The organism is Spiroplasma endosymbiont of Glossina fuscipes fuscipes (genome assembly GCF_049669535.1).
GTDB lineage: Bacteria > Bacillota_I > Bacilli_A > Mycoplasmatales > Mycoplasmataceae > Spiroplasma.
The window spans coordinates 1,326,443-1,384,113 of the sequence record NZ_CP187162.1 but is presented as its reverse complement, the minus strand read 5'-3'; the positions used below and the strand labels follow the sequence as shown (position 1 = coordinate 1,384,113).

The window sequence follows — 57,671 nt, the reverse complement described above, 5'->3', positions numbered from 1 at the left end:
ATGTTTTTGATAATGTTAATCGTGAGATTGCTGATCAATATTCAAATTATTATATTAATGCAATGCCGTTAAGTGTTGATACAAAAGGGTATCAATTTATGTTGAACTATATTGATATTGCGCAATTAAAATCATTAGTAAATATTGATGTTAATGATTTAAAGGGTGTTCGCTTGGATTTTAAATTAGAAGTTAAAGTTCAATTTAAAACATTAGAAACACGGATTCCTTTTTTAGTTCAATATACCATTACAAATGATAAAGCAAAAATGGAAGAAATTTTAACAGCTGTAACAGGAGCTGTTTCAAAAGCAATTGTCAAGTTTTTTAATTCAATGGAAGAAAATATTATTGTTGATCAAAATCCCGCTTTTCGGAGCATTTATGAAAATTTTGATTTAAATTATGCTTTTGACCATACTATGTTAGATGCAATTGTTCAAAAGGAATTAAATGCCGTATTACAAGCAGACAATGAACTTGGTGAGATTCGAAATAGTATTACCTATGCTAAAGATGAACAAATTTTGGTTTTATTAAATTCAATTATTAATCCAGATACAAACGGTGTTACACCAGTTATTCCTGATGATGAAACATATACGTGGGTTAATACTGGTTATGTTCCTGAAAAGTTAACACCAGAAAACTTTTTAGAATATTATGGAGAAAAACTAAATATTTTAACAAACACATCTGGTCAAAAATTACAATTGGGTCAGTTTCGAATTAATTTAGCAAAAATTTTAGTAGCGGGAATACCTTTATCTGGTGTTATTTTAAATGAGGGTCGACCATTTTATTTAAGTGTTGGGATTACTCGTGATGGAATGATTGAAAAAATTAAGAATTTTGGACGCATTATTAGTACTTTTTATCAATATTATAAAATCACTTGGGATATTAAAGTTTGAAAAGAAGGAGCTTTGTTTTTAGATGTTGATTTTTGAAATGGTTTAGAAAAACAAGTTAAAGATGAAGGATTATCGCATCGTAAAATTTGACGAATTCTATTAAATAAGTTTAAAAATGATCCACAAAATAAAGGTCTACCTGATATTGACAAGTTTTGAATAACAACCGAAATTGTTGATTTGGTTCCTGTAATTGGGAGTGATAGGTCATTGAGCATTTATGCAAATAGAAACTATAGTTTGCGGTTTAATTTTGGGGTTAATGCAACAACTAACAACATCTAATATACACCATGACCAGTAAATATATATGGAATTGCTTTTAAACCATCAGATTATGTTTATCCGAAAGCAGTTTAAAATTATATTTTGAACAATTTCATTCATTATGGCAAATACATGAGATAGTAGCAAACAAGATATATCATTTTGCTCAAGGATGCTAAATTGATAGTTATATATGCTTATTTAGACATTGGATATTTTAAAATCAAATTTTATTTTTATTTTATTCTAATTTTGGGGTATATGCCCGAGGGCCAAACCCAAGTGTTACTTTTGGCAACACTTGCTTTTTTTTTTTTTTTTTATTATAATTATTACAAATATTTAACACAAAATATTTTAAAAGGAGAAAACATTATGAAAAAATTATTAGTGATGCTCGGAATTTTTAATTTTAGTGTTATTAGCCCAAGCATAATTATTAGTTGTGTTGTAAAACCAAAAACTAAGGAATATGAAAATAGCGGTATTGACTATCAAGGAGATTTAAAAATCTTAAATGAAATTAGTAAAAAAGTTAGTAGTGTTTTTCAAACATATGCAATGGAAAAAACACTAGTTGATGTTCATGACTATTCAACTGAGGAGTTTGAAAAGTTATTTACAATGGTTACTAGTAATGACCCACAGCAGGAATTAAAATTAAATGATACCAATATTGGGAAAGCATTGCAAGCATTAGTAAATGGTTTTAGCGCTGTATTTGACAATGTTAATCGTGAGATTGCTGATCAATATTCAAATTATTATATTGATACATTGCCTTTAAGCACTGATGCAAAAGATTATAAATTTATGTTAAATTATATTGATATTGGTAAATTGGACTCTTTAGTAAATATTGATGTTAACAATTTAAAAGGAGTTCGGTTAGATTTTAGGTTAGAAGTTAAAATACAGTTTAAAACATTAGAAACACGAGTTCCTTTCTTAATTCAGTATACTATTACAAATGACAAAGTAAAAATGCAAAAAATTTTAGCAGCTGTAACGGGAGCTGTTTCAAAAGCAATTGTTAAATTTTTTAATTCAATGGCTAAGGACATTATTGTTGATCAAAATCCCGCTTTTCGAAGCATTTATGATAATTTTGATTTAAATTATGCTTTTGACCATACTATGTTAGATGCAATTGTTCAAAAGGAATTAAATGCCGCATTACAAGCAGACAATGAGTTTGGTGAGATTCGAAATAGTATTACTTATGCCAAGGATGAACAAATTTTGGTTTTATTAAATTCAATTATTAATCCAGATACAAATGGTGTTACACCAGTTATTCCTGATGATGAAAAATATACGTGGGTTAATACTGGTTATGCTCCTGAAAAATTAACACCAGAAAACTTTTTGGAATATTATGGGGAAAAATTAAATATTTTAACAAGTACATCTGGTTCAAAATTACAGTTAGGACAATTTAAAATTAACTTAGCAAAAATTTTAGTAGCAGGAGTGCCATTATCTGGTGTTGTATTAAATAATGGTAAACCATTTTATTTAAGTGTTGGAATTACTCGTGATGGAATGATTGAAAAGATTAAGAATTTTGGGCGCATTATTAGTACCTTTTATAAATATTATAAAATTACTTGGGATATTAAAGTTTGAAAAGAAGGAGCTTTGTTTTTAGATGTTGATTTTTGAAATGGTTTAGAAAAACAAGTTAAAGATGAAGGATTATCGCATCGTAAAATTTGACGAATTCTATTAAATAAGTTTAAAAATGATCCACAAAATAAAGGTCTACCTGATATTGACAAGTTCTGAGTAATAACTGAAATTGTTGATTTGGTTCCTGTAATTGGGAGTGATAGATCATTGAGCATTTATGCAAGGAGAAACTATAGTTTGCGGTTTAATTTTGGGGTTAATGCAACAACTAATAATATCTACTATACGCCATGACCAGTGAACATATATGGAATTGCTTTTAAGCCATCAGATTATGTTTATCCAAAAACAAGATAACATTATATTAAAACAAAAGAGCCGTTGAGATTCTTTTGTTTTTTAATTAATGATAGAGAATACTTAAATAAAAAGGCGGAATAAAATAAGTTTTTGCTGGAAAAATCCAGTAAATTAGACATAAATTTAATAAAGTTAACAAGACTAAATTTATTCCGTCTTTTTTATTGCAAAAGTACATATACATAAATTTTGGGTTTAGTTGAGTTAGGCCTCTTTCTAAAATAAGTTTACTTAATACAACTTAAATTAATAATTTCTGACTTTGATTAAATTCAAAATTTATGTATATGTGTAAACTTTAAGAAAGAGGTTAATTTAATATGGAAAAGAAAGTAATATCTTGTGAATTGATATGTGATAAATTAATAAGAAAAAAATATTAAAATGTAGAATAAAGGATGAAGTAGGAAAAATCAACTCTTATTAAAGAGTTGATTTTTTTATTTGAAAATTAACTCTAAAAATTAAATATATTGGCTCTACAAGTGTTTAATTTTACAATTACATATTTTTTAAGGGAAGATTCCCCAGCAAGGCATTTTGCCGGTATGAAATCATTAGAGCTGTTAACTTGTTTTTTTGCGATTTTGTAAATTATTAATAACTTTGATTAATGTATAATGTACGATGAAGCTCCAAAAAAACAACTCTTGTTAGGGTTGTTTTTTTATTTGAAATAAAACAACTCCTAAAAGGAGGTAATGATAATTAAACAACAAAAAATATGTGATGTTAATGATTGCTATAAAGTAATATCATTCATTACCGAAGAATTTTTATCAAATAAAGTTTTATGAACTTGTGAAAAACATAAAGATTTATTGAATAAAGTAAAAGATAAAACACAAAAACAATTTTATCAAAAATTAGAAAATTCAAAAATTATCTTTGATTGAGAAACTGGGTTTTTAAAACTTAAATTTTATAAAACAACTTAATGCAGTGTGGGACGGTTATTTTTAATAACTAAGTGTTTTTATTCCACAGCCTGCCGAGGCAAGTACTGAAATAGTGTATGAGGAAAAATGTAAATCGGCGCTGGTTTTTATAACTAAGCGATAGTCGTGATAAGTCCAAGGCTAATATCAAACGACAATAAAAAAAGAGATAGTGACTTAAACAATTAAATTTGCGTTTAGCATTCGGTCCTTCATATGGGTGCAAGTAAATTTAATTTCAAAAACTGAGCGTCAAATCCCAGAGCGAAAGCACAAATGGGCACGGAAGAAGGAAGACATATATGTCTGGCGTACCAACTATACAAACAACTACAAATTGTAGAACATTGTAGTTGATTTACCAACATTTACCAAGATTATAGGAGGTTTATATGAAAAAGTTAAATAAAATTTGTCTTAAACAAAGATATTGAGGTTATTGCTCAAAATGTAATCAAGAAAATAAATTAAATCAATTAATGCTTAAAAGTTATCCAGTTTCATTTGAAGAAATGACTGATGAACATTGAGCATTAGGCAGAAAGAATTAAGAGGAAAAATATATGAATTGAGAAATTAATTATAAAAACGCTTGATTAACTTTTATTAGTGTTAATTGAAATAAATGTAAAGATAAAAAATATAAGTGTTATTGAAAAGATAATTCTATTGACATATTAACATTATCAGAATTATATTTTAATTTTAAAAATACAAGCGAGTTAAATAATTTATTAAGATTGAAAATTGTTAGGAGGAATAAATTATGAATAAAAGATATTTATTAGTAATGAAAAGTAAATATGGTGATTTAATAACAAACTGCTTTTATACATTAGAAGAAGCGAAAATTACTGCTAATGTTGAAAATAAACAAGAATGATTAACAACAATTATTGATTTAGAAAGCATTCAATGAGAAGGAGTTGAATAATATGAAAGAAAAAATTAAAATTAGAGATTATGAAATGACATTAGAAGAATATCAAGTAGATACTTTATTAGATATATTAAGAGAATTTATAAAAGCAAATATTCTTAAAAATAGTGAAGAATTGATTAAAAAATTAGAACTTATAGTAAAGGAAAATACTTCAGAATTATATTCTAATATAGAAAAATTAAAAATTATGGACCCTAAAAAATACAATGAATTATTTGGTAAAGGAGATGAATAATATGGAAAAAAATAATATTAGTATTAATGAATTTTTAAATAAATATAAAGCTAACGAAGATGAAGATGATTTTAAATATGATGTTAAAGTTGGTCATTATTTTGTTGAAGGAGATTGGTCATTAAATTTTAAAGAATTACATCTTGATAAATATAATATTGATGAATTTAAACAGTTAATTAAAGATTATGATAATAATCGTAAATATTGAGAAGAAAATGAAATTTGTAAAGATTGTGAAAGAAGAAAAAGACTAAGTGAAATTTGTAAAGGAGATAAATAATTATGAATTTAAAAGATTTATTAAATGAAATGTTTGATAATTATCCAGATTGTTATAAAGATTATGGTTTAGCAATTATGGATCGTTATGAAATTGAAGTTGAAAAGAAAAAATTAACACCTGAAGAAATTGATAATCTTACTCATTTATATTTTGATAAACCCAAAAATAATTATATTGTAAATGAAGATTAATACTTATTTTAGAAAGGATGATTAAAAAATGAGTAAATATGCTAGTAAAGATTGAATTAAGAAACATTCAAAAGATGGATTATATCTAAGTTATAATGAAAATTATATTTTTTGTCCAACTCATCGAAAAATGTTAAAAGTTGTAATTAATGATTTAAAAAAATTGATTGGAGATGATAAATAATGAGTGATGTAGTTAAAAATATAGTAAATAATATTACATTTCAATTTCCTTTAAAAGGAGATGATTTTAAAAATGCAAGTCTTTTAGCGTATAATATTCAAAAAATTAAAGAAGAAAATAAACAAGAATTAACTGAGTATATTTTTAGACATATTAATCATTATGCATTAAATGGTTATCAAGATGTTCATTTAAAAGATATTCCAAGTGCTATTACTAAAAATAATTTTGTTTTTAAAGAATGATTAGAACCTATTCAAAAATTATTAGATGAACATAATAGAATTGGCAAAATAATTACTAATTATAGAAATTATATTGAAAGATACAGAGTTGAAATTAATAATAATTTGACACAAGCTCGCAAACAAAAACAACAAGAGTTTTTAAAAGAACAAGAATTAAAAAAGCAAGAATTAATTGAAAAAGCAAATAATTTAACTGTTGATATGGGTGTAGACATAGACCAAATTCAAGATGAACAAGTTCGTGTAATGGAAAAAATTGAAGAAATTGATAAATCACTTGATCCAAAACAATTAAAAAAAGTTGGTATTAATATAATTAAAGAAAAATTATTAGTAAAAGATATTGAATTAATTGGTATTAATGATGATTTTTTACAAAATGCAGATAAATTAGAACTTATTAATTTAATTAAAAATTATTTAATTATTGATGAAAAAATTGTTAAAAATGAAATTAAAGACCAATGAGATAGTAATGCCGATGTAAATACTATTGGAGTTAAAGGTATTAATTTTAAAATAAATAAAGGAGAAAAATAAATATGTTAGAAGATACTAAAAGAGAAATAAAAAATATTATTGATGATATAGATACTTTAAAAAATGAGATTGATTATTACGAAGATGCAGAAACAACAAAAGATATGGATTTTGGTGGTTGATATAAAAGTTTTATAAATATTATTACCCAATTAAAAGAAATAATTAAGGAGGATTAAAATATGGCAAATATGATTGATTTTTTAAAAGAAGAAAAAACAACTCAATGAATTAAAAGTAAATTTTCTAATGAAAGTGAAATTGCTAGATTTAAAAGTAATTTAGTAGCTATTTCTAACAGCAATGATTTATTACAAAAAGCAAGTCCTGCAACAATTATGACTGCTTGTTATCAAGGTGTTTTATTAAATTTACCTATGGAAAAGCAATTTGGTTATGCTTATGTCGTTCCATATAATACTAAAATAACAAGAATTATTAATGGTCGTGAAATCCAAGAATGAGTTAATCAAGCACAATTTCAAATGGGTTATAAAGGTTATATTCAATTAGCACAAAGAAGTGGTCAATATTTAGATATGTCAGTATCTGATGTCAGAAATGGTGAATTAGTAAATTATGATCGTTTAAAAGGTACTACTTTTAATTGAATACAAGATGAAGATGAAAGAGAAAAATTATCAATTATAGGTTATGTAGCATATTTTAAAATGGTTAATGGTTTTGAAAAAACTTTATATATGACAAAAGAACAAATGGAAAATCATTTTATGAAATACTCTAAAACTTATGCTAAAAATAAATCATTTTATATTGCTAGTTTTGATGAAATGGCATTAAAAACAGTATTAACTAGTTTATTAAGAAAATGAGGTATTATGTCTGTTGAATTACAACAAGCATATAAATCAGATCAAGCCGTTATTACGACTAATGATGAAAAGATTTATATTGATAATGATATTACTGTCGCCAAAAATCAGGGGCAGATGAGCGTTGAACCTGTATCAAATAATATAAATACCACATCTTATACAGAAATAGCGGACACAAACGATAATGTAGTTAAAGAAGAAGATATATCAAATGTAGTACCAGCAGTTAATAACAATGATGAAGAATGAGCAACTTGATAAAAATTGGTATTGACCCATCAGGAACTGGTACTACCGCTATTGCTATTTTTGAAGATAATAAACTTATTAGAAAAGAATTGTTTGATAATAAAGATTGAAAATGTCATGCTATTTATATTATTGAAATTATTTGAGAATATCTATATCAAAATGAAATTATAAATATTGAAAATTGCTTATATACAAATGCTAATGGTTCAAAAGACCGCGATGATTTATTAAGATTATTAGGTGTTGTTGAAAAACAATTTTGAAATAGTATTAATTGAGTATCACCAAAACATACTAAATCAGTTGTTAAAAATATGGAAAATTTAAGTAAATATAATGATAATTGTTTATGAGAATTTGAAAAAGATGTTAATTTAACTTATGAATATGGTAAAGGTTGATTCTATAATAATGAAAAAATAAGTAATCATCTCCGCGATGCAATTATTATTGCTAATTATGAGGGTTAATTATGAAACAATCATATAATCAAAAAACAGGAAAATATTATTCTAAATTAATTCGTAATGTTAATGTTTACTTAAATGAAAACCAAGAAAAAGTATGAAATGAATTACCTGAATTATATACTAATAATCAAAAAATACAGCATTTTATTAATTATTATATTATAAATAATAAAGGAGGAAATGATAATGAATAAAGTAAAATATAAAATTAACAACGATATTATTTTTTCTATCACAAAGTATTTAGTTGAAAAATATAATATTAAAGAACCTGTTAAATTACAAAAAATTTTATATTTTTTATATTTAGATTATTTAAAACAATATGATGAAAAATTATTTGATGATGAATTTGAAGCATGGATTTATGGTCCAGTTATAAGAAAAATTTTTAACCATATAAGATATAATGGATATAATTTTATTGAAATAGAAAGTTATACTGATAAATATTTAGAAATAGAAAAAATACAATACTTAACAGATGAAAAAGTGAAAAATTTTATTAATGAAAATATAAAAAAATACATAAATATGTCATCAATAGAATTAGTAGAAAAAACTCGTTATTCATTACCATGAATAAAAGCAAGAAAAAATTTAGGGCCACACGATATATCAAAAAATAAATTATTATTTAAAGATATTCAAGAATTTACAAAAGGCAACAATGATAATGAATAACTATATATTATGTTATAAAACCTTACAAGGTAATAGGCCTTGTAAAACACCATTAGGTAATTATATTACTGGATCAGATATTGAAGATATAAATATTAATTCAACTGAATACTGAGAATATTATAAAAAAACATATGGGGAAAAGAATTTAGTTATATTAGAAAATAAAAAAGGAGGTTAAATAAATGTGTGGAAATTGTAAGTGTCAAAATTGTAAAGATGAAAACAGAAGAATTAGAAAGAAAAATTATGCTTTTGAATTTTGTAAAGAACAAATAAAGAGAAATCCAAATCAATTTGGAATCAGAATAATAATGCGTATGATAGAAGATAACTTTTAGAAAACAAATAAAAAATAACCTTAATTGGTTATTTTTTTAAATACTATTTGTTAGTTGTCTAATAGCATCTTTTTGTGCTTGTTTTTTGTCGTTTACTTTAACTTGTTTTTTAACATTTTTAATTTGACCTGTTTTTAATGCTAATTCTGTTGCATATTCAGGTCCTCGTAAATGTTTTTCGTGTGCAATAACAGCAGTTCTTAATTCTCTAATTTCTGCTTTATATTTTTTAATTTTTTTAGCAGATAATCCAAGAATACCAAGACTACCCATTCCACCAGCACCTGCTAACACAAGTAAAGTAATCATTAATGTTTCATTCATTTTTTTAATTCCTTTCTTATCCTTACTCAAACAGTGGCCATCCATCCTTTCAGAACAAAATAATTTATAAATTAAACTATATAACCACCCAAAATATCAACCGCCCCTATATAGTTTATCTTAATTTATATTTAATTCTTGTTTTTGTTTTTTAATGTTTTCATTCTGTATATTTTTAAATATATCTTCTGTTATACCATCTAATTTATTTCATGCTTTTGCTATTCGTGGTTGAATAACACGCGGATTAATTCGACAATCTAAACAATGTCTTAAATGGTCTTTTTTTCATTTTGATTTATCAATTCAAATAATAATTAAAGAAATTATTAAAGTAATTAAAGGTAATATTGTAAATACTAATCCCATTTTGGATATTTTTAATCGTGGTATATCAATTTTCATATCTACTTTGGGTTTACTACTAGCAACAAATATACCCTGAATTCCGTGTGTAAATAAAGGTGTTAATAAAATAGCAATGCCATTACCTCAATATTGACCATAATTATACCAATTAATATTATCTTTAATTGCATTAATCATTCCATATTCTAATCAACAATTTAATACTAAAAATATTAATGTATAAAAACTAACTACTCAACTACGAATTTTATATTTTCTTTCTCATTCTCTAATATCTTTATGAGTTCAATTATAAGTCGGAATAGGGTCTTTTTTAAATCAATTTCACGGTAATGCACCCTTTAATCAAGTTGTTTTATCTTGTTTCATTAATTAAACTCCTTTCTAACTTATTTTTTTCTTACGCATAATTACAATATTTTTTATTTTTTCATATATTATATTTTTTTTATAAACTCTTATTTTTTTATCAGATACTTTAAATGAAATAGTATATAAATTATCTTGATTTCAAATAGCAATACAATTATTATAATAATTAATATTATCATTAATTGGATAAAAACTTAACATTCCTGATATGTTATCGTTTCCTAATCCATATACTGATATTTTATATTCATAATTGCTATCATATTTATTAAAAATATAACTTGTGCTTTCTGATATAAAATCACTAGTATCTACAACTTCTCAATAATGATGTTGCGTTGGAGTATAATCTTTTACTTCAATTGTATTATTTTCTCCCATTGTTAAAGTACGACCTAAATTAAAATTAATATGATTATCATTACTAATACTAATACCAACGCCATTTTGGATTTTATCTTGTTTAGTATTAATATCTTGTGATGTTTTTACAATATATTTACCATTTTGCTTATCAATATAATTTTTATCTAAATCACTATTTTTAATAACATCTGATGGAACATCGCCACCTTTTTTTGCTTTTCAAACTCCATTTTCATTATAAATTGTATCATTATCAAATGGAACTATTAATTTAATATATTCGTTATAATCAATCTTACTAAAATCATTAATAGTTGGATAAGTTATATTAATTGAATTATTAGTTTGTAATCGTTCTTTTAATCAAAATAATAATGTTGGATAAAAAGTTTTTTTACTAATATGTTTATATTCTTCTTCTCATGGATGAGCATAATTATCTAAACTATAATTATAAGGTCTAGATACTGTTTTACTAGATATAATATCAATTATTTCACCTGCTAATTTTAAAGCATTTTTAACATCACGAGTAATATTTTCATTTGCTTCTGGGTCATTAGTTTGTGAATATGCGACACCACCTTGTGAAAAAGATGCACTACCAGTTAAATCATTGACTCCTTTTGGTAAATATCAATTCATAACTGCTAATAAACAAGCAGATTGAATATAACTTAATCATTTATCATATTCAATTAAACCAGTATTATCTTTTTTTACTCAGGGAAATAAATCTTTTTTATTTATTTTATCGGAAATTGTTCCACCTGATAATCTATCCATTCATAAACTAGTTTTTAAAATAGCATTATAAATTAAATTATCATTATAAGCAGATTGTTTTCTATCATTAATAGGTTGTCAAAGTTTACTTTCTTTCACATCTTCAACTGTTATAAATAACAAATTACTTAAATTATTTTCCATATAAAACACCCCTTAATTGATTACGATATTTATTTTTTAAATTACTTGGCTTATAACTATTAACTCTTGTTCTTGTTTTCTTAATTGTTTTAATAGATTTATTAACCTGATAAAATTTATTATTAACTGGTGTTTTATATAAATTCTTAATGTTTTTAACATCACTTCGGCGTTCACGATACCATTTTTTATTATTAATTTCACCAGCAAAATTAAAATTAAAATGTCCAATTTTTAAATTATTAATAAAGTTTTTAATTTGTTGTAATTTTTGAACTGTTGGTAATGTTAATTTAGTAGTTCCTTTGGGGTATTTTTCTTTTAATGCTTGTGGTAATCGTTTTTTAATATAATCTCTTAAATGACTAGGTAATCATTTTCTTAATCAATATCTTCAAAATAATGTTCCAGCGTTAGATACAGCATTACTTAATAATTTTCAAATTTCAACTGGAACACTAGGATAAACATATGGACCATAAAATTTCGGATTTTTTGCTGTTTTTGTATATATTAAAATAGTTAAATTACCTGTTAAAGTTAACTTATTTGTAATATTAAACATACCGCTATCAAGTCAACTACTATTTAAAGGTTGTCAATTAGTATTTAGATAATTTTCATTTTTAAATTGTTCTCTATTTTGAATATTATTATCTTTTTCTAATTGACTTAATATTTGTTGTATTTCTTTTTTATGACCTTTTTTAATTAAATCTAAATAAGTAAATGGATTTAATCACTGATAAATATCTTCAATTTTATTTGTAATTTTATTATATTTATCAGTAATATAATTAATTGGCTTTAATACTTTATTTTTAACTTGATTAACTCTATTAATTAAATTTACAAATTTACTTATTAAAGGTTTATTTTCTAAATTAGATACTAATAAAGTTAAAACGCGTAATATTAGTAAATTCATTGTTTATTAAGAATTTTTAATTACAACATCAATAGGGTTTGTTTGACCAGTGGCGTTATTTTTACCTTCAATTTGAACGGCAACAGTTTTATCATTTGTAATATTAATTGGTCAATCTTCACCTTTACTTTCAATAAAGTAATCAAAATCACTTTCAGTTAAAGAAATATCTACGGTTTTAACTGCTTTTAAAACAACATCTTTAAATTGTGGTGTTAATTCTTGTTGCGTAACACTGTTCGGATTTTTTACTTTTATATTTGGTTCATCAATTTTATTAATTTTACTAATATCTATTTTACTTGCTGCTGGAATTACATAATCAATTGGAACTCTAAATGTTTTATTTAGATTACTTTTAGCAGTATTAATTTCATCTTGTGTTGGTTGTTTTTCTAAAATAATTTTACATGTTTTTGGATATAAAATTGTTGGTGTTGCATATTGAACTTTACCAATTCATTTAGGGTTAGCAGTATCATTATCTAAAACTTGTTGAATAGTATCCATATTAATTGGATATGCTCATACTTGTTTATTAATAATTAAACCATTTACATTATTAAAATTATAACCTTTATCTCGGTTAACTTGTCCTTTTGTATATGTTTTTTCTAAATGAAAACTTTTAGATACAGGAATTCCCATTGCTGTATTTTCATATAATTCACCATTTACCATTGCTTTTAATTGAGCTTGTGAACCAATTACTTTTAAATAAGCAGGTGTTAATCCTAAATATGCTCTTCGCCCTAAAACCATAAACATTTTATCTGTTGGCAAACCAAAATATAAATTACTAATTTGGTTTGTTAATTCAATCAAAGTTTCATTTAATGTAAAGAATGCTTTATTTGCATCATCAGCATTTTCAGCTGTATAACTACGAAATGGAATTACCTCATATTGACCATCTGCTAAACAATAATCATAAATAGCCTGAATTAATTCACATTCTAAATTAACAAATTTATTCTGTACAACACTAGAAATAGCATCAGCAATAACACCATTTTTAATATTTTGTTCTATTAATGCTAAATCAAAAGCCTCATTCATTAATTTTAAATTAAATCTTTTATCAATAGGAACTGGAATTCTTGTTAATCCCATTGTTTGAGTTGTTCCACCATTTGGTAATGAATAATCATCTTGTCATACTACACGATGAGTTAAATTATATAATGCTTGACCAGCATTAGGTAATCAAGCAACTTGTTCAGCTGTTGCAGTAGCATACTGCATAATACTTGCATATTCATTATATAAAGGTCCACGCAATAAAGCATTAACCATATCAACATATGCTTTTTGATCTGTTGTATTACCTTCTAATGTAAAAGGTACTTGTGGCAAATTAATTGTTGCCATAATATTTCACTCCCTTATTATCTAAGGTTTTTAAGTGTATAATCAGTTATTTTTTTAATTTCATCAGGAGTATATGCTCCTTTTTCTTTAATAGTTTCAATTTCATCATTTTTATTTTCAGTTGATTTTTCAATCATATCTTTAATAAAATTAGTTGGTGAAATTGATTGTTGTTCTTCAACAAACAAATCAGGTTTTAATTCTTTTAAAGTTTGCATTTTTTCAGTTAAAGAATTACCACTAACTTTATCTAAATTAGTTTTAATATCTTCAATTTTAGTAGATGGAACACCTTTAAATGCTTTTAACTCATCTAATTCATTAGCAACTTTTAAATACTCTTCTTTTGAAATAGTATCTTTTCGTTTTTGTATTCCCTCAATAATTTGTTTTGTTTCATTATGAAATTCATTTAAAATATTATCTGCTATTTCTTCACTTAAACCTTGTTCTATTAATTGTTCTTTTGTAAGTGCCATTTTATAAACCTCTCTTTTTTTATTCTTGTCCGAATAACAAGTCAGCATAAGTCTTTTTAAGGCGGAAAGCATAAACCGTAAATTACTTTTTTGTTAAAAGGATAAACCGTTAACTTTATTTTACACTATTATTTTAGTAATACAACTATTAATATAAATATTATAACTTAATATATTTCATTGCTAATATAGCTCTTAAAACAATTAATAAAGGTATTTACATTTATTTATATTTTTATATAATTTAACTAATAGAAAAGAGGGTTAATTGGAATGAAAAGATTATTAAGTATTATTGGTGCAATTTCATTACTAGGAACAAGTACAACAAGTTTAGTTGCTTGTAATAAAACACAAGAATATACAAAAGAAGAATTAGAACATTTAAAAAAAGAAAACCAAATAAATACAGCAGATGAAACTATTAAAAACAACCTAGAATGAATAGCACCACAAGAAAAACCATTTAATAATGTTGATAATAAATATTATTATGTAGTATGAAAAGGTAAATCAAAATGATATATAACAAAATTATTAAATAATGAAAAATTATTAAATCGAGATAGTAGAAAAGTCTTGAAAGAAGAAGAAGGATATGAATTTGGTTTATATAGGTATAGTTTAAATTATGAAGTTGATTTGTTTAATTACGAACCATCTAAAACAACAAACTGACCTTGAAGAACAGACAAAGGAACTCATTTTAAAGCAGTTTATCGTTGAAATTTAGATACACAAGAACCTGATTTAATTATTGATGAAAATGGTAATATAAAAGTTAATGGTGAATAAAAAAGAGTCTAGCAAAAATGCTAGATTTTTTTATACTAATGTAATTTTTAAATTGTCATTGTATTTTTTGGTTAGAAATTCAATATTAACAATTTTACATTTATCTAAATTAGGTATATTTACTAAATAATTAAGCTTATTAAATTTATCTCTTTTAAGATATTTTTTTTATTAAATTTATATTGCTTATTATTAAAAATAATAACTAAATTACTTTTATTTTTAAGTTCTTTTAAATAATCTAAAAATGTCATTTTATTACCTCATTTTATTTTTATTATAACATTTTACCTTGGTTTTATTGTAATTTTAATAGGATTATCGCTCGTATTTACCATATTTAATACACCTAAGGCATTTAAGTCTATTGTTATATTTTTGTCATTACCTCATGAAGTATTATTTGTTAAACAATATCCTAATAATTGAGGAAATAATACTTTTGAAAATCTAATTTTTAATTTTACATCATTAGTATAATATGCTTGTAAATATGTTTCTTTAATTTTATTATTATCATTATTAGATAATTTTGTTATTTGTAATAAAAAATTAATGTCTCAGTTTCTTCATGAAATAGTGTATTCACTTTGATAATTTCCACTTGGTAAACCATTAGTATATGCAATAGGTTCAAATGTTTGAATATCATTAGTTATTTTTTTCGTATCTATTGTAAAAGTATTTGGAAAATTAACATTATCCTTTTGTTGCAATCCCTTTTTGTGTAAAGTTGCATCAGATAGTGACCCAAAATTATATTCACAAGTAGAATAACCTCCTAGAATATTAACATTTCTATCACGAATAAAATGTTTTATATCAGGTTCAATACAACTAACTTTTAAATTGTCAAGATTACTTATTTCTATTGTTTTATAAGAACTAATAAATTTATCGATACTTTGAATTGTTGGATCAATTTGTCTTAAATCAAGTTCAGTTTCATAATAAGCATCCTTAAATTCATCAGAAAATAAATTAATATAACTATTAGGAGTATTTGAGCGGTTACATTGTGCTGGTGCTGTAATTTTAGTTATTAATGCTTGTCCTGTTTTACCATTTCAAATATCTTGTGTATAAGGTTGATAGTTATAAGGTACTGGTGGGAGAACATATTGTGGGTAATTAAAGGTTGGTATTTCATAGTCGTGTGGGAGTAAGAAACTAGTTTTATAATTAGTTGTCATATCTCGTAAATAATTATTTAATACACTTTTTGTTTTTCCACGAAAACTCCATACTGATAAGCGTAAATAATCTTCTTCATTATTAGTATATGGATTATCAGCATAAAAGATAATTTCAAAATTACCTTTATATAATGCTTGAATTGAAAACATATCAATTATATAACTACAATTTGTACCATCAGGTGTTTGTAAGAATTCACAATCATCATCTTGTTCACTAAGAGTAACTGGTGTTTGAGCATCAACTGCTTTAGTTTGTTCATTAATTAAATAAACTCGGTTAGTTTTAGGATTTAATTGTTTTAAATTATATGTTGAATAAACTAACTCACTTGTTTTTGAACCATCGTTAGTTAAAACAGTACCTTTACATTTATCAGTTAATAAAGTTGTAAAACCTAAACTAGTGGCATTTGCACCAAAAATAGCACCAACTTTATCATTACCTTGTTCTCTAAATATTTCAAATGGTAAATAACCTTTACCTTTGGAATCATCACCTCAAAATGCATCATTATAAAAACTATAAATATTTGCACTCATAAAACCATTTAATCATTGAAAATTAGGTCAAGTTTTTTCATCTTGATTAATAACTCAACCTCAAGGAATACCAAATGAAATAAAGTTTAAGAATTTACCAACTCCACCTGGTATTGTAAAAGGATTAAATACTAATTTTTGCGTATAGTTTAAGGGTAATACTGTAATTTGGCGATTAATAAAATTATTCATATTTAAAATATCTCAAACATTACATTTGCCCATTTTATTATATTCAATTTGAACTTGACCAACAGTATTACCAAATTCATCTTTTCTTCTAAAATAAGATGAAGCTTGCGTACTAATAATATTATCAACATTACCACTATTTACTTTTACTTTATTTGGTGGTGTTATTTTTCAGTTTTTAGACCAATAAAACTTAGAACTATCATCTTCTGTATGAATATTTCTACCAACACTAGAATTAGTTGCTGATGTAGTAGTTGGGTCAGTTATAACAATACCCTCACTATTTTTTTGATTTCAAAAATCATATCTTGCTTCCATACTATCTTTTCAATCTTTAAATCCTGTTATCATAGTTGGCTGAATAGCTTGAATATTATATCAACTTACATCAGGTGAAGCATAAGTATTAATTTTATCTGGAGGAGCAGGAAACATGTTATACATTAATAAATCACGAGAATTCATTACTTTTTTATTAAATTGACCTTTAATAATTGGTCGGCCAATAACTGGCATATCAAAAAAGATTGGATTACCATAAAATTTAACTGACATTGCTCTAACACCAGGGTCTTTTAATAAGATATCATCTAGTTCAACAATACCTTTATTTAATTTTTCATCATAAGTTATTTTAGGAAAACAATAACCTTCACCAGGGGCACTTGTTTGAATAAATTGTCTTACTGATAAACCACTATTACTAATTTTGTCATTAATACTTGAAAATGTAATTTCTTGTCATAAGAAACTTCCATCATAAGGGGAATAATAATTAATAACATTTGAAGGATATAATCATTGTCTATCTTGTGGAGCAGAATTAATATCACCACCACCAATATTTAAGCCACGATCATTAAATACAGTATAAAAATTATAATAATCATTAATATTTAATTTCTCAGCATTTTCATCTAAAATTAATAAAGTATATTGTCTTTCTGTTGATTGTTGAGTAAATACTTGCTCAAATTTAGCATCACCAAATTGAATTGAGCTTCTATCATCAATCATATATGCATCTCAATATTTACCAACTTTAACCTCTTTTGTATAAAAGTTATCGGCTTTATTATCATTATTAATAAAATAACTTAATTTATATTGATTTAAGTATTCTAACATTCTATTAATATCATAAATATTTTCACCATCAATTAATTTTCAATAAACATTATTATTTTCATCTTTTAATTTTATCGCAAAAGGTGTTTCATTATTGGCTCATATAGTTGAGTTAATAGGTTGATTTTTAAAATCATCAATAGTTAAGATATTAATTTCTTCACCTTTATATTTTTGGATTATTTTTAAACTACCTTGTCATTGAGCAATAGTACTTTCCATATTATCAAATATTCGTGTATAACTACCATAATCACTTGGTTTAGCGTTATTAGGTTTTCATCCTGTTTCTGTATCAGGTATATATGAACTATAAACATTAAAAGGAAATACCATTCAATGTCTATTATCTCGTATGTTTTCTCTAATATCTATTAAAGTATCGTGGGCTTGTCTTCTTAATTCTTCCATAACCCCTGGGTTAATTCTACTCATTTGTTAATTCTCCTTAATTTCTGTTCTACCTTGTACAGCATTTTGATTATTACCAGTTTCATCATATTCCATTAATTTATTATTATGTTCTATTTCTTTTGCTTGCATTTTATCTTGTCATGCTTCTACTTTTTCAAAATATTTTGTTGCTTCTAATTCATCAATATTATCATATTCAGTTATGGCTCTTATTGGTTCCATTGTGCCATTTTCTAATCTAGCAGTAATTAATTCATTTTGTCGCATTTGGTCTACTAAACTAGCACTAACAAAATCAAATCCATAAGGTCGTTCACCATTTCCATCTCATAAACCATAATATTTTAAAACAGTATCAAACATTTTAGTATAATATTGTTTACGATATGCTTGTAAATATGCTTGTTTTTCTAAATCTTTTGTTTTAGTTAATAATGATTGTGTTTTATTTTGGTCATTATCTGATTTATCACCAAATGGACTAGAATAATGACATGCTAAATATACTTGCTCAATAATAGATTTTTGGTCTTCTGTATATGTTTCTAAGGTTGGTGTACCTTGTACTACTTGTAAAGATTGAGATAATTGGCCATCTACGGCTGATTGACCTGATTGAATAAAAATATCATCAAAAGCATTTTGTAATACTTTTTTATTACCTTTATTGTAAGCAGTCATTAAATCATCATCTAATATTCCATATCAATGAGTACGGTTTGCTCATCGTTCTTTTGATTTAATATCAAAACTATCTTCTAAATCAAATTGTAATTTATAACAATTTGCCATTGTAGGTCATGGATTTAATGTAGTTGAAGTAGATAAAAATAAAGGATTAGGTTCATTTATCATTTCTCAAAAAGGTACTATACCTAATTTATTTTTAAATTCTTGTACTAAAACAGGTTTAACATTATCTTTAATTTGTGTTTTACTTTGTCCAACAACTACTTCATTATTTTTTGGTCAACCTTTAATAATTATTTTATCTTTTGTACAAATTAAATTTAAAATAAAACCACTATCTGATTGATGATAATTTAATCAAATATCAGCACCTTGTTCAATTTCGTTTATTTTACTTACACGTGATGTAAAGTTAAAAGGATTAATTCATAAATCAATATTACCATCTGATGTTTCTAATAAACCAAAAATAGTTTTACCCATTAAACTTGCTGTTAATTCATTTTTATCTAATTTTTCTTTTATTTTATAAGTTTCATATCATCAATTTAATTTTTCTAAAATATCTTTACGATGAGACTTAAATAAAATATCTTTACCATTTACTAATCGCATTTGATGGCGAGCAATAATATTGGCTAAATTAATAGTTCAATCATAATTATAAAATTTTAAAACACTATTAATATCATTTAAGTTTGGTAAACTAGGGAAAGTATTATTCATTGTTATTTTGCTCCTTTAATTTTAAAATAAGTGCATAATTAATAATATTTACTGTTAATAAACTAGGTTCATTTGCTAACACTTGCACACATACTTTAACTTTTTGGTATCTTTTAATATATTCGTTATATAAATTTAATTTACATATTGCGATATTATCTTTTTTTAATTCTTGACAAAGTCTTTTTTTAACTTGTCCACAAACAGACATATATGGTCTTTTTGCATTTATTACACGCTCATCATGTATTACATAAATATCTTTTTTCATTAAGTTATTCACTCCCTTTGTTGTCATAATTTATAATCTGCTGAATTATTATGTTTAACCATTGGAATTAATTCAAAGTGTAAGGCATAAAAATCACTATCAAAGGTATCATCATATAAGTCTAACGGTCGTTCTTCTCGGGCATCTGGTTTATCTTCTCATTGAATTAATTCATACTGCTTTTTACTTATAGGACATTTTTCTCATAATCATTTTAATTGATTAGTATTTATTAGCATTGTGAATGCTTCAACACGATGTCTTACTTTAAACTTCTGCTTTTGTGCTGGTTTAAAATGCATATATTGACCAAAAGAATAATTATATTTTTCTCGGTTTAAACTTTGCAATGTTGAATAAGCACTATCATCAACATTAATTGATATACCTTGTTGTATTAAATTAAAATATTGATTTAATTGATTGTTATAAAACTCTAAAATATCTTTAACTTGTTCTAATTCAGTTTTAAATTGTTGTGTAGCATTTGAGTGTGTATATTCTGCTACTTTATATGCTTTTTTATCAAATGAATTATATATTCAAAAACTCGCTGCTGTTGTATGTCCTTTGGGACTAGTAGCATTCGCAATATCAACGCCACCTAATAATTTCGTTGGTTGAATAATATCTGTTGCTTGCATTATATCAATATATCTAGCAAAGATTGACCCACTAGTATTACCTGGTAAACCTCAACTCCATACTCTTGCTCTTTCAATATCTAATTGTTCTAATCTTAATTGTTCATTAACTTTATCTTGTGGTAATTCATAATTAAGTCTTCAACTAGAATAATGAATAATAATCTTCATATTTCATTTTTTAATATATTTAATTTGTTCATATTTACTACGCATTATTTCTTCATTAAAAGGTAATAATTGATTACAATAACCAACAATATATCTTTTTAAACTTTCAGGATTACATGTATTAATTGTTATTTTATTTTTATAACCACGAATAGCAAATTCTAAATCACTTAAATCTTTTTGTTGAAATTGATCACATTCTTCTCTTCAATCAATAACTAATTTATATTTATTCAAATCAGCAAAGGCTTTTAATTTTTCTTTCCGACTTGGTGAATGTAACCCTTTACAATATATTTTGCTACCATTTGATAAAGTAAAAGTAAAATTTGATAAATTAATAGTATAAGGAATATGATTTTCATCTAACATATTTCATATGTTTTGAAATACACTATCTTTTAAATCTTTACTTCAATACATACTAGCAATAATACAAATTGGCTCTTGAATTAATAAACTAATTTTTAATAATTCACCAAACATTTTAATATTTGAAATAGTCTTACCACTATATCGTGTTCCAATTTGATTAATTTCATTAACTAACTCATATTTCTTAGCAAAGGGATATTTATTACCAATACTACTATTTTGTAATAACCAATAAGGTGTTTCTAACAAATAAGTAAAATGATTAAGCATTATTATCACTTTCTTTTTTAATATCTCTAATATCAGTTTGTAAATTAACAATTATTGGCTGTTGATTATTTAAGTTTAATTCTTTTTCAAGTTCTTTTTCTTGTAGTGAATATTTATAATTAAATGCTCGTTGTCAATATAATTTAGCACCATCAGGTGATTTCATCATAAAATTAATTATTTCACTTTCAATTCTATCAACTTGTTTTTCAAGTAAAGGAACTATCTTTTCGCTCCGATAAATTTCTTGCCTTCAATGACGAGAAAGGTTGAATTCATTGGTTAAATCATTCAAAGTATATGGTTTATTAGGTGATTTATTTTGCCAAAATTCATCTATTTTACGATAGAATGTTCGTAAACTTGCTTTATTTGGATTAAATTCTTTCATTTTTACTCCTTTTTGCATATTAAAATTGCTATTATTTAACGAATATGATTAAATAAAAGAGTAATAAAACCTATAAAACTGTATCAATATATAAAAGAACTTAATATAATATTTTGTTCTTTTTTATTATCTATATTTTACATCAAAATTAAAAAAAAGTAAATTACTTTACTTTTTATTTTAGTATACAAGCATATAGAGATAAATTGGAGCTTGTTACAATATAATTATATAATTAATAATATATTTGTCAATAATTTTAATTTAAAAAAATGTGAAAATTTATCTTTTTTATAAATTTAATGTATAACTATTTTTATAAAAGAATTGGAGGAAATATAGAGTAATGAAAGATTATACACATGTAAAATATGATGAACGAAAATTTTTTAAGGATTTATTTTTATCTGATAGTTGCAAAAAGAAAAATGGCACACTTAATTTATCTGAAATATCAAGACAAATAGGAAGAGATATTAATACTGTTAAAAGAGAAATTAATAGATTTACAAATATAGAAGATTATAATGCCCGTGAGGCACATGATGATTACTATAAAAAACGAAAAAAATCTATTAAAAAACTACCTACATTTACAGAAGAACAACAAGAATTTTTAAATTTAAGATTTAATATTTTGGGTGATTCACCAGCAGAAATTATTCAGCGATTTTTAATAAAATTTGGTATCAAATTTCCCGCTTGCCTTAAAACATTTTATAAATGAATTTTTTTAGGTCTTTTGGGTTTGTTAAAGAAAAATTTATTAAATGGTGGTAGAAGAAATAGAACAAAGAAAAGACCTGATAATCGTGGAAAATTAGATGAAAGATTTAAATCAATATGAGATATTGAAAATAAAAAAACTAATACTGGTTGATTTGAAATGGATACAGTAGTTGGTAAAGACCATCAATCTAGTTGTTTAGTATTAGTTGAACAAAATAGTAAAAATTATTTTGCTATGAAATTAGAAGAACATACTGCTAATGAAGTTTTAAAAAAACTTGAAGAATTAGTTAGAATTAATGGTTTAGTTGGAAAAATTAAAGGAATAATAACAGATAGAGGAAGAGAATTTAGTAAGTTTGAAGAAATGGAAAAGATTACTAGTTCTAATATTTATTATTGTGACCCAGGTTCACCTAAACAAAAACCCTTAATTGAAAGAATGAACCGTGAATTTAGAAAACGATATGGTAAAGGAACAGATTTTAATCTTGTTACGCAACAAGAAATAAATTTAGTAGTTGATATTATAAATGAAAAATTAAGGCCTGTTTTAAATTGAAGAACGGCAAAAGAGGTATTTTCAGAGAATTTTAAATAAGTTTATTTGAATAATTTAATAAACTATTTTTCAGTGTGTTAAAATTAAGATAAATTTACAAATAATTTAACAAATAATTTATTTTTTTTAAAAAATAGTTGCATTTCTTTAAAAGAGTGTTATTATCAAAATAACAAGAGATAAATTTGGAGCTTAGATTTACATAATACATAAGATAAACAGATAGTGCTGTATTCATAACTTTTAATTAACAAGAAAAAAATAAAATCGTGTGCGTAGAGGTTGAAGAACTTTTAAGAACTGGGCAAGGATTTCTTAATTAATCTACTAGTGGGGACTTGATGAGGAGGTACTTACAACTACAAACAACTACAAATTGTAGAACATTGTAGTTAATTTAAAAAGTCGGAGGTATATATGAAAAAGTTAAATAAAAAAACTATTAATAAATTAAATGAATTAATGCTTAAAAGTTATTCAGTATCATTTGAAGATATGACTGATGAACATTGAGCATTAGGTAAACAGAATTAGGAGAATTAAATTATGAATAAAAGATATTTATTAGTAATTAAACAAGCATATAGCATTGATACTTTATCATTTTATACAAAAAAAGAAGCTGAAATTAATAGCAAAAATTATAACCTTTATGGAAATAAGGTTGTGATTTTAGATTTAGAAGATAAAAATATTGAATGATTATGTGAAAAAGGATGTGAATAATATGAACTTAAAAGATTTATTAAATGAAATGTTTGATAATTACCCAGATTGTTATAGAGATTATGGTTTAGCAATTATGGATTGTTATGAAATTGAAGTTGAAAAGAAAAAATTAACACCTGAAGAAATTGATAATCTTACTCATTTATATTTTGATAAACCAAAAAATAATTATATTGGAAATGATGAAAATAATGGAACAACTTAAATTTGATTTTGATAGTCCAAAAAATAATTTAACATATATTTTTGAAAATGAAATGCAAGAAAAATTATTTTATAAAATACAAGAAAATCATAGTTGAAAAAATAAATATATGTATGGTCAAGAATATTGAAAAGAAGAATTATATACTGATATTTTAAAAATTGATAATAATTTATTAAAAGATATATATGATTTAATATTTCAAATATTGGAATGGCAACACTTTTTAGGACACTTTTTATGTAGACTTCTGATTTCTAAATTCAACTGGAGTTAAGTAATTCAAACTACCATGAATTCGAATATTGTTGTATCAATTAATGAAATTAAATAGTTCCAACTTTAATTGTTCTAAATTTTTAAATTTTCGACCATTAATAAATTCAGTTTTAAAAGCTTTATAGGTTGTTTCAGCTACTGCGTTATCGTAAGGGCAACCTTTTGCACTTAATGATCTTTTAATATTAAATGTTAATAAAATTTCTTCAATAATTTTATTTTTAAATTTATTACCACGATCTGTATGAAACAACCTAATTTAATTTAGTGGTCGTGTTATTTTATAAAATGCCTGCTGAACTAGTTCAGCAGTTTTATTTGTTCCAGCGCTATAGCCAATTACTTCACGGTTAAATAAATCAATTAGTAAGCAAATATAATGTCATTTTGAACCAACTTGAACATAGGTTAAATCGCTCACAATAACTTCATTTTGTCTTTTATTACTAAACTCACGATTTAGAATATTACTAATTTGATCATTATTTACAGGAGATTTATGATTGCGATATTTTAATTTAGTATATTTTGATACTAAATTATTTATTGCCATAATTCTTCTAATTTTTTGTCGAGATAAAATAATGTTCTTTCTTGCTAAAATAATTTTAATTTTTCTAGCACCATAAACTTTATAGCTTTCTTTAAATGCACTGATAACTTCATTTTCATAAATATTAATTTCAGTTTTAGTGATCTTATTAATTTGATAATAATACTTTGATTTTGTTATCTTTAATATTTGACACATTTTCCTCACTGAATATTTGTCTTTATTGTTAGTAATTAATATTACTTTTTGCCGATTATCAGTGCTGCTTGCTTTAAAATATCATTTTCCATTCGTAATTGTTTGTTTTCTTTTCGCAACTGAATAAGTTCATTTTCTTCAACAGAGCGATTGTCTTTTGCTTTAAAAGAACCAGAATTCTCAATTTTTTTACTCATTGATAAAGAACTGCCTTTGAAATTTTATATTCGTTAACAATTTCAATATTACTTTTACCATTTTTATATAACATTACGATTTGTTTCTTGAATTCATCGGTGTACTGGTTTTTTGCCATTTTTATATTCCTGCTTTCCTAATAATTTTAGCTTATTTTTTTACAGTCTACATAAATATGGTCCAAATTATTGTAACCTATCCAATTTGAAAATGAAGTTATCAGTGCATTTAAAGAAAGCTATAAAGTTTATGGTGCTAGAAAAATTAAAATTATTTTAGCAAGAAAGAACATTATTTTATCTCGACAAAAAATTAGAAGAATTATGGCAATAAATAATTTAGTATCAAAATATACTAAATTAAAATATCGCAATCATAAATCTCCTGTAAATAATGATCAAATTAGTAATATTCTAAATCGTGAGTTTAGTAATAAAAGACAAAATGAAGTTATTGTGAGCGATTTAACCTATGTTCAAGTTGGTTCAAAATGACATTATATTTGCTTACTAATTGATTTATTTAACCGTGAAGTAATTGGCTATAGCGCTGGAACAAATAAAACTGCTGAACTAGTTCAGCAGGCATTTTATAAAATAACACGACCACTAAATTAAATTAGGTTGTTTCATACAGATCGTGGTAATGAATTTAAAAATAAAATTATTGAAGAAATTTTATTAACATTTAATATTTAAAGATCATTAAGTGCAAAAGGTTGCCCTTACGATAACGCAGTAACTGAAACAACCTATAAAGCTTTTAAAACTGAATTTATTAATGGTCGAAAATTTAAAAATTTAGAACAATTAAAGTTGGAACTATTTAATTTCATTAATTGATACAACAATATTCGAATTCATGGTAGTTTGAATTACTTAACTCCAGTTGAATTTAGAAATCAGAAGTCTACATAAAAAGTGTCCTAAAAAGTGTTGTCATTCCAATTTATAAATTTGATTATTTAAATCATCAATTTTTTGTTTTAACAATTTTATTAAGTAAACTTATTTTAAAAAGAGGTCTAACTCAACTAAACCCAAAATTTATGTATATGTATTTTTGCAATAAAAAAGACGGAATAAATTTAGTCTTGTTAACTTTATTAAATTTATGTCTAATTTACTGGATTTTTCCCGCAAACACTTACTTTATTTCAACAAATAAAAATGTAAGTTAAAATAAAGTTGCTTTTTGTTAACTTATTGTTATAATTAATTAGGCATTTGTTCTACTTGGTAGAACATGCTTAAATGTGGTAGTAATGTTAACATTACGTTTGGACCACAGCGAGAATTCAAAAGGAGGAAATTGCTCGTGGCAAAGATTACTAGAATTGCAAAATTAGAATTTCAAGCTGGGCAAGCAAAACCAGGACCAGAGTTAGCTTCATTAGGAATTAACATGCCGCAGTTTTGTACCCAGTTTAACGATGTAACAAAAGACCGTATGGATGATGTTGTCCCAGTTGTGATTACAGCATTTGATGATAAATCATTTAAATTTGAATTAAAAACTACTCCCGCAGCAATCTTATTAAAGAAAGCTGCTAAAGTTCAAAAAGGATCAGTAAAAGCAAAGGATGAAAAAGTTGCAACTATTTCAGCGGATGAAGTCCGTAAAATTGCAGAATATAAGTTGGTTGACTTAAACGCAAATGATGTTGAAGCAGCAATGCATATTATTGAGGGAACTGCTCGGAATATGGGAATTGTTGTTGAAGGTATGCCAAGTAAGAAGGAGAAAAACTAACGATGGCAAAATTTGGGAAAAAATACAATAAAGCTGTTGAATTAGTTGAAAAAAACAAGGTTTATCCAATTACTGAAGCGATTGAATTGGCAAAGAAAACGGCTACAGCAAAATTTGATTCAACAGTAGAAGTTGCGTTTAATTTAAATGTTGATCCTCGTCATGCTGACCAACAAATTAGGGGAGCGGTTGTTTTACCAAAAGGAACTGGAAAATCACAACGAATTTTAGTCTTAACAAATAGCAAGGAAGCTGATGCAAAAGCAGCTGGAGCAGATTTTGTTGGGGGGAAAGATTTAATTGATAAAATTCAAAAAGAAAGTTGATTTGATTATGATGTAATTATTGCAACACCAGATATCATGGCTGAATTAGGAAAAATTGGGAAATTATTAGGACCAAAAGGTCTAATGCCAAACCCCAAAACAGGAACTGTTACACCAGATGTTACAAAAGCGATTGATGATGTTAAAAAAGGAAAAGTTGAATATCGTGTTGATAAAAATGGAAATATTCATTCAATAATTGGAAAAGCATCGTTCAAAGCAGAAGCTTTAAAAGTTAATTATGATGTAATTTATGAGACAATTCGTAAGGCAAAACCAGCTGCTGTTAAAGGAGCATATATTAAAAATATTGCTGTTACAACAACAATGGGGCCAGGAATTAAAGTTTTAATTGAATTATAGGATTTTAAAAAACTAACAATAGTTAGTTTTTTAAATTTGTCAAAATTTTCCACTATTATTGTATGATATTGTAATTGGGGATATAATATTAGTAGTACAAAAGTACATTATTTAGAAAAAATGAGAGGAGACGCAAATTAATGCATTTATATTTACAAGCGGATGTTGGAAAAGCAGTTGTTGATACTTTAAAAGCATGGGGATTTTGAAGCGCAATTATTGCAACAATGTTTGTGATTTTTTTGGGTTGATTTTTAACAAAACGGGGAACCTTTAAGAAAGACTGAGAAGCAGTTTTAATTAAAATTGTAATGGTTGTTGGGTTACCGTGTTTAGCATTTGATGGTTTTATGGCCGATACAACTATTGAGCAAGTTAAAACACAAGCAGCAATTTTATTAGTTGGATTTTTATTCTATATTATTTTAGGAATTGTTGCAAAATACTTTTATATTAAATATGACCAGGATGTTAGAGATACTTTAGCAATGTGTACTGTTTTTGCTTCAACTACTTTCTTTGGAATTCCGGTTGTGACTGCTTTATTCGGAGCAGGTAAAGCAGCGTTACCAGCTAACGTCTTTAATATTCCTTATCGAGTATTTTTATATTCATTAGGGTTTATTGTAATGAGTAAACCAGTAGTAGGCCAATTAGCACCAGTTGGGCAAACAGCGGTAGAAACAGTTGTTGATGCAAAAGTAGATCCAACTGGTTATGCCCAAGTAAAAACTGAAATTCGGGCTAAAAAAATGGCAACGGTTAAAGCAAACTTAAAACAAATTTTTCTTAATCCAATTTTAATTGCAACAATTATTGGATTTATCTTTTGAGTAACGCAGTTGATTCCGGGGATTGCGGTTGTTCCTGATCAAAATACTATTGGTAGTGGAAAGTTTTTTTCACCATTACGATTAGATAATTCTTTTCCACCACTATTTAAAATAACAAAAACATTAGAAGGAGTTTGTACCCCATTAGCGTGATTAGCAATTGGAATGACATTAGCGAAAGGAAAAATTCGTGAAGCGATGCAAGACAAAAAAGTGTGGTATGAAATGATGATGAAAGTTGTTTTAGCACCAGTTGTGGGGTTAGTATTAGCTGTCATCTTTGCTGTGATTGGGAAACAAACTGGCGCATGAAAATTAGATTCAATTGGATTAGCTGTAATTGTTATTATGTTAGCAGCACCGCCAGCTTCGGTGATTGTTGCATATTCAATTGGTTATAATAAACAACCAATGTTAACAAGTAACTTAACATTAGTTTCAACTTTATTTTCAATTATTTCGTTACCATTCTGAGTAATTATTACAACAGCAATTGGTGCCACTTCATTATTTACATATTAGGAGAAAATAGTAATGAGTACAAAAATTAAAATGGTTTGTTATGGCGTTCGTAAAACTGAACGACCATTTTTCGAACAATTAAATGAAAAATATGGTTATGAGTTAACTTTAATTGAAGAATATTTAACAAAAAATAATATTGCAATCGCTAAAGGCCATGATGCTGTTATGGTTCGAGCTAATTGTGATTGTTATGAAGAAAACTTATTAAAAATGAAAGAATACGGTGTTAAATATTTATTAACAAGAACTGTTGGATATAATCACATTGATTTAACAAAAGCCCATGAATTAGGTTTTAAAATGGCTTATGTTCCAGGTTATTCACCTAATGCTGTGAGTGAATTAGCGGTTGCGTTGGGAAATGCGTTGTTACGAAATTTATTTTATATGGCAGATAATGAAAAAAATACTAATTTTAAAGTTGATGATTTTATGTTTGCAAAAGAAATTCGTAATTCAACAATTGGAATTATTGGGACAGGTCGTATTGGTTTTGAAGCAGCAAAAGCATGGCATGGCATGGGAGCAAAAGTTTTAGGCCATGATATTTATGAAACTGATGCAGCAAAAGCAATTTTAACTTATACCGATTTGGAAGCACTAATTAAAGAATCTGATTTAATTTCATTGCATTGTCCATATATTAGAGACCAAAATCATCATTTAGTTAATAAAGAATTTTTGGCCAAAATGAAACCAGGGTCAGTTTTAATTAATACAGCACGAGGAGAATTGGTGGATAATGAAGCTGTTTATGAAGCAGTAAAGTCAAACCATTTAAAAGGGGTTGGATTAGATGTTTTAGAAAATGAAGGTAATGTTTTCTTTAAAAATTTTAACGGTGAAAAAACCCCCGATGATATTACTAACAAACTATTAACATTATATCCTCGCGTAATTATTATTCCGCATATTGGTTCTTATACTGATGAAGCGGTTAAAAATATGATTGAAACAACATATGAAAATTTAAAAGAAATTTTAACAGATGGTGAGTCAAAAAACAAAATCTAATTTAAGATAAGTTTGAAGACTACAACAAAAGCAAAATGTTTCACTAAATTATTTGCTTATTTTGCTAAAAATAACTACAAATTATTTGATAAAAGACACTATTGTCTTTTTTTATTAAATATAATGCTATATATATTTAAAAGTATAAAAAATACATTATAATTTAGTTAGCAAAAAACTAGAAACTCTATTTTTATTTATGAAATTTTTTATCATTAATATAAACCAATTCTATTACTCAATCGAAAAGAAAGAAGGAGAGATTTTTTAAATGCGTGCTGATGTTTTATGTCCAATGTGTGATGACTGTTGTTTTAATTTTAAATCGTTTCATAAAAGATGAAAATTAAACAATCAAAATAATAAATTATTTTTTTTGTGTACAAAAAAAAAAAAAAAATCAACAAGAGGAGTCCCTGACTTAACCGAATTAATTCCAGATTATGCTTTTCTTTGTGGTGAAAGATGGTTTGTTGTCTATAACGCAAGAAAGCTTAGCCAAATGTCAGAAAAGACTTATCAGAATTTTAATTTTAATAATCATACGTTATTTATTAGTATTTATTGATATCGGATTTTTACTAACGCGATTATTAAAAGTCGTTGATATAATCTTCCACGTTATCTTTAAAATAAAAAAGAATTAAACTATCGGCAGTTATGCCTTTGTTTCAGTAAAATAATTTACAAATTTTACGCTATTAAAATTATTTTAACTTGGTAATATTCAAATGTTCATTTGATGTCATAATGTTGTTGTTTAAAACAATGTTACAGCAATTTGAAAACTATGCTTAAATTACAGCAATTTTCTAATTTTCAGTATATAATAAAAATAGTTTTAGTAGAAAGAGAAGTGAGGAATTTTTATTATGTCAAAAAAACTGCACGGAATAGGTGCTAGTAATGGAATTGCAATTGCAAAAGTTTTTAAATTAGAAGAACCAAAATATGAGATTTCAAATAATACGGTTTCTGATCCAACTAGTGAAATTAAAAGTTTAGAAACGGCGATGAAGAAGGCAAATACTGATATTGAAAAATTACAGAAAATTGCTTTAGTGAAGTTAGGAGCAGAAAAAGCGGCGATCTTTGAAGCTCATATTCAGATTTTACATGATCCAGCGATGATTGATGAAGCAAAAAACATGATTAATAATGATAAAAACAATGCGGCATATGCAATTCATACTGTTGCACAAAAATTTATTGCAATGTTTGCTGGAATGGATGATCCATACTTTAAAGAAAGAGCAGCAGATATTAAAGATGTAACTGATCGGTTAATTAAATATATTTTAAATGTGCCAGTGTTAGATTTAGCAACAATTAATGAAGAAGTTATTATTGTGGCAGAAGATTTAACACCATCACAAACAGCACAATTAGACCCTAAATTTGCAAAAGGATTTAGTTGTGATATGGCGGGAAGAACTAGTCATGCTGCTATTATGGCCCGTAGTTTAGAAATTCCGGCTGTGTTAGGACTAAAAGATGTCACAAAACAAGCAAAACATAATGAAGCGATGATGATTAATGGAGCAACTGGAGAAGTTATTTTAGCACCATCAGGTGATGAAGTTAAAACTTGAACTGCAGAAAGAACAAAGTTTTTCCAATTGCAACAAGAATTATTAGCTTTTAAAGATAAACCCACGGTATCAAAAGATGGATACCAAAAATTTGTTTTAGAAGGTAACATTGGGGCCCCAAAAGATGTCCAAGGAGTATTAGACAATGGTGGTCAAGGAATTGGACTTTTTAGAAGTGAGTTTTTATATATGGATAATGATCATTTTCCAACGGAAGATGAACAATATGAAGCATATAAAGTTGTATTAGAAGGAATGCAAAAACGACCAGTTATTATTCGTACGTTAGATATTGGAGGAGATAAAAAATTATCGTATTTTAAATTTCCAGAAGAAATGAATCCATTTTTGGGTTATCGTGCGATTCGATTATGTTTAGATAAAACCAATGTCTTTCGAACACAATTACGAGCTTTATTACGTGCGAGTGTGCATGGAAAACTTGGAATTATGTTTCCAATGATTGCGACAATTGATGAATTTAAAGCAGCAAAGGAAATTACGTTAGAAGAAAAGGCAAATCTAATTAAAGCAGGACATCAAGTTGCTGATAATATTGAAATTGGAATGATGATGGAAATCCCATCAGCAGCGGTGTTAGCTGATCAGTTTGCAAAACATGCTGATTTCTTTTCAATCGGAACAAATGATTTAATTCAATACACAATGGCAGCTGATCGTATGAGCCAATTTGTTGCTTATTTGTATCAACCATATAATCCATCAGTTTTACGTTTAATTAAAACAATTATTGATGGAGCGCATAAAGAAGGCAAATGAGTCGGAATGTGTGGTGAAATGGCAGGAGAAGAACAAGCAATTCCACTTTTAATGGGAATGAAATTAGATTACTTTTCAATGTCAGCAACAAGTATTTTAAATGCACGACGAATTATTAGTAAACTAGAAGTTCCGGTGATGGAACAATTAGTAGCAAAGGCTTTAACTTGTCAAACTGCTGCTGAAGTATTAGCTTTAGTGGAAAAAACAACAAAAAGTGCTTTAAATGTTTAAATTTTTGATAAAATAACACTATTAGTGTTATTTTTTATTAAATAGGTGATTTTAATGTTTTATTTAAATGCGCAAGCAAGTAATATTCCAGTGCCAGTTTTAATTGTTTTAGTTGTATTATTTACCCTGCTATCAATTGCTAGTGGTGGTTGATGGTGATGACATTGACGCAAAACTCGTCATAATAAACATGATGATGGATTTACAACAAAACAAAAATTAACAGTTCGTGCTGCTTTTCAAAAAAATAAATATTTGATTCTTTTTTATGTTGCTTTTTTTGTTTAATTGGTTTAATTTTAGTCTTAGTTAATCAATCAGTTGGTTTCCCCTTGTTTTAAAAATAGAAAGTAAATTTAATTAATTTATAGTATACTAATTATATACAGCAGCATTGTCTGATTAAAGAATAAGGAGAAGAAATGATGGGATTATTTAGTAAAAAATCAAAAGAACTTGAAGTTATTGCCCCGGTGGATGGTGAAATTATTGCCTTAGATAAAGTTGAAGATGAAGTATTTTCGCAAAAAATTTTAGGTGATGGTTTAGCAATTAAACCAAGTGCAGGAAATTTTGTTGCACCAGTTGCAGGAAAATTAATTACCGTTTTTCCAACAGGGCATGCCTATGGAATTAAAAGTAATAATGGTGTTGAAATGTTATTACACATTGGAATGGATACAGTTTCATTAGATGGTAAAGGATTTGATATTAAAGTGAAACAAGATGATAATGTAAAACAAGGAGACTTGTTGTGTGAAGTTGATTTAGCTGTTTTAAAAGCAGAAAAAGTACCAAGTTTAGATACACCAATTGTGTTTACACCAGAAACAATGAATGGTAAAACAATTACAATTGTTAAAGAAGGAAAAGTAAAACAGGGGGAAGTTATTGCTATTATTAAATAGGAAATAAGTTCAGTAATAAGTGATTTTATAATTAAAAATCACTTTTATTTTTGGAAGATACCTAATATTTTATTGCGTTTTTGCTATAATTGTTAAGAAAGGGAGAAGATAAAATGACAAAAATAGTTTTAATTGCGATTGCCTTTTTTTTATATTATTATTGAGTTTTTTCTTCGACAGGAGCAATTTTAGCAGAAATTTTAAAGATTCGAACTAAGAACATTTATTTTGGAATGATTATGGGTTTTTTCTTTTATTTTGCTGTAATTTCCTTTTTATTAATTCCGTTGGAATTAATTACTGATTTACGTTATATAATTTTAGTTTATTCGTTATTATCAATTAATATTCTTTATTCGTTATTTTTGTTATTGTTTATTCGTTATTGGTTTAACATTAATTTATGAGATTGAAACCATGCCATTTTTGCTGTTGCCTTTGGTGTTTTCATGGTTTTATATTATTTAAAAAATTATTTTATTTCACCTTCCGGATTAAACATTACTAACACATATATTCTAAGTTTTTATCAGTATGATTCTGTTGATAATAATATTGTTTTTAAATTAAATCCGGATGTTATTGTTGGCAATGCCCAAGCTTTAGCTTCTCTTTCTTGATTTACTAATGTTTCAATGTGATTTGTAATGACGGGAATTGATCCGAGTGAAATTATTTGAAATTTATTAAATATTTTAGATGCAATGTTATTTGCTTCAATTTTTGTAACATTGTTAAGTAATTTTGCTAATAAAAAAAGTAATCGCTTTTTAATTGGATTATTATCTTTGTTAGTTTTATCAGCATCAAAATTATTAATTTATTACTTTGGTTATGATTCATGACATCCGCAAAACATGTTAACAAATCTATTTTTTGTAACATTTATTCTAATGACAATTTATACTAATAAAGAATATCGTAGTCGCAATATGCCATGGATTATTGGCATTATTTTTTCAAGTTATATTACTTTTGAGTGAGATGCGTCCTATATTATGTTATTTATTATTTATGTTTCAACATGGATTACGATGCTAAAATATCAAACTAATTTCTTGAAAGATATGATCAAATTTACCTTATTTTCAACATTATGTTTTATTTTTTATAATGCGCAAATTAAAAATTTCTTATTAATTTTTATTTTCTTAGGCTTATTTTTATTAATGTTAATTTTATCAATATTATTATATCGAAATTATTCTCGTATGCATGATATTGAACTAATGATGTATGTTGGACGCAAAAAATTATTATTTGTGGTTCCGGTTATTTTTACTTTAATTTCCGTTGTTGTTGTCTTAGCAACGGGGGGAAATAACTTAGACTTTTGAACTTTAGAAAACATCGCTTCGGCATTATATGTTCAGTTAGAACTGATGTGCTTTCAACCGTGAACAAATATCATTTTCTTAATTATTTCGTTTGTTTTTCTAGGTTTAGCTTTAGTTTGATTATTATTTTTTGAACAAATTCCAAATTTTGTTGCAAAAACACCAATTAATATGCTATCGCTTTTAACAGTAACCTTTTTTAACCCATTAGTGGGGCGTTTTCTAATTTTAATTTTTAATGACCAAGCATTATTAAATAATGCAACAGTCTTTATTGTTGCGTTATTAGTTGCCTTAAATATTAGTGTTTATCCATTACGAATTAAGCCATTTAAAAAGTGACATTTGAAAAACCAACCCTGCCTCCCCATAATGAGCGCAAATTAAAAGTAATAAAATAAGGAGGAAATTATGAATTTTGAACAAGTAAAAAAACGCAGTTTAGTACTAAAAGAACAGTTAGATAAATGAAATTATGAATATTATGTCAATGATGCTCCAAGTGTTAGTGATCAAGAATATGATCGTGCGATGCAAGAATTAATGGCAATTGAACAACAATATAGTGAATTAATTACAATTGATTCACCAACACAGCGGGTTTTTGGTCAAGTTAGTGAAAAATTTAATAAATATGTTCATAATAGCCCAATGTTAAGTTTGGCAAATGCTTTTAATTATGACGATTTAATTCATTTTGACGAACAAATTAAAGAATTAACAGGGTTGTCAGAAGTTGAATATACGTGTGAATTAAAAATTGATGGCTTATCAATTTCATTAGTCTATGAAAATCATTTGTTAATAATGGGGGCTACGCGGGGAGATGGTGTAACTGGCGAGGATGTTACTGTCAATATCAAAAAAATTAAGTCAGTGCCACTACGAATTGAACAACCAAATTTAACAGTTCGTGGTGAAGTCTATTTGTCGTTGGAAGAATTTAACAAAATTAATGATGAGCGAATTAAACTTGGTGAACCAGAGTTTGCTAATCCACGTAATGCTGCTGCTGGAACATTGCGCCAATTAGACTCAGCAATTGTGGCAAAACGAAATTTAAATGCTTTTTTATATTATTATGTTAATGCGCTGGGAGATGGAATTCAAACACAGTATGATTCATTGCAACGTTTAGAACAATTAAAATTTAAGACAAATCCAGAATATCGCTATTGTCCAAATATTGCTGCTGTTTGAGAATATATTCAGGAATATGAACCAAAACGTCATCAATTAGGATATGAAATTGATGGGATTGTAATTAAAGTAAATAATTTAAATTTATATAATCGAATTGGTTATACTGCGAAAAACCCAAAATGAGCAATTGCTTATAAATTTCCAGCGGAAGTAGTGGTAACAAAATTACTTAATATTTTTCCATCGGTTGGTCGAACAGGGCGAATTACTTATAATGCTGTTTTAGAACCAGTCCGAATTGCGGGGACAATTGTAAGAGCAGCAACATTACATAATGCTGATTTTATTACTGAACGTGACATTCGAATTGGTGATGATGTGCAAGTTAAAAAAGCGGGGGATATTATTCCAGAAGTTATTAATTATGTTGTTGATCGTCGTCAAAAAAAAGTAAAAAAATGACAAGAAGCGACACATTGTCCAGAGTGCCAGTCTTTATTAGAACGAGTAACGGGGGAAGTAGATCAATATTGTATTAATTCAGTTTGCCCAAAAAAAATTACCCGGGGATTAGAACATTATTGTTCTCGCAATGCAATGAATATTGAAGGAGTTAGTGAAAAAATTATTGAACGATTATATAAACTAGTATATTTGAAAAGTTTTAGTGATTTATATCAATTAGAACAATATCGTGCTGAAATTATTCAATTAGAAAATTTTGGTGAAAAATCTTTTGAAAATATGATTGCTTCAATCAATAATTCGAAACAAAATTCGTTAGAACGGTTATTATTTGGTTTAGGAATTCGTCATGTTGGACAGAAAACAGCAAAACTATTAGCGCGGCAATTTAAGACAATAACAGAATTAGCCGCAATGAATATTGAACAATTATCAGTTATTAATGATATTGGTCCGATTGTTGCGGCTAGTGTTGTTGACTATTTTGCGATTGTGGCAAACCAACAAGAAATTGCTTTGTTACAACAACAAGGTATTAATATGACATATTTTGCGACCAATCAAACTTTATCGCAAAAATTTGAAAATTATTGCTTTGTTATTACAGGTGTTTTATCAAAACCACGCGAATACTTTAAAGAACTAATTGAAAGTTATGGTGGTCAAACTTCTGAAAGTGTTAGTGTCAAAACAACTTATTTGTTAGCTGGTAGCGATGCAGGTAGTAAATTAGTAAAAGCACAAAAATTAAATGTTAAAATTATTAATGAGGAAGAATTTAATAATTTATTAATAAAGGAGGAATAGTATGGCAAGAATTACGAAAGAGGACCTACGTTTATTAGCAAATGATATTATGTTAGATTTAAAAGATGAAGAGTTAACAAAGTTAAGTAAAGAGTTTGATGTTATCTTACAACAAATGGATTTAGTACAAAAAATTGATACGACAAATGTTCATTCAATGCATTTTCCGTTTGAATTAACTGTTGATTATTTACGTGAAGATGAGGAAATTATTGTTTCTTCCCAAACGGAAATTTTAGCGGCGGCACCAAAAACAATGAATGATTATATTGTAATTAATAAGGTGGTAAAATAACATGACACATTTTTCAATAAAAGAATTACATCAACTTTTGGTAACTAAAAAAATTACACCTTCACAAATTGTTAAAGAAGCTTTTGCTAATTTAGCTAAACACCAAGTTTTAAATGCAACAGTCACTGAATTAACAGCAGAAGCAACAGCTTTAGCGTTAGAATTAGATCAATTGCCAGTTCCAACAGATAATTATTTATTTGCCTTACCATATTTTGCAAAAGATAATTTTGCAACAAAAGGAATTAAAACAACAGCAAGTTCAAAAATTTTAGAAAATTTTGTACCAACTTATGAGTCAACAGTAACTAATATTTTAAAACAAAATAATAGTATTTTGTTAGGGAAAAGTGCACTAGATGAACTTGGTATGGGAGGACATGGACTATATGCGCTAACTGGTGATGTTTTAAATCCGTGAGATTTAACCCGCATCACAGGGGGATCATCATCAGGTTCAGCAGCACTGGTTGCTGCGGGAGTAGTCCCTTTTGCTTTAGGAACAGATACTGGTGATTCAGTTCGTAAACCAGCAGGTTATTGTGGGATTGTTGGTTTTAAACCAACTTACGGACTAATTTCACGTTATGGTGTTTTTCCTTATGCGCCATCATTAGATACAGTGGGTTATTTTACCCGAACTGTGGAAGACAGCGCAATTGTTTTTGACTATTTAGCGCAAGAGGATCATCAAGATGCTACTTCATTAAAAAGTAAGGAACAAAACTATTTTAAAAATTTATCACCAGCAGTTAAAAACCAAAAATTTGCTTATTTAAAAAATGCACATTCAGCGTTACCAGCAGAAATTAAAACTCATTTTGATAATTTATACGCCCAATTAGCAGTACAAGGAATTGCCGTTAATGCAATTGATTTTTCAGAAGATTTGTTAAAAGCATTATTACCGGTTTACATGGTAATTTCCTTTGCTGAAGCAGTAAGTAGTCATTCAATGTTGGATGGAATCAATTTTGGAACACGAGTTGATGGGGATAGTTATGAAGCAGTAATGATGAATTCGCGAACAGAAGGTTTTGGGCATGTTGTTAAACGTCGATATGTAATTGGTTCATATGCCTTATCAAAAGAGAACCAAACTCTTTTGTTTTTAAAAGCAAAACGAGTTCGCCGGTTAATTGTTGACGCTTTAATGGCAGTTTTTAAGGAATATGATATTTTATTATTACCAACAGCATCAAGTATTGCATCAAAGATTAGTGCTATTAAAGATCAAATTTTAACTGAAGCGGAGTTGGAAAATTATGTTGATGATTTATTGGTTTTAGCTAATTTAATGGGGAATCCTTCTTTGACGTTACCACTTGCTTTTGTTGATCATATGCCAATTGGAATTAATGTTAATGCTGCTCCTTTTGCCGACCAAAAGGTCTTTAATGCTAGTTTACTAATAGAAGAAATAATTGGAATTAAGAATAACGTTGCTCCAGAAGGAGGGAAAAACAATGGTTAATTTTGAAGTAATAATTGGAATTGAAAATCATGTTGAATTAAAAACTAAAACAAAAATGTTTTCAGCGGGACCCGTTACTTATGGTGCAAAACCTAATAGTATGGTTAATATAATGGATGCGGGTTATCCCGGTGTGATGCCAACAGTTAATAAAAAAGGCGTTGAATTAGCATTGCTTGCTTGTCAAGCCCTTAATTTAACGATTGATCCAATTGTTCAATTTGATCGCAAAAATTATTATTACCCCGATTTGGCAAAAGGATTTCAGATTACTCAACAGTACTATCCAATTGGGCGTAATGGTCATTTAACAATTATTGATGAGGATGGAACACAATTACGAATTTCAATTGAACGTTTGCACATTGAAGAAGATACGGCCAAGCAATTACACGAAGATGTTGGAACTTTATTAGACTATAACCGTGCTGGGATTGGTTTAATTGAAATTGTTACAGAGCCAGTGCTACGATCAGGATTTCAAGTTCGAAAGTATTTAGAAGCGCTACGAGAAATTTTAATTTATACCCAAGTTAGTGATGCCAAAATGAATGAAGGTTCACTTCGTTGTGATGTTAATATTTCATTACGCCCGGTTGGTGTTTCAACCTTTGGAAATAAGGTAGAGTTAAAAAATCTAAATTCAATTGCTAATGTTGAAAAAGCAATTGAATATGAAATTAAACGACAAACTGAAATTCTATTAATGGGACAAACAGTTGAACAAGAGACTCGTCGTTTTGATGAAAAAACAAAAACAACTATTTTAATGCGAAAAAAAACTGATGCAACTGATTATAAGTATTTTTCAGAACCAAATATTTTTCCAATTCAATTATCTGCAACTTGAATTAAAAATGTTTTAAATAAGATGCCAGAGTTACCAGCAACAAAACGCCAACGTTATTTAACCGAATTAAATTTAAAGGCGACTGATGTCGATATTATTTTACAAGATTATGATTTAATGACTTTTTTTGAAGCAGCAATCAAACTATCATCACAGTATGAAACAATTGTTCATTATTTAACTGGCGAAGTTGCGGCTTATTTAAATCAAAAAAATTTAACATTAATAGAAACAGCATTAACACCACAAAATTTAGTAGCAATGATTAATCTAATTACCAAAAATGTAATTTCTAATAAACAAGCAAAAACAGTATTACAACGAATTTTACCAGAGGATTATCCACCAGCAAAAATTGTTGCTGATTTAGGATTAAAACAAGTTAGTGACCCAGCAGAAATTAAAGCAATTATTAAACCAGTTTTTGATCGTAATTTGACGATGTTAGAACAATATGACCAACGACCAGAACGGGTTATTAAGTTCTTTATGGGGGAATTAATGAAATTAACGAAAGGGCAAGTTGCTCCTGAAATTGGCCAACAAGTAGTGCTTGAATTAATTATCGGAAAACTAGGAAAATAAAAAAAGATGGTTATTTACCATCTTTTTCATATTCATGATCAATTTTTTGTAGTTTAATAGTTAAATCATTAATTGCACTGATTTTAGCAATAAATAATAATTCATCATCTAATTTAATTGTGTCAACATCTCCTGGTAAAATAACTCGTCCTTTACGTTTAACATAAACAATATTATAATCTTTATTATTAATGAAACGTAAATCAGATAGTGATTGTCCTTCAATACTTGGGTCACTTACTTGAATAGTTAATGATGCATAGTTTTCATCAACAGTTTGGATTTCAATTTCAATATCAAACATTGCTTTAGTTGCAGTAATACTTCCAGCCATAGTATCAGGCTGGACAATATTAGTAATTCCTAGTGCTTTTAAAATTCGTGTATGACGAATATCTTTTGATTTTGCAATAATATTTGTAATGCCAATATCTTGTAATCCAATGATGGTTAAAACACTAGCTTCAATATTACTTGCCATGGTAACAATTATGGTATCATATTGATCTAATCCTTGTTCAATTAAATTTGCTTTAACCGTTGAATCTAGTGCAACACCATCAACTTGGTCATAACTAGCAATCATATTATTAACTTTGGCTTGATCAACATCAAAAACCATAATATGTTGTTTTCGTACAATTAATGTTTCAATAATTGAACGACCAAAGTTATTTAGTCCAATAATTGCAAAACTTTTTCTTCGTGCCATTAAATGCCCCCTTATTGCAACTTTAATTATACTATTTTTTTTATTATTAGCAATAATTAGTACTTGTAGTATATAATATTAATGAAAGAGGGGCGTAAAGGGTGTTTTCTCAGTTATATTTTAAAAGTATTTTTAAAAGAAAAAACGATAGTAAGCGGCAACGTAGTAATGACCCAGGAGCACCATTAACACGTCGTCGCCATTGGTTACCTTTCTCAAAGATAGCGGGAAAATTGTTTTTAGTTTATATTTTAATTGTTTTTTTAGGGGGATTGTTGTTATCAATTCCGGGTTTTGTTAATAATGTTAATCGGGTGGTTCGTGATGGATATGGAAATATTTTAGGAACCTATAATTTTTCATGAAATTATTTAGTGGGATTATTTACTGCTTCAAGTGCTTTTTCTGATACAGGAATTACAATTAGTAATCCAGCGGCAGATTATAGTTTTTGAGGACAATTAATAATTTTAATTTTAATTCAAACTGGTGGTTTTGGGATTGTTACTTTTAAAATCATGATTTTTGTTTGATTAGGACGACGTATTTCAATTAAAGATAAAATGTTGGTACAAGGTGAACGTGGAAGTAATAATTTTGGACATACCATTGATTTAATTAAAAATAGTTTTATTTTTCTAATTATTTTGGAGTGTTTTGGTGCCATCTTATTATTTTGTAATTTTTATTTTTCATCAGCATCAATTGAAGGAAAATATATGATTGATAATGTGACCTACCATAATTTTTGACGAAGTTTATGAAGTGGAATTTTTCACTCAATATCTTCAATTAATAATGCGGGATTTGATATTATTGGGAATTCATCATTAATGCCTTATAATAGTGATTATTTTATGCAATTTGTCTTTATGTTTCAATTTGTTATTGGTGGATTAGGTTTTCCAACTTTTTACGATTTAAAACGTAAGTTTGTGGCTTGACGACGCAAAGAACATGCTAAATTTACTTTATTTACAAAAATTAATTTAATAACTTATGTCGGATTATCAATTGTAGGGGTTTTAAGTGTTTGATTAATTGAGTTTACTAATCTTAATGTAACAGCGGGGGTTAACGGGCCATACATTGAAACCATTTTACGAAATTCAACTTCTAATTGAAATGGGTTTATGAATATTTTCTTTAATACAATGTCAACTAGAAATGCTGGATATTCAACAGTTGATATGAGTAAATTTTTACCAGGATCAAGAATTGTAATGTCCGTTATGATGTTTATTGGGTCAGCACCATCATCAACTGCTGGTGGGATTCGAACAACAACTTTAGCGGTTATTATTATTACGATTTGATCCATCATTCGGAATAATAATAGTGTTAATGTTTTTAAACGGAAAATTCCAAATGAAACCGTCAAACGAGCATTAGTTGTAACAACAATTTCAGGTGCTCTAATTATGGGGGCTATTATTTGCATTAGTGCTGAGAATCCTAATATTGATGTTTTAAACGCCTTCTTTACAATTTGTAGTGCTTTTGGAACAACGGGATTAAGTACTTTAGGCTTTACTGAGTTATATCATTTAGGGGTTTTAAGTACTTTAGTGTTAATTTTACTAATGTTTATTGGACAATTGGGAGTTTCATCAACATTATTAGTTTCAATTCGTGGAACTGGGGAAAAAGAATATAGTTATGTTGAAGAAAATATCTTAATTGGTTAGTTTTTTAGAAAATAACTATTTTTACTTGTTTAAAATGATATCTTTTGTATAATATATAAGGTATTGATTTGGAACAGTACTCAAGTTGGTGAAGAGGGCACCCTGCTAAGGTGTTAGGTCGGGTAACCGGCGCGAGAGTTCGAGTCTCTCCTGTTCCGCCATTAATTATTGATTTTAAACTAAAAAGAAACAAAAAAGAGTTATAATGTCTATAACTCTTTTTAAATTATTGGTATAATGTACATATTAAGATTGTGCAATAAAGGGGAAACATAATGAAAAATTGATTAAAAATTATTTTATCAATGATTTTTTTATTTGGGATGGCAATTATGGGCTTAATTGTGGTAACTGTTATTCTTAACTTAAAATTTTTATATATTTTTTTAGCAATTGTTATTATTGATTTAATTTTTTCATTCTTTTTCTTCTTTTCAAAACGGCGTTATGAAGTTAAATTTTCTTGAATTATTTTTATTAATTTTGTTCCCTTTATTGGGTTGTGTTCATATGTTTTTTTTGGTCGAAAATATCACTATTCAAATAAAAAATCATTATTATATAATCATTTAAATAAAATAGAATATGATATGTATACTGAAAAAAACAAAAAGAGCTTAGCAGCATACAATAGTCCTGAACAAAAATTTGGTAATGTTGTTGAGTTATTAATGCATAGTGCAAGTAAACCATTATATCAAAATAATAAAATTGAAATTCTAACGAATGGGACACGAGTTTTTAAATCATTACTAACTGATTTGCAACAAGCCCAAGAATATATTTTGTTAACTTATTTTATTGTTGCTGATGGTGAACTATTTGAATCATTTTTAGCAGTTTTAAAAGAACGAATTACAGCCGGGGTTCGTGTTTATATGATTTATGATCATGTTGGTAGTTATTTTAAAATTAGTAAAAAAAGTATTAAAAAATTAATGAAAGCCGGGGTTCGTGTTCATAAGTATTTACCAATTATTACGCCCTTTATTAGCGGGAATGCGAATTATCGTAATCATCGAAAAGATGTTATTATTGATGGTTTAATTGGCTACACGGGGGGAATTAATTTAGCTGATTTGTACGCTGATCAATCATGAAAATTTGGGATTTTTCATGATACGCAGGTCCGTATTGAAGGAGAAGCTGTTCGTGGTTTAGAAGTTATTTTTGCAGATGATTGGTACTTTGCGACAAAACGGCATGAAAAAATTACCGAATTAGAACCAAATATTCTTGCTGAAAAAAAATATAATATTAGTGGAAAATCACATTTGCAAATTGTTAATCATAGTCCTAGTATTGATCATTCAATTACTGAAGAATTATATATTTCGTTAATTAATAAAGCACGAAAAAGAATTTGATTATCAACACCATATTTTATTCCGCCAAATGAAGTTATTCAAGCCTTGATTTTAGCAGCACGAGCAGGAGTTGATGTTCGTTTAACAATTCCTGGTTTAACAGATAAAATCTTTGTGTTAGATTTAACGAAAAGTTATTGTAAAGATTTAATTGCTAATGGTGTAAAAATTTATGAGATGAATAATATGTTTAATCATAATAAGATTGCAATTTTTGATGATGAAGTTGCGGTAATTGGAACATGCAATTTAGATTATCGCAGTTTCTTTTCTGATCATCAAACAACAGCGGTTATTTATGACCCAGTAGTTGTTGCAAACTTTATTCCGCGATGGGAATGAGATTATAAACATGCCATTTTATGACATGAATGACCGATTAAATATAAACCATTAAGTTACCGGTTATTACTAATATGTTTAAAATTAGTTGCACCAATCTTATAACTTGTACAAAAATCAAGTATAATTTTTTTGTATAATTATTATTTAAGGAGGGTTAATGATGTTATTTAATAAGTTAAAAAAGAAAGATGAGCAAGAAACCGCGGTAGAAACTAAAAAAACAAAAAAACGAAATTTATTACAAGAAGAATTATTAGTAACCGATAGTTTAGAAACAAGCTTATTTGAAGATGATGAAGACGAAGGCAAGATTAAAACTGGTTTTAGTTTTAAACGTTGTAAAACACATAAAATTATTAAAGAATTAAATCACCAACGGATTAAATCGTTATTATTTTATACTGATACTAGTAATGTTTTACGTCAATTAGAATTTGGATTACAACCAGTACAAAACATTCATTTGGCAAAAGAAAGTGAATATGTTGTTTGAACTTATTTAGAAAAGCCTGATCATTTGGAATTTGAATTAGACAATTCAACACGGCATTATTTTTGAAGTTGAGTGGCAGAGCAAAAAGTTGATCCATCGCAAATTGCTGTTATCGCAATTGATATTAAAAAGTTATTTCTTTTAACAAAGAAGGATTGGAAGTATGATGATGTTACCCGCCGAATAAAAATTTTTGAAGATGTTAAACCTGAAGCTATTCGTTGGATTTTAATGAAAAATAATCAGTATTTAAATCGAATTCAAACTTATGTTAAAAGTAATCGTTTAAGCATTAAAGTTTTTCAAGGTGAAAAAGGAAATATTTCTGATCTTTTAACAGAAAATAGAAAGAAGTAAATCATGAAGAAAAAGTTAGATAAAATTACACCACGAGAAGTTGATTTTGTTCAATGATATACTGATATTGTTTTAAATGCTGATTTAATTAGTTATGGTGCTGTTAAAGGAACAATGATTTTTAAACCTTATGGTTATGCGATTTGGGAAAATATTCAAAGATTTTTAGATGTAGAATTAAAAAAAGTTGGAGTTAAAAATGTTTATTTTCCTTTGTTGATTCCAAAAACTCTTTTTAATAAAGAAAAAGATCATATTGAAGGTTTTTCGCCCGAAATTGCAACTGTTACAAAGGTTGGGGATAAAATTTTGGATGAAGAACTTTATATTAGACCGACATCAGAAGTTTTATTTGGAACTTTTTTTAGTAAAGAAATTCAAGGATATCGTGATTTACCCTTATTATATAACCAATGAGTAAATGTTTTACGGTGAGAAAAAACAACGCGTCCTTTTTTACGTACTAGTGAATTTTTATGACAAGAAGGACATACAATTCATGCAACAAAACAAGAAGCGCGTGATTTTACTTTAAAGATTTTAGATATTTATGCTGAATTTGTCCAAAAAAAATTATTATTACCAGTTATTAAAGGGCAAAAAACAGAACGGGAAAAATTTGCTGGAGCAGAAGAAACATATACTATTGAATCGTTAATGTATGATGGCCAAGCCCTGCAATGTGGGACTAGTCATTATTTTGGCCAAAATTTTTCAAAAGCTTTTGACATTAAATTTGCAAATCAGCAAAATGAATTAGAAAATGCTTACTCAACATCTTGAGGAGTTTCAACTCGTTTAATAGGAGGTATCATTATGATTCATAGTGATGATAATGGTCTTGTTTTACCACCGGCCATTGCGCCAACACAAATTATGATTTTGCCAATTAGCAATGAACATCAACAGTTACAAGCTGTTCAGAAGTTACAAACTGAATTACAAGAATATCGTTGTGAAATTGACCAATCAGATAAAAGTTTTGGTTTTCGAGTTGCAAATGCTGAAATTAAAGGGGTTCCATTACGAATTGAAGTGGGACCTCGTGATTTAGAACAAAATCAAGTTACAATTGCTCGTCGTGATGCTTTTGAAAAATTTTCTATACCATTAGCAGCAGTGAAAGAAACTGTTGCAAAGCTGCTATCTGAAGTTGCAACAAACTTATATCAAAGAGCATTAGATAATCGCCAACAACGTACGCAAAAAATTACAACTTATGATGATTATTTAAAAGCATTAGCAAAGGGAAACGGTTTATTTTTAGTACCATTCTGTGGTCGGGTTGAATGTGAAGATGTTATTAAAGCAGAAACACAAACAACTTCTCGTTGTATTCCTTTTGATATAGAATCACAAAAAACAGTTTGTTTTCATTGTGGTCAACCAGCAACTAATTTAGTTTACTTTGCGCGTGCTTATTAATTTTAAGGAAACCTCTTTAATTTTTGGTAAATACTAATTAAGGAGGTTTTTAATTTGTTTGGTGAAAATTTTCTTAATCAACCATTGGCAGTACTTAATTCATTTCAGTTTGCTCCTAACAATGAAATTAATTTAGCGTTAGATTTTACTATCCCATTGTTTAGTTTTGATAATGGTGATAACAATCAAGCATATGCTTTTTATATTTGTCCAAATATTGGCAATATTAAACCCTGATTCACCAAGAGTGGACAAACAACAATAGATTATCAAATTGATCACAAACAGGCAAAAAATATTACTAATATTTTACAAAAACATTTTTTTCAATTTAATTATAGTTTTTCAATATTAGAAATATATTGAAATTTTAATAATAAAAAAATTGTAAGATAACAACTAAATTACAAACGGGATATAGTCAAACAGTTTTACAAATTTCTGAAACTAAAATTAAATATTCAAATTGAGGAAAAGTTGTTGTTTCTGGGGAATGTCTTGATGAAAATAAAATTAGTCTTGTTATTAGTGTTCCCAGTATAAGAAATGATGTTTTAATTACAAAAAATTCTTATCAAGAAGTTTATTTGAATTTTAACAATAAGAAGCAAAGTTATAATCAAACAACAAAAATAACAGGTGTTATTCAGTATAAAAATTATGATGAAAAAAAGAAACAGTTTCAAACCTTGCAAAATGTTTTTGAGCATTATTTTGAATTTATTGCAGCTTTGCCACGTGGTGAACAAATAGCGTCTTTATTTTCTGTACGAAGTTTTAGTATTCTTTATTCTGATCATGTATCAAATTTTCCAATTGATTTTTATACAAAAATAACAAAGTTATGAACATTTTTTAATAATTGTTATCTCTTAATTCCAACGATAACAACAATAATTAGTAAAGAAACAAAATATAATTTTAAAACACTAAATGGTTATTTAAAATATAATTCGCAGCAAAAACTGTATGAATATTTTTTTCTTGATAATATGATTTATAATCAAACCAAAAACCAAATTGAAGTTACAACAAATGATAATTTTTCAACTAAAAATTTTTTAGTGCCCCCTTTTTTGCAACAGACAAAAGTAACTTTTATTACAAGGTTAGAAGGATTTAATATTAATTTTACCCAGCATCTTATCTTTAGACCAATTATTTCTAGACCAAACGTTAATACTAATTTTATTCCGGAAATTAATTGATTCAATAATTTAACAACGACATATTGGAATGGCAACACTTTTTAGGACACTTTTTATGTAGACTTCTGATTTTTAAATTCAACTGGAGTTAAGTAATTCAAACTACCATGAATTCGAATATTGTTGTATCAATTAATGAAATTAAATAGTTCCAACTTTAATTGTTCTAAATTTTTAAATTTTCGACCATTAATAAATTCAGTTTTAAAAGCTTTATAGGTTGTTTCAGCTACTGCGTTATCGTAAGGGCAACCTTTTGCACTTAATGATCTTTTAATATTAAATGTTAATAAAATTTCTTCAATAATTTTATTTTTAAATTCATTACCACGATCTGTATGAAACAACCTAATTTAATTTAGTGGTCGTGTTATTTTATAAAATGCCTGCTGAACTAGTTCAGCAGTTTTATTTGTTCCAGCGCTATAGCCAATTACTTCACGGTTAAATAAATCAATTAGTAAGCAAATATAATGTCATTTTGAACCAACTTGAACATAGGTTAAATCGCTCACAATAACTTCATTTTGTCTTTTATTACTAAACTCACGATTTAGAATATTACTAATTTGATCATTATTTACAGGAGATTTATGATTGCGATATTTTAATTTAGTATATTTTGATACTAAATTATTTATTGCCATAATTCTTCTAATTTTTTGTCGAGATAAAATAATGTTCTTTCTTGCTAAAATAATTTTAATTTTTCTAGCACCATAAACTTTATAGCTTTCTTTAAATGCACTGATAACTTCATTTTCATAAATATTAATTTCAGTTTTAGTGTTCTTATTAATTTGATAATAATACTTTGATTTTGCTATCTTTAATATTTGACACATTTTCCTCACTGAATATTTGTCTTTATTGTTAGTAATTAATATTACTTTTTGCCGATTATCAGTGCTGCTTGCTTTAAAATATCATTTTCCATTCGTAATTGTTTGTTTTCTTTTCGCAACTGAATAAGTTCATTTTCTTCAACAGAGCGATTGTCTTTAGCTTTAAAAGAACCAGAATTCTCAATTTTTTTACTCATTGATAAAGAACTGCCTTTGAAATTTTATATTCGTTAACAATTTCAATATTACTTTTACCATTTTTATATAACATTACGATTTGTTTCTTGAATTCATCGGTGTACTGGTTTTTTGCCATTTTTATATTCCTGCTTTCCTAATAATTTTAGCTTATTTTTTACAGTCTACATAAATATGGTCTAAGTTATTGTAACCTATCCATATTATATTTATTCACAAAAATTAACAAATTATTATAATAAAGAATTTAACCAAGAATTATTTACTCAATTCGAATTTGATTTTTTATTACCAGAAAAAACTGAGAACAATAAAAAAAGTTCTTATTAGAAGAGTCATTATTATTCTTGGTTTTTTGTTACCAATTGTTGTTTTTTAAGTGTTATTTTTGTTTTTATTTATAAAAATATTTTAATCAGTAGTAATAAACCTGAGCCCAAATTACAAGTTTTTAATAAAGAAGGAGAAACAATATTAGAACCAAATTCTAACAAGGTTTTATTAGAACAAAAACGGTTACGATTAAAAATTAATTATGTTTATGGCGAATATTATTTTAATAATGAACGTTTGCATTATTATTTTTTAAAATGATGGATTCGTCAGATGGTCTTGTTTCGGTCGTCTACTAGTTATCTTAGCTTTTATTATAGTAATGAACAACTTGGTTATTGTAAACTAATCTTAATTTATCATTATCACGATAAGGAACAATTATATCAGGTTTGAAAAATAACCCTTTAGAAGAGGTTAACAGAGAGTATATTATTTTATTGTTAAACTTGATATAATAATACTAATGAAAAAAAGAAGGTGAGGGATTTCAAATGGATGTGTTGACTGAAATTAGAAAAGTTTTAAAAGAACGTGGAGTTTCAAAACAAGTTGATTTGAATACAGAATTTAAAGCATTAGTGTTAGATTCATTAGATTTGATGGATTTAGTGATTGAAGCTGAGAAAAAATTTGGGATAAAAATATCAGATGATAAATTAATGGATATTAAAACGGTGGCAGATTTCGTTAAAATTATTGAAGAAGTTAAAAAATAAAGGAGCTGGCAAAAATGGCATTATCATATGAAAGTATTGTACAGTTATTAAAAAACAAAAATTATCGAATTACTGAAATTAGATTGGCAATTATTAAAATTTTAACAGAAAAACAACATTTAACTTTATCAGAAATTGTTGAGTTGTTAGAACAAGAATTTAAAAATGTTAATTTAATGTCAGTTTACAATACAATCGACTTATTGATTAGTGAACATGTTGTTTTTACCAATTCTTTTGATGGTAAGCAAATTTGATATGATTTAGCTGAAAACCCATCATTTCATATGGTTTGTGACATCTGTAAAAATGTTGTTCATATTAAAGATTCAAAAATTTTACAAGAAATTAAGTTAGATAACTTAAAAGAAGTGATGACAAATACTAATTGAAAACCAGTTCATTTTAAAATTGAAGGACATGGAATTTGTGATCAATGCCATAACAAAAAAAATGAACATCTTCATTTTGGTGAAAATGAATAAGATGAAAATTACCATAAACTTTTTAAAGGGAAGGTAATTTTTTTATTTTTACATTTTTTTGTAAAGTTAATTACTAAAAATAAAAACAATAATTTGATATAATAATTAAATGTTATGGTTTTTTATTAACCCAAAAAAACAAATAGAATAGGGACGAAAGATTTATGTTAATTATTTATAATATTAGATTTTATTATGAAGTTATTCTTTTAATTAATTTTTTACACACAAAATGTCTTTCTTTTCTTAATAAAAAATGCCCACCTTCGTATATTTAATTTTTTAAAATTAAAGCATAAGGAGAGATAAAATCTAATGAAAAAATATTTTTTATAATTTGAAATGTTTTTATTTTTCTTGCTTTAACTTTTTTAGTATTATTTTTGATAATTTATGTTTACAACAATAATGAGCGAATTAGAAATTTATATGAAGGTTGAACAAACAAAAAAAGGGTGCAAAAGGGTGATAAAGGTGACAAGGGCAATGATGGTAACAAAGGGGATAAAGGTGATGATGAAAAAGATAACCATGGTCCTTTAATAACTTCTGAGGAAATGGCAAATCGTGAAGACCGTGGTTCTTTAACATATTCTGAATTTAAGCCAACAGGATACTATCTAGAAGGTCACAATAGTTATACAGTTACATTAAATCGTAGTTTAATGGACAATGAATTGGGGAAGATTAAATTATCCATTGGGCAATGGGGAAAATATAAAAATATAAACGAAAACAGAGAAGATGTTTTCATGGAGGTTTTGATTTCAACAAAAACCAATATTGTTACTTTTTCTTTAAAAATTAATGGGGTGCTTTATCTTGCTGATAATAATCAGACTAATTTAAGAGTAACTAGCGTAATAGCAGAAAAACATAATGGTATTATTAAAATACCAACTTTTAAAGTAAATAAAACAGATCAAACTGAATTCATTGAACAAGTTAAAACAACAAAATCACCATTTGTTGAATTTGTTGCAAAAAATTATTTTGCGACAATGCAAACAGATATGATTAAAAACGTGGTTATACCACGTTTACAACATTCTTTTAATATAACATTAAATCATTGAGATAATGTTTGAAATTGAAGCAACGAACTTTTTGGTTTAAATGAAAATTATACCGATATTAATAAAAAATATACACAGTATATTCATATTGTTAATCCTGATGCTGCTGGTGGTTATGCAAGTACTACTGCTCGTATGATTTTTCAAAATAGCACTTCTGCGGGACAAAATTTATTTTTAGATAAAATTTCTGATCAATGATCATTGTGACGCGAAACAGGGCACAGTTATGCTATTCCACAATATTCTATTATTGAAGTTGTTAATAATATTAATTCATTATATATTCAACAAAAATTAGGGATTCAATTAAGAATTTATAAAGAAAATGAAAAACAACAAGCAATTAAGGAATATTTAGCACAACCAAATGAGAAAAAAGATTTTACTAAACTTGGTGGTGATCTTGGTCTTTGAACTAAATTAGGAATGTTTTGACAATTGCATATGGCATTTGGTAATAATTTTTACCCGTTATTAAATCAAACATATCGTAGAATTAATCAAGAACCTAATTCAAGTAAGCGTTTTGATAATGATGACAAAAAAACCCAAGAGTTTATTAGAATTTCTTCGCGAGTAAGTGGTTATAATTTAACACAATTTTTTAATGAATGGGGAATACAATTAATTGTAGAAACAAAAAATATTATTGGTGTTTTAAAACCATTAACAAAACCAATTTGAAATAATATTGGTGAACCAATAACTGAGCACAATCCAATTGTTTAAGAACAATTATAATTTTTTAAAAAAGTAAAAGGTGTTTTAAAAAATGGTAATAATTTTTCTAGTAATTGTAGAAAACTAATTAGTTTGATTGGTACAACTATAGAAAAACATATATTATTAAAAATAATAGTTAAAGTAAAATAAATGAAATATGATAAATATAAGCAATAAGATAGCTAGTTATATACTAGTTATTTTTTATGGGCCTATATTTTTTTAATGATAACAGTAATCAATTTTGAGTAAAGCAATTCATTTAGAAAATCTAAATTAACTACTAAAAATAAGGTCAATAATTTGATATAATAATTAAATGTTATACTCTTTTTATTAACACAAAAAGCAAATAGAATAAGGAGGAAAAGTTTATGTTAATTGTTTGTAAAATTATTCTTCTAATTAATTTTTTGCATACAAAATGTTTATGTTTGTTTCGTAAAGCACATATTCCTCCCACATTTTAATTTTTAAATTTTGAATAAATATAACTAAAGTAAAAGAGGAAAAAACAATGAAAAAACTATTAAGTATTTTGGGGGCAATAACATTAGTTGGAACTGTTACACCAAATGTTATTTCATGTCATAACAAAAAAGTTGTCAATAATGATGATGCTGGGACTGCTAAAGATCTTGAAGTATTAGATGAAATTGAAGCAAAAGCTATTGAGAAAATTAATCAAAAAATTAAAAATATTCCATATGTAGATAGTATGAAAAATAATTTATCAAAAATCTATTCTAAAGTAAATAAAGGTGATACTGAGCCTTATCAATTAAAATTAAATAATTCGGATGATAATAAATTAGCCACTTATTTTATTAATAATTTTACAAAAATTTTTGACGATGTTAATCGTGACTTACAAAACGAATATTCAAATTATTTTACTAATGAGTTGCCATTAACTTTAGATGATCAAAAAAATATTGTGAAAGTTAGTTTTATTGATGTAGAAAATTTACGCAATAAATTTCCTAGCGATGTTAATCCAGAACCATTTTCAGCTGTTCGGGTTGATTACAAAGCAACCATTCAATTAAAATTTAAACAAATGTATGCTAGTTTTGAAATAACAAATATTTATAATGTTACCGAAAATGTGGACACTTTACGGGCTTTTTCTGATAAAGCAGTAGTTTTTCTAATTGAAAATATTAAGGATTATTTCTTAGAATTAGAAACTGTTGATCTTTCAGAAAATAAAATTTTTAAACCATTATATGATCAAATGATTTGAGATTTTTCAAAAGATACCACTGAATTAAATGGTGTTTTAAAAAATTCATTTAAGGAATATATTGCTAGTAAAACTGAATTTAAAAATATTAGTATAAATTATAATGATACTGATTTAATTAAAAAAGAACAAGATGGTCAATTAACGGCTGATAACAAAGGTTTTAATGGATTATCTAAAACCAAAAAAGCAAGAGATTTATCACTAGCAAATTGAGTTGTCCCCAGTACTAGTAAAAACAATCCGTGAAAAAGATTATTAGGTGCAACTGTAGAAAATTTTGTTAATTTTTATAAAACCAAAATTGGTGATGTTTTTAATATTGATAAAGATGATAACTTAAATCTAGGTACTTTCAAAATTAATTTAAATTATTTAAATGTTTTTGGTCTTGGTTTATCTGGTAATGTTAAAGATAAAAATGATGAAGATTTAACAATTGCATTAAATTTATCTGGTAAAGCAATTGATAAAAAATTAACTAATTGAGGAAAAATAGTTGTTCAATTTCTTAAATACTCAGATGATTTAGGAGAACACACCAGAGTTATTGTTTCTAATATTTTTAATATTTTAACTGTTTCTAAGCAAGATTTTAAACAAATGGTAATAAAAAATCAAAAGAATGGTTTAAAAAGTGTTGTTAAAATTATCATTGATGGTTTTAAAAACTCAGATGAAGCAAAAGATTTAGAAGATCTTGAATTATTTAATTTAATAACACATCCTTTATTATCAAATCCAATTGGTCATTCAAGAAGATATGAACCAAATATATTAGTTTGGGATAAAGAAATAGAAGAAAAATGAGCAGTCATGTTTACATTTGGTAAAAGTTTTGATGCTGGTTTATATTATTCTTTTGTATTAAATCAAAATTCTGATGAAATAGTTGACCTTGAAGTATCGTCTAAAGGTAGTGAATAGAAAACTTGTAAATTGTCAAATTAAAGGCAAGTTTTTAAGAAATTAAAATTTGAGCTAGACATTTTAAACACACTTAAAAGTGTTTTAAAGTTTAGCTTTTTTAATTTTTTATTTAAGAAGGTAATTGTCTTTTTGTTAAAAATTTGGTATTGTGCCATAAACTAAAATTTAGAAAATAAATAAAATTATTTGCTATTTCAAATTATTTTGTTAAAATAGTTAAGTGTCAATTCTGATACTTAACTTTTTATTTTAGGGGTATAGTTCAAGTGGTAGAACATCGGACTTCAAATCCGAGTGTTGTGGGTTCAAGTCCTGCTACCCCTGCCATGATGTTTTATAAGATGAAAGTATGAAGATACTTTTTTTATTTTAGAATTATTATTCTTTTATAATATTTGTGTTATGATTTAAAAGAATTTAGGGGTGTAGTTTAATGGTAGAACAGCGGTCTCCAAAACCGTACGTTGTGGGTTCAAGTCCTATCACCCCTGCCAGGATAATAAAATGGAAGTATACCCAAGTCTGGTTGAAGGGGGCGGTCTCGAAAACCGTTAGGTGGAGTGATCCATGCAAGAGTTCGAATCTCTTTACTTCCGCCATAAAAAGAAAACAAAAAAACCATTTCTAATTTAGAAATGGTTTTTCCTTTTATTTATTTTCTGGAATTGCAACAAAGGCAATTGTATCTAAGCCAGCATGAGCAACAAAAATATTAGCTAATTGTTCGGTATGATAATTTATTTTTAATTCGTCTAATTTTTGAGTAACATTATCTCAAATTTTATCAGTACATTGATTTGTTTTTAAAACAAATAACTGAAATTTTTCTTTGACTGTTTTTTTAAATTTATCTCATGTTTCAACTAGTGCTTCAATTAAATTATTTAATGTTCGTGATGAAGCAATTTTTTTGGGATATTCACCTCATTGAATTAAAATTTTAATTTTAAATAGATTAATCAATGATAATAACACTTTTCCAACGCGCCCCCCTTTTGATAAGCGTTCTAAACTACCGGGGATCATTGCCATATATGTTTTTTGTTCTAAGGCATTTGTTTTTGCAATAATTTCTTGAACAGTGAGATTTTGTTGTGCTAATTCATTGGTATAAATAACTAATGTTTTTAAAGCAAAAGCGGCCGTGTGGTTACGAATAACGTGGACTTTTCCGCGATATTGTTTTTCTTGGCTTAAAGTATAAGCAGTTGCATATTGACTTGATAGTTTTTCGGCAATAGGATAATGAATAATTTCGTCATATGTTTTCAAAATTTCATCATATTTTGCCATTAATTCTCCTGTTGAAGCTTGGCTTGTTTTAGTACTTCCTGTTTTAACAATATCATAGAAGTGATATTTTTTTATTTCTTCTTCAGTATCTAAAATATCGGTTTCGTTATTTAAAATAATATGTAAAGGAATAACATGGATTCCTAATTCTTTAATTTCTGCTGTTGTAAAACCGGCTGATGAGTCAGTTAGAATTGCAATTTTTTTATTCATAAAGTTATTCTCCTTTATTTATCTCAACATACTAGGACCACGGTATTAGGGCCGGTGTGAGCAGCAATAACGTTTGCTAGAATGTATGTTGAAGTAATTATAGCACCAGCATTCTCAATTATTTGATAAACTTCGTTTAAAGTTTCGTTATCTGTTTTAGAATGTAGTAAAATAATATTTTTTCAATTTTCGCGTTCTTTTTTAATTTGACTAAGAGCTGTTTCAACAGCTTTTTTAAATGTTCTTGTTTTGTCAAATTTATCAATTCGACCATCATATCTTAAAATTGGTGTTATTTTTAATAATGATGCTAGTGCTGCTGCGGCAGCAGTAATTCGACCACCTCGTTTTAGTGTTTCTAAACTCTTTGGAATAATAAATGCACTAAATTTTGTTTTAATTACATCAATTCTTGGTTGAAATTCTGTTAATTCAACACCTTCTTGAATTCAACTGTAAATTAAATCAATCATAAAAACTAATAGTTCACTAACGCCATCAGTATCAATAACAAAGACCTTTCCTTTATATTCTTCACCTTGTGCCAATATTGAGATATTTTCATGCTGGCCCGATAAACCTTTTGACAGTCCTACAAAAACAATATTATCGTACTTTTTCAATAATTCATTTCAAGTATTTAACATTTTTCCCATTGGAATTTGGCTTGTTTTAATTACTTGGTGTTCTAAGATATCATAAAATTCATTAAATGAAATAATATCTTCATCATCTTCAACTTCACTCCCATCTGGGAAATTTAATAATAATGGTAGTAAATAGGTATCTTTATATTTTTTTAATTTGTCCTTCTTGATTCCTGACGATGAATCTATTATTAATGCAACCTTACGCATAATTGCCCTCCATTTATTTTCTATAAATTTAATTATCATTGAATTTTAGTTATTATATTGTTAAACTCTTAACAATATAATAATTATAAACTTTGATATAATAATTTCAAGAACGAAAGGAAGATAAAAATGAAAATTACTAACGAAAAG

General features: G+C 26.6%; 61 protein-coding genes, 4 tRNA genes and 4 pseudogenes (2 of these 69 running past the window's edge). 53 read left to right on the top strand and 16 right to left on the bottom strand.

Features of this window, described 5'->3' with window-relative positions:
- The 18 genes from ACOBWH_RS08350 to ACOBWH_RS08265 form a co-directional block, all read left to right on the top strand.
- Nucleotides 1-1,199, top strand: the 3' portion of a protein-coding gene (locus tag ACOBWH_RS08350) for a hypothetical protein (protein WP_424526448.1). 340 nt of this gene lie to the left of the window's left edge; the window shows 1,199 of its 1,539 coding nt (coding positions 341-1,539); its start codon lies beyond the left edge, outside the window; the stop codon is at nucleotides 1,197-1,199.
- Nucleotides 1,200-1,556: 357 nt separating this feature from the next.
- Nucleotides 1,557-3,170, top strand: a complete 1,614-nt coding sequence (locus ACOBWH_RS08345; protein ID WP_424526447.1) for a hypothetical protein — start codon at nucleotides 1,557-1,559, stop codon at nucleotides 3,168-3,170.
- Nucleotides 3,171-3,874: 704 nt separating this feature from the next.
- The gene (locus ACOBWH_RS08340) at nucleotides 3,875-4,111 is read left to right on the top strand and encodes a hypothetical protein (RefSeq protein ID WP_424525690.1); all 237 of its coding nucleotides are present in this window, start codon (nucleotides 3,875-3,877) and stop codon (nucleotides 4,109-4,111) included.
- Nucleotides 4,112-4,503: 392 nt separating this feature from the next.
- Nucleotides 4,504-4,662: a hypothetical protein gene (locus tag ACOBWH_RS08335; protein WP_424525688.1), complete on the top strand. Its 159-nt coding sequence runs from the start codon at nucleotides 4,504-4,506 to the stop codon at nucleotides 4,660-4,662.
- 12 nt (nucleotides 4,663-4,674) lie between these two features.
- Complete coding sequence (locus ACOBWH_RS08330; RefSeq protein WP_424525686.1) at nucleotides 4,675-4,899, top strand: hypothetical protein; 225 nt, start codon at nucleotides 4,675-4,677, stop codon at nucleotides 4,897-4,899.
- A complete protein-coding gene (locus ACOBWH_RS08325) occupies nucleotides 4,878-5,045 on the top strand; it encodes a hypothetical protein (protein WP_424525684.1) in 168 nt (55 codons plus the stop codon). The genes ACOBWH_RS08330 and ACOBWH_RS08325 overlap by 22 nt, the downstream gene beginning before the upstream one ends.
- Before the next feature lies 1 nt (nucleotide 5,046).
- Complete coding sequence (locus ACOBWH_RS08320) at nucleotides 5,047-5,289, top strand: hypothetical protein (RefSeq protein WP_424525683.1); 243 nt, start codon at nucleotides 5,047-5,049, stop codon at nucleotides 5,287-5,289.
- A 1-nt stretch (nucleotide 5,290) separates the two neighbouring features.
- Nucleotides 5,291-5,572, top strand: a complete 282-nt coding sequence (locus ACOBWH_RS08315) for a hypothetical protein (protein WP_424525681.1) — start codon at nucleotides 5,291-5,293, stop codon at nucleotides 5,570-5,572.
- A 2-nt stretch (nucleotides 5,573-5,574) separates the two neighbouring features.
- Entirely contained in the window at nucleotides 5,575-5,766 is a 192-nt protein-coding gene (locus ACOBWH_RS08310; protein WP_424525577.1) for a hypothetical protein, read from the top strand.
- A gap of 28 nt (nucleotides 5,767-5,794) precedes the next feature.
- Entirely contained in the window at nucleotides 5,795-5,950 is a 156-nt protein-coding gene (locus ACOBWH_RS08305) for a hypothetical protein (protein ID WP_424525579.1), read from the top strand.
- Nucleotides 5,950-6,738: a hypothetical protein gene (locus ACOBWH_RS08300; RefSeq protein ID WP_424525679.1), complete on the top strand. Its 789-nt coding sequence runs from the start codon at nucleotides 5,950-5,952 to the stop codon at nucleotides 6,736-6,738. Before ACOBWH_RS08305 ends, ACOBWH_RS08300 begins: the two co-directional genes overlap by 1 nt.
- A 2-nt stretch (nucleotides 6,739-6,740) precedes the next feature.
- On the top strand, nucleotides 6,741-6,917 hold the full coding sequence (locus ACOBWH_RS08295; protein WP_424525677.1) for a hypothetical protein: 177 nt from the start codon (nucleotides 6,741-6,743) through the stop codon (nucleotides 6,915-6,917).
- Nucleotides 6,918-6,920: 3 nt separating this feature from the next.
- Nucleotides 6,921-7,835 (top strand): recombinase RecT, encoded by a 915-nt coding sequence (locus tag ACOBWH_RS08290; protein WP_424525675.1) that lies wholly within the window; start codon nucleotides 6,921-6,923, stop codon nucleotides 7,833-7,835.
- Nucleotides 7,820-8,296, top strand: a complete 477-nt coding sequence (locus ACOBWH_RS08285) for a hypothetical protein (protein ID WP_424525673.1) — start codon at nucleotides 7,820-7,822, stop codon at nucleotides 8,294-8,296. The genes ACOBWH_RS08290 and ACOBWH_RS08285 overlap by 16 nt, the downstream gene beginning before the upstream one ends.
- Nucleotides 8,297-8,298: 2 nt before the next feature.
- The gene (locus tag ACOBWH_RS08280) at nucleotides 8,299-8,490 is read left to right on the top strand and encodes a hypothetical protein (RefSeq protein WP_424525671.1); all 192 of its coding nucleotides are present in this window, start codon (nucleotides 8,299-8,301) and stop codon (nucleotides 8,488-8,490) included.
- Nucleotides 8,483-8,980, top strand: a complete 498-nt coding sequence (locus ACOBWH_RS08275) for a Panacea domain-containing protein (protein ID WP_424525669.1) — start codon at nucleotides 8,483-8,485, stop codon at nucleotides 8,978-8,980. Before ACOBWH_RS08280 ends, ACOBWH_RS08275 begins: the two co-directional genes overlap by 8 nt.
- Entirely contained in the window at nucleotides 8,973-9,161 is a 189-nt protein-coding gene (locus ACOBWH_RS08270; protein WP_424525667.1) for a hypothetical protein, read from the top strand. The genes ACOBWH_RS08275 and ACOBWH_RS08270 overlap by 8 nt, the downstream gene beginning before the upstream one ends.
- A 4-nt stretch (nucleotides 9,162-9,165) precedes the next feature.
- Nucleotides 9,166-9,321, top strand: a complete 156-nt coding sequence (locus ACOBWH_RS08265; protein ID WP_424526446.1) for a hypothetical protein — start codon at nucleotides 9,166-9,168, stop codon at nucleotides 9,319-9,321.
- 36 nt (nucleotides 9,322-9,357) lie between these two features.
- Here the strand turns inward: ACOBWH_RS08265 and ACOBWH_RS08260 are convergent, their stop codons facing one another.
- From ACOBWH_RS08260 to ACOBWH_RS08235, 6 genes are all read right to left on the bottom strand, one after another.
- Nucleotides 9,358-9,690: a hypothetical protein gene (locus tag ACOBWH_RS08260; protein ID WP_424525663.1), complete on the bottom strand. Its 333-nt coding sequence runs from the start codon at nucleotides 9,688-9,690 to the stop codon at nucleotides 9,358-9,360.
- A gap of 75 nt (nucleotides 9,691-9,765) precedes the next feature.
- Nucleotides 9,766-10,383 (bottom strand): hypothetical protein, encoded by a 618-nt coding sequence (locus ACOBWH_RS08255; RefSeq protein WP_424525661.1) that lies wholly within the window; start codon nucleotides 10,381-10,383, stop codon nucleotides 9,766-9,768.
- Nucleotides 10,384-10,398: 15 nt separating this feature from the next.
- Entirely contained in the window at nucleotides 10,399-11,682 is a 1,284-nt protein-coding gene (locus ACOBWH_RS08250; RefSeq protein WP_424526445.1) for a hypothetical protein, read from the bottom strand.
- Nucleotides 11,672-12,610: a hypothetical protein gene (locus tag ACOBWH_RS08245; protein WP_424525862.1), complete on the bottom strand. Its 939-nt coding sequence runs from the start codon at nucleotides 12,608-12,610 to the stop codon at nucleotides 11,672-11,674. Before ACOBWH_RS08245 ends, ACOBWH_RS08250 begins: the two co-directional genes overlap by 11 nt.
- 6 nt (nucleotides 12,611-12,616) lie before the next feature.
- On the bottom strand, nucleotides 12,617-13,981 hold the full coding sequence (locus ACOBWH_RS08240; protein ID WP_424526444.1) for a hypothetical protein: 1,365 nt from the start codon (nucleotides 13,979-13,981) through the stop codon (nucleotides 12,617-12,619).
- A gap of 17 nt (nucleotides 13,982-13,998) precedes the next feature.
- Nucleotides 13,999-14,460: a hypothetical protein gene (locus tag ACOBWH_RS08235; protein ID WP_424525653.1), complete on the bottom strand. Its 462-nt coding sequence runs from the start codon at nucleotides 14,458-14,460 to the stop codon at nucleotides 13,999-14,001.
- A gap of 273 nt (nucleotides 14,461-14,733) precedes the next feature.
- Here ACOBWH_RS08235 and ACOBWH_RS08230 point away from each other — a divergent pair, with 273 nt between their 5' ends.
- Nucleotides 14,734-15,255, top strand: a complete 522-nt coding sequence (locus ACOBWH_RS08230) for a lipoprotein (RefSeq protein WP_424526443.1) — start codon at nucleotides 14,734-14,736, stop codon at nucleotides 15,253-15,255.
- 287 nt (nucleotides 15,256-15,542) lie between these two features.
- On the opposite strand, the gene ACOBWH_RS08225 is transcribed toward ACOBWH_RS08230, so the two are convergent.
- From ACOBWH_RS08225 to ACOBWH_RS08205, 5 genes are read right to left on the bottom strand one after another with little or no spacing between them, the layout of a single operon-like run.
- Nucleotides 15,543-18,752, bottom strand: a complete 3,210-nt coding sequence (locus ACOBWH_RS08225; protein WP_424526442.1) for a hypothetical protein — start codon at nucleotides 18,750-18,752, stop codon at nucleotides 15,543-15,545.
- Between the two features lie 3 nt (nucleotides 18,753-18,755).
- Nucleotides 18,756-20,147 carry a hypothetical protein gene (locus ACOBWH_RS08220; protein WP_424526441.1) on the bottom strand — a complete coding sequence of 464 codons (1,392 nt, stop codon included), beginning with the start codon at nucleotides 20,145-20,147 and terminating at the stop codon, nucleotides 18,756-18,758.
- Complete coding sequence (locus ACOBWH_RS08215; protein WP_424526440.1) at nucleotides 20,140-20,418, bottom strand: hypothetical protein; 279 nt, start codon at nucleotides 20,416-20,418, stop codon at nucleotides 20,140-20,142. The genes ACOBWH_RS08220 and ACOBWH_RS08215 overlap by 8 nt, the downstream gene beginning before the upstream one ends.
- Nucleotides 20,418-21,878, bottom strand: coding sequence for a PBSX family phage terminase large subunit (locus ACOBWH_RS08210; RefSeq protein WP_424525852.1), 1,461 nt, complete (start codon nucleotides 21,876-21,878; stop codon nucleotides 20,418-20,420). Before ACOBWH_RS08210 ends, ACOBWH_RS08215 begins: the two co-directional genes overlap by 1 nt.
- Entirely contained in the window at nucleotides 21,871-22,287 is a 417-nt protein-coding gene (locus ACOBWH_RS08205; RefSeq protein WP_424525643.1) for a hypothetical protein, read from the bottom strand. The genes ACOBWH_RS08210 and ACOBWH_RS08205 overlap by 8 nt, the downstream gene beginning before the upstream one ends.
- Nucleotides 22,288-22,615: 328 nt before the next feature.
- Here ACOBWH_RS08205 and ACOBWH_RS08200 point away from each other — a divergent pair, with 328 nt between their 5' ends.
- The 4 genes from ACOBWH_RS08200 (at nucleotide 22,616) to ACOBWH_RS08185 (ending at nucleotide 24,771) form a co-directional block, all read left to right on the top strand.
- Entirely contained in the window at nucleotides 22,616-23,599 is a 984-nt protein-coding gene (locus tag ACOBWH_RS08200) for an IS30 family transposase (protein ID WP_424525641.1), read from the top strand.
- Nucleotides 23,600-24,106: 507 nt separating this feature from the next.
- Nucleotides 24,107-24,286, top strand: a complete 180-nt coding sequence (locus ACOBWH_RS08195; protein WP_424526364.1) for a hypothetical protein — start codon at nucleotides 24,107-24,109, stop codon at nucleotides 24,284-24,286.
- A gap of 1 nt (nucleotide 24,287) precedes the next feature.
- Nucleotides 24,288-24,494, top strand: coding sequence for a hypothetical protein (locus ACOBWH_RS08190; RefSeq protein WP_424526439.1), 207 nt, complete (start codon nucleotides 24,288-24,290; stop codon nucleotides 24,492-24,494).
- Complete coding sequence (locus ACOBWH_RS08185; protein WP_424526438.1) at nucleotides 24,481-24,771, top strand: hypothetical protein; 291 nt, start codon at nucleotides 24,481-24,483, stop codon at nucleotides 24,769-24,771. The genes ACOBWH_RS08190 and ACOBWH_RS08185 overlap by 14 nt, the downstream gene beginning before the upstream one ends.
- Here ACOBWH_RS08185 and ACOBWH_RS08180 read toward each other — a convergent pair.
- Nucleotides 24,733-25,840, bottom strand: a pseudogene (locus ACOBWH_RS08180) (IS3 family transposase). The gene ACOBWH_RS08185 and the pseudogene ACOBWH_RS08180 overlap by 39 nt on opposite strands.
- Nucleotides 25,841-25,919: 79 nt before the next feature.
- Here ACOBWH_RS08180 and ACOBWH_RS08175 point away from each other — a divergent pair.
- From ACOBWH_RS08175 to gatB, 15 genes and pseudogenes are all read left to right on the top strand, one after another.
- A pseudogene (locus tag ACOBWH_RS08175) lies at nucleotides 25,920-26,069 on the top strand (IS3 family transposase); the annotation flags it as partial.
- A 240-nt stretch (nucleotides 26,070-26,309) separates the two neighbouring features.
- Nucleotides 26,310-26,639 (top strand): annotated as a pseudogene (locus tag ACOBWH_RS08170) (IS3 family transposase); the annotation flags it as partial.
- Nucleotides 26,640-27,039: 400 nt separating this feature from the next.
- The gene (gene rplK, locus ACOBWH_RS08165; RefSeq protein ID WP_424526437.1) at nucleotides 27,040-27,474 is read left to right on the top strand and encodes a 50S ribosomal protein L11; all 435 of its coding nucleotides are present in this window, start codon (nucleotides 27,040-27,042) and stop codon (nucleotides 27,472-27,474) included.
- A gap of 2 nt (nucleotides 27,475-27,476) precedes the next feature.
- Nucleotides 27,477-28,163: a 50S ribosomal protein L1 gene (gene rplA / locus ACOBWH_RS08160; RefSeq protein WP_424526436.1), complete on the top strand. Its 687-nt coding sequence runs from the start codon at nucleotides 27,477-27,479 to the stop codon at nucleotides 28,161-28,163.
- Between the two features lie 140 nt (nucleotides 28,164-28,303).
- Nucleotides 28,304-29,518, top strand: coding sequence for an AEC family transporter (locus tag ACOBWH_RS08155; protein WP_424526435.1), 1,215 nt, complete (start codon nucleotides 28,304-28,306; stop codon nucleotides 29,516-29,518).
- A 12-nt stretch (nucleotides 29,519-29,530) separates the two neighbouring features.
- Nucleotides 29,531-30,535 (top strand): NAD(P)-dependent oxidoreductase, encoded by a 1,005-nt coding sequence (locus tag ACOBWH_RS08150; protein WP_424526434.1) that lies wholly within the window; start codon nucleotides 29,531-29,533, stop codon nucleotides 30,533-30,535.
- A 271-nt stretch (nucleotides 30,536-30,806) separates the two neighbouring features.
- Entirely contained in the window at nucleotides 30,807-31,166 is a 360-nt protein-coding gene (locus ACOBWH_RS08145; RefSeq protein ID WP_424526433.1) for a hypothetical protein, read from the top strand.
- 241 nt (nucleotides 31,167-31,407) lie between these two features.
- Complete coding sequence (gene ptsP, locus ACOBWH_RS08140; RefSeq protein WP_424526432.1) at nucleotides 31,408-33,141, top strand: phosphoenolpyruvate--protein phosphotransferase; 1,734 nt, start codon at nucleotides 31,408-31,410, stop codon at nucleotides 33,139-33,141.
- A 54-nt stretch (nucleotides 33,142-33,195) separates the two neighbouring features.
- On the top strand, nucleotides 33,196-33,429 hold the full coding sequence (locus ACOBWH_RS08135) for a hypothetical protein (protein ID WP_424526431.1): 234 nt from the start codon (nucleotides 33,196-33,198) through the stop codon (nucleotides 33,427-33,429).
- A 137-nt stretch (nucleotides 33,430-33,566) separates the two neighbouring features.
- A complete protein-coding gene (locus ACOBWH_RS08130) occupies nucleotides 33,567-34,049 on the top strand; it encodes a PTS sugar transporter subunit IIA (protein ID WP_424527459.1) in 483 nt (160 codons plus the stop codon).
- Between the two features lie 113 nt (nucleotides 34,050-34,162).
- Nucleotides 34,163-35,773 (top strand): hypothetical protein, encoded by a 1,611-nt coding sequence (locus ACOBWH_RS08125; RefSeq protein ID WP_424526430.1) that lies wholly within the window; start codon nucleotides 34,163-34,165, stop codon nucleotides 35,771-35,773.
- A 24-nt stretch (nucleotides 35,774-35,797) separates the two neighbouring features.
- Nucleotides 35,798-37,801, top strand: coding sequence for an NAD-dependent DNA ligase LigA (gene ligA, locus ACOBWH_RS08120; RefSeq protein ID WP_424526429.1), 2,004 nt, complete (start codon nucleotides 35,798-35,800; stop codon nucleotides 37,799-37,801).
- Nucleotide 37,802: 1 nt separating this feature from the next.
- Nucleotides 37,803-38,096: an Asp-tRNA(Asn)/Glu-tRNA(Gln) amidotransferase subunit GatC gene (gatC, locus tag ACOBWH_RS08115; RefSeq protein ID WP_424526428.1), complete on the top strand. Its 294-nt coding sequence runs from the start codon at nucleotides 37,803-37,805 to the stop codon at nucleotides 38,094-38,096.
- 1 nt (nucleotide 38,097) lies between these two features.
- Entirely contained in the window at nucleotides 38,098-39,570 is a 1,473-nt protein-coding gene (locus ACOBWH_RS08110) for an amidase family protein (protein WP_424526427.1), read from the top strand.
- A complete protein-coding gene (gene gatB / locus ACOBWH_RS08105) occupies nucleotides 39,563-41,005 on the top strand; it encodes an Asp-tRNA(Asn)/Glu-tRNA(Gln) amidotransferase subunit GatB (protein ID WP_424526426.1) in 1,443 nt (480 codons plus the stop codon). The genes ACOBWH_RS08110 and gatB overlap by 8 nt, the downstream gene beginning before the upstream one ends.
- Nucleotides 41,006-41,015: 10 nt before the next feature.
- On the opposite strand, the gene ACOBWH_RS08100 is transcribed toward gatB, so the two are convergent.
- Nucleotides 41,016-41,717: a potassium channel family protein gene (locus tag ACOBWH_RS08100; RefSeq protein WP_070407156.1), complete on the bottom strand. Its 702-nt coding sequence runs from the start codon at nucleotides 41,715-41,717 to the stop codon at nucleotides 41,016-41,018.
- Nucleotides 41,718-41,818: 101 nt separating this feature from the next.
- Between ACOBWH_RS08100 and ACOBWH_RS08095 the strand changes: the two genes are divergently transcribed.
- The 7 genes from ACOBWH_RS08095 to ACOBWH_RS08065 all read left to right on the top strand — a co-directional run bounded on the left by ACOBWH_RS08095 (nucleotide 41,819) and on the right by ACOBWH_RS08065 (nucleotide 48,645).
- Complete coding sequence (locus tag ACOBWH_RS08095; RefSeq protein ID WP_424526425.1) at nucleotides 41,819-43,405, top strand: TrkH family potassium uptake protein; 1,587 nt, start codon at nucleotides 41,819-41,821, stop codon at nucleotides 43,403-43,405.
- Between the two features lie 70 nt (nucleotides 43,406-43,475).
- Nucleotides 43,476-43,566 (top strand) — tRNA-Ser (locus tag ACOBWH_RS08090).
- Nucleotides 43,567-43,680: 114 nt separating this feature from the next.
- Nucleotides 43,681-45,219, top strand: a complete 1,539-nt coding sequence (gene cls / locus ACOBWH_RS08085) for a cardiolipin synthase (protein WP_424526424.1) — start codon at nucleotides 43,681-43,683, stop codon at nucleotides 45,217-45,219.
- A gap of 55 nt (nucleotides 45,220-45,274) precedes the next feature.
- A complete protein-coding gene (locus ACOBWH_RS08080; protein WP_424526423.1) occupies nucleotides 45,275-45,967 on the top strand; it encodes an acetyltransferase in 693 nt (230 codons plus the stop codon).
- 3 nt (nucleotides 45,968-45,970) lie between these two features.
- Nucleotides 45,971-47,392 carry a proline--tRNA ligase gene (proS, locus tag ACOBWH_RS08075; protein WP_424526422.1) on the top strand — a complete coding sequence of 474 codons (1,422 nt, stop codon included), beginning with the start codon at nucleotides 45,971-45,973 and terminating at the stop codon, nucleotides 47,390-47,392.
- Nucleotides 47,393-47,446: 54 nt separating this feature from the next.
- Nucleotides 47,447-47,788, top strand: a complete 342-nt coding sequence (locus tag ACOBWH_RS08070) for a hypothetical protein (RefSeq protein WP_424526421.1) — start codon at nucleotides 47,447-47,449, stop codon at nucleotides 47,786-47,788.
- Nucleotides 47,789-47,979: 191 nt separating this feature from the next.
- Nucleotides 47,980-48,645 (top strand): hypothetical protein, encoded by a 666-nt coding sequence (locus ACOBWH_RS08065; RefSeq protein WP_424526420.1) that lies wholly within the window; start codon nucleotides 47,980-47,982, stop codon nucleotides 48,643-48,645.
- 8 nt (nucleotides 48,646-48,653) lie between these two features.
- On the opposite strand, the pseudogene ACOBWH_RS08060 reads toward ACOBWH_RS08065, so the two are convergent.
- Nucleotides 48,654-49,761, bottom strand: a pseudogene (locus tag ACOBWH_RS08060) (IS3 family transposase).
- A gap of 709 nt (nucleotides 49,762-50,470) precedes the next feature.
- On the opposite strand from ACOBWH_RS08060, the gene ACOBWH_RS08055 reads away from it, so the two are divergent.
- The 7 genes from ACOBWH_RS08055 (at nucleotide 50,471) to ACOBWH_RS08025 (ending at nucleotide 55,757) form a co-directional block, all read left to right on the top strand.
- On the top strand, nucleotides 50,471-50,695 hold the full coding sequence (locus ACOBWH_RS08055) for an acyl carrier protein (protein ID WP_424526419.1): 225 nt from the start codon (nucleotides 50,471-50,473) through the stop codon (nucleotides 50,693-50,695).
- Nucleotides 50,696-50,709: 14 nt separating this feature from the next.
- Nucleotides 50,710-51,180 carry a Fur family transcriptional regulator gene (locus ACOBWH_RS08050; protein WP_424526418.1) on the top strand — a complete coding sequence of 157 codons (471 nt, stop codon included), beginning with the start codon at nucleotides 50,710-50,712 and terminating at the stop codon, nucleotides 51,178-51,180.
- Nucleotides 51,181-51,635: 455 nt separating this feature from the next.
- Entirely contained in the window at nucleotides 51,636-52,988 is a 1,353-nt protein-coding gene (locus tag ACOBWH_RS08045; protein WP_424526417.1) for a M60 family metallopeptidase, read from the top strand.
- Between the two features lie 511 nt (nucleotides 52,989-53,499).
- Nucleotides 53,500-55,155: a lipoprotein gene (locus ACOBWH_RS08040; RefSeq protein ID WP_424526416.1), complete on the top strand. Its 1,656-nt coding sequence runs from the start codon at nucleotides 53,500-53,502 to the stop codon at nucleotides 55,153-55,155.
- A gap of 254 nt (nucleotides 55,156-55,409) precedes the next feature.
- Nucleotides 55,410-55,485 (top strand) — tRNA-Trp (locus ACOBWH_RS08035).
- A gap of 92 nt (nucleotides 55,486-55,577) precedes the next feature.
- A tRNA-Trp gene (locus tag ACOBWH_RS08030) sits at nucleotides 55,578-55,652 on the top strand.
- 12 nt (nucleotides 55,653-55,664) lie between these two features.
- Nucleotides 55,665-55,757: transfer RNA gene (locus ACOBWH_RS08025), tRNA-Ser, on the top strand.
- A gap of 49 nt (nucleotides 55,758-55,806) precedes the next feature.
- Here ACOBWH_RS08025 and ACOBWH_RS08020 read toward each other — a convergent pair.
- Nucleotides 55,807-56,664 (bottom strand): DegV family protein, encoded by an 858-nt coding sequence (locus ACOBWH_RS08020; protein ID WP_424526415.1) that lies wholly within the window; start codon nucleotides 56,662-56,664, stop codon nucleotides 55,807-55,809.
- 14 nt (nucleotides 56,665-56,678) lie between these two features.
- Nucleotides 56,679-57,521 (bottom strand): DegV family protein, encoded by an 843-nt coding sequence (locus tag ACOBWH_RS08015; protein ID WP_424526414.1) that lies wholly within the window; start codon nucleotides 57,519-57,521, stop codon nucleotides 56,679-56,681.
- Nucleotides 57,522-57,650: 129 nt separating this feature from the next.
- Here ACOBWH_RS08015 and ACOBWH_RS08010 point away from each other — a divergent pair, with 129 nt between their 5' ends.
- Nucleotides 57,651-57,671 carry the start of a hypothetical protein gene (locus tag ACOBWH_RS08010; RefSeq protein WP_424526413.1) on the top strand. It continues 501 nt past the right edge of the window, so only the first 21 of its 522 coding nucleotides appear in the window; its start codon is at nucleotides 57,651-57,653; the stop codon falls past the right edge of the window.